Below are 57,671 nucleotides of genomic sequence, written 5' to 3' on the forward strand. Positions count from 1 at the left end.
TCCTCACTTTACTTTATTTTCGTGGTTGAAAACATTGTAACCAAGAGGAAAGAAAATGACCCCTTTTCTTTTTACACAATTATACGGACTCAATCGCTTTTGGCACGTTTATCAGCGATTTTTTGAGTTTTATCAGCGATGTTCAGGGGTTTATCAGCGATTATGCTGGTCTTATCAGCGATTTTCAGGAGTTTATCAGCGATTCATCTATAAACCAGACAATTTGTAACTCGAGTATTTATTAGATCCGCTTCGTGGTAATTGTAATTTTTGTAATATGCGTTTTGCTATATGCTCACTTCCAATCATCAAAAAATCACGACATTCACGATTCGTTATCGTTTCGCCAATAAGCATATAATAATCTTTTAGTGCCTGAATATGAGCATCGCGACACCGATGTTGACACATCTGGCAATGCCAACCTATTTTCAATTTCTCCATCCCAAACTCCGCACAGTTTTCACAATAAACACCACGCCGCAAAGCAGAGTCATCAATTTGATAGTATTGGCAAAGCGGAAATGGTGTCCTATCCCGTAAATGTGACAAAATAAGGTTTTTGATTGCTGTCATTGTTATTGTCTCTTTGTTCTTCTCTATATGTTGGTGCAGAAATATCGGTAGCTCTTTTGCCATTAAAATCGGCAATCGTCCGTCCTCTCGATGAATATTTACATTATTAAATGGGAAGACAACAGCCCCATAAATGGGTATAGAAATGTGTTGGGTGTGTAAGAAATGTTTCATACCTTGAATATATTGTTCAAGTTGAATTTCAGGATGCGTAAAAACATGAACTTCTCCAGATTCCGATGTACGAATGAGCTGACGTGGGTCACCTTTAAAATGTACAGTTCCTCGAATATTTTTAATTTCTAATAGAATAATAGCGTTGGGGACAATGAGTAAAATATCAATTTGCATGGGAAAAACAGAGGGAAGTATAACATTGTGGAAAATGTAGCAATCGTTGAGCAGTGCTATTTGCTGTAGTTCCTTCATAACATATTGCTCACCAAAATCGCCTGCTTCTTTAATTTTAAGTTCCTGCTGAAGACTTTGATATTGTGGATGCGTGGGCTGCAACCGAGTCACAAGGGCTTGAAGTCCTTTAGTCAATGGAGATGGTGCAAAGGGTTTTACTAGCAATCTATTCTCTCCTTTTCTATTTAAATTTTTATTAGGTTTTTCAGCTGTTTAGGATTCTTTCAGCGATTATAGCATGTCTATCAGCAGTTTTCACTTTTTATCAGCGATTGTTGTACTTTTATCAGCGATGTTCTCTTCTTTATCAGCGATTGTTTCTCTCTTATCAGCGATGTTCACCTTTTTATCAGCGATTACTTCACTCTTATCAGCGATGTTCTCTTCTTTATCAGCGATAGTCACCTTCTTATCAGCGGTCCTCACTTTTTTATCATCGATTTCTCACTTCCATCAGCAATTGTCCCACTTCTATCAACGGCTTTCACTTTTCTTCCAGCGATTCCCACCTCTCTTATCAGCGATGTTTACCTTTTTATCAGCGATGTTCCCTTCTTTATCAGCGATGTTCACCCTTTTATCAGCGATTATTTCACTCTTATCAGCGATGTTCTCTTCTTTATCAGCGATTGTTTTACTCTTATCAGCGATGCTCTATTCTTTATCGATTACTTCGCTTTTATCGGCCATGCTCTTATCAGCGGTCCTCACTTTTTTATCATCGATTTCTCACTTTCATCAACGATTGTCTCACTTTTATCAACGGCTCCCACTTCTCTTTCAGCGATGGTCACCTTCTTATCATCGATCCTCTCTTTTTTATCAGCGATGATCCCTTTTCTATCAGCGATCCTCTCTTCTTTATCAGCTTCCACTAAAAAAGGAATCTCCTTTAGTATCGGGGATTCCTTGTTGTTCCGCTTTCGAGTAGTTTTAGAATCGATTGTGCTTGTTGCATGTGCATTGCTAGTACATATTGGCTTGCTTGCATTAGAATTTGTGCTTTTACCATGTTCATCATTTCTTTTGCGATATCGGCATCGCGGATGCGGGATTCGGCATCTTGTAGGTTTTCTGCTGTGTTTACGTTTGCGTTATAGGCGTGCTCTAGGCGATTTTGGTAGGCGCCTAGTCTTGAGCGCTCGCTTGATACACGTTTTAAGGCCTCGTCCATTGTGGGAATCGCTTTGTTGGCGTCGTCTCGAGTTGCGATGGATGTCTTATCGTCCAAGCCAATTGCTCCAGCACCCATATTGCCAATAAACAGCTCGATACTTTGGCCTGCGTTGGCACCTGCCTGAATTTTAATACCGTTTGTAGCATAATCCCCATTAAGTAATGTCTTTGTGTTAAACTCAGTGTCTTTCGAGATGCGTTGAATTTCTTTTTTTAGCTCCTGAAATTCCATATCGAGGTTCTCCCGATCACTATCCGTTAAAGTATCATTGCTCGCTTGGACTGCGAGCTCACGCATGCGTTGAATCATATCATGTACTTCATTTAGTGCACCCTCAGCTGTTTGGACGAGTGATATACCATCCTGAATATTTTTCGCTGCCATGTTCAAGCCGCGTATTTGCGCACGCATTTTTTCGGAAATCGCAAGTCCCGCTGGATCATCCGCAGCACTATTGATGCGGTAGCCTGAAGAAATTCGAAGCATTGCCTTGTTCATTGCACCGTAATGTCTATTCATATTATTTAAAATTGACAACCCCGTTGCTGACCATTTTCCAAGCATTATTTCACCACCCCTATTGTTGTTTATATCGGTCTATGTTAGATTCTTTTAAGTTTATTTTGGTAATGTATACTAATTTAATAGGTTCTATACATCAATAACTTTTAGTTCATTTTCATATTTTAGACTTTAGACCCAGCAATATATAAAAGCACCCGCTTTTCACATATGAAAAGTAGGTGCTTAATTGCAATACCGTGTATTCAATTTTCGAAACCTCCGAGTTGATGGTTCTTTTGTTGTAGAAGTTCAAAAAAGAGATCTTTATTATGATCTAGTAATGCCTGATCTATTAAATTATCAATGTTTTGCTGCTCCAATTCTGTAATGAGCTGATCTACTTCGCCAACAGTCAATGAAGATACAAGTGGTAACTGAGGCTTTGGGGTAGCACTTTCGAGAATTGGTGCTAGATGCTCATGAACATTTGTAATTAATAATAATTGATATAATGGCAACCGGATAAAACGATTCCCTTTCTGGAAAACAAATACCTCGGATATATTTTCAATTTGTTGTGTATTCAAGTTGATAATCATCTCTTTACCTTCAATAGGAATGAAATGGAAAATCTCATTCTCTTTTAAAATAGAGAAATATTGATAAGCAAACACTAGACGTAGTTTATCTCCAGTGATTTTTGTGTAAAATGGCTTCATATATTGAACTTGCATCATCCTTATCCCTCCCTATTTATCTGATTATTCAGATTTTAACACAAATAAATTATCTTGTTAACTATCTTCTCCTCGATTTTTTTATTTCAAATCATTCAGCTTATCATGTACGCATTTTAATCGTATAATGGAAGGACAGTCTTTTTTTCTTATATTTACACATGCCCACTAGCTATACATTTTGAAAGGAGTGAGGTTATGGCATTGTCTATTGCCCAATTAGCTAAGGAACACCAAGAATTTATCCTTGCCAAATTACAGGAAGCTGAACAGGCGTTACATCCTTCCTCTACTGAAGACGAAGAGCTAGTGCGTCGTGCTGTTTTTTCAGTGCGAAATAAATCAGTTGTCTTTGAACGTTTTAATGGAGCAAGTTCTACATTATATGCAAGCGTACAGGATGTCAGACCTGCTACTGTAGAAATTGATTTTGCTAAAGAGGAGCTGCACTGTAACTGTCCTCAGCTGAAATGGTGTAGACATCAGGTTGGCTCATTGCTTGCTCTTTATCAGTATTTTGATTCGGTGCAAAATTGGTCAAGTGCATGGCGCGCTCAAAAATCAGTGCAATTAAAATCGTTAGCAGATGAACGAAGTCCAGAAAGCTGGAGATTGATGGTCGATGAAGTCATGAAACGTTTATTGCCACCTGGGCGAATTTTAGAAGGATATGGCCTTTCAGCTATACGAACAGATGCATTGGAGCGACTTCAACGGCATATGCCTTTCGAGCGTGAGTGGCAGCCACTTTATAAGCTTTTTATGGAGCTATCGATCTTTAATACAATATGGCGTCATTTAAATGAAACAAAAGGACATTCTTTGGATTCTCCTTATATGAAATATTTTATTGATCAAAGTGTCCAATCATTCGAAAGTACATTGACGGAGCTAACGGGACGATCACGACTTTTTGCCACTGATCCATTTTATGATGCGATTCAGGAGTTAGTTCGGGAATTTTTATTGGAACGACAAGGATTATTTGCTGATCGACTACAAATATATATGCTACTTTGGGCAGTGCTTTTTTATGAAAAGCCTCGTCGTGAACAGGAATTAGCACTTATAAATAATCTTGGAAATCCTTCACCTGAGATATCCTTGCAGTCATTGAAACTGCTATTTTATGTGCTGCTACAAAAAGAAAGTTTATTACAGGAAAGTATTGCACATATTGATGGACAACATATGCAAGACCTATTTGAGCTGGCTACTTTTGCAAAACGTGCTGGCGAATCACATGCACAGTCCATTATTTTACGTGCGATGCTACCATTTACCGAAGTCTTTTTACAGCAAACAGTGCCAGTTGTAAAACGTGCTCAATATGTAAGGCAATTTCAGCTTTTATACGAAGACATTCAGCTTACGGAAGAACAGGAAGTTACATTATATAGTGCATTTGGTGTTTATGGGCTTCAACCGTTTTCGTTCCTTCTTATTAAAAAAGAACGTTATCGTGAATGGGCAGCCCTCCATCAGTTAAATCTCTCCTCCCTTTCTTATTTAGAAATGTGTGGATTAAAAGATGTACTTCAGGTTGCGCCTGCAACAGTATTGCCCTTATATCATCTATATGCCATGGCTGAAATTACACAAAAATCACGTATGAACTATAAGCAGGCTGTACGAATCTGGAAAAGTATGCGCAGTGCCGCAAAGCGTGCTGGTAAAACTGCTTATTTTGAGACATATATGCAAACAATTCGCGCAGAGTATAAACGACTTCGTGCATTACAAGAAGAAATTGAGAAAGGAAACTTAGTATGATGACTATAAATGCTCCTTCCCCGTTTTCAAAAAAGCAACAGCTTCGTATTCATGCAGCACAGGAAGGATATTTTACGTTACAGGGATATACTGCTGACGGTGTAGCAATAGAAGCAGACTCACTCATTTCTTCATTATTTTTTAACTATGAAGCGAATGTCTATGGTTTATTAACCAATCGCTCAGAACGTACGATTGAAGTTTCAACCTCTGAGCTCCTTGATATTTTTTCACGGCGCTATCTGCATCCTTTTATTGACTGGCAAGGTACGGATACAGCAAGTCAGGTATGGCTAGAAAAAGTGTCTGCTTTACAAACGTATTGGCAAGAGCCCTCGCTCTGGTCACACGCAGTGATTGCAGATGATTTTTCCACACTAACATTCCCTATAGAAGGTGAAGATACAGCTTTATTAGAAACGGCAGTGCAGCAAAAACTAGCTCAAGCAGGTCTAATAATGTCTGATTTACCAAAGCTAATGCCATTTTTCTTGCGTGGTGGTTGGCCACTAGAGCAGGAACGACAGGCAGGTGCAGTTACTGTCTCCCTACGCTTAGGTGAGCCTGAGGAAGATTCAGATGTTTGGCTTTTAGAAACAGTACTAAGTACGCCTACAGCCAAAAACTACTGGACGCCAGCTATGCGAAAGCAGTCACTACCAATTGCTGATGCTCTACCGACGAAATGGCAAATGTATGCTGATGCTATTGAACAGCAACAAGGACAAATTGTAGATCTTCTTTCTATTGAAGATTTACGTAGCGATATTTTCATCCGTATTATGCTTGACGATTTACAAGTTCGAACATTTTTACGTGAAGATTTAGCAAGATTACAAGCACTCGGCTTTGATGTTGTACTACCGGCTTGGCTAAAGGATTTAAAACAGTCAAAAATGCGTGTTCGCGTAAGTACTGGCAATGTAGCGACAAAGAAGGTTGCTGGACTAGATGATATTTTAACGTTCAAATGGCAGTTTTCTATGAATGGACAGTCCATTTCACCTGAGCAATTTAAAAAGCTTGTAGATGAGAAACGCGAATTCATTCGTATTGGTACAGAATGGTTCCGAGTCAATGCGACCTGGATGCAAGAAATGCGTGCATTGATGCAGCAAGCAGAAGATGAAAGCTGGACCGTTCGCGAATTGCTATTCCGCGAGCTACCAGAGGATTTATCCTTACCTCTTGAAGAAGAGGATGCCGATGATGCAATGCGAGATGACCCGATTTTTGCATTTGAATTGCAAAAATCGCTGAAATCCTATATGGAGCAGCTTCAGGAGAAAAAAGGACTCCCTACTGTCCAGGTTCCTACATCTTTGCGGGCAGAATTACGCCCATATCAGCATGAGGGCTTTGAATGGCTTGTCTTTATGCGAGAACAAGGCTTTGGTGCATGCCTAGCTGATGATATGGGTCTTGGTAAAACGGTTCAGCTTATTTCATATTTACTTCATCTTTATGAAACAACTGAGGATACAAAACCGTCCATCATTATTTGCCCTACGTCTGTGCTAGGCAACTGGCAAAAGGAGCTTGCTCGTTTTGCTCCTTCTTTGAGTGTGCATACGCATTATCAGGCGAATCGAGCAAAGGAGGACGCTTTTAAAGAGCTAGTAGGAAGAGAAAAACCACATGTGATTTTATCCACCTATGGAACGGTATCACAGGATGCAGAGTTTTTACAGGAAGTAGAATGGGCAACCGTTGTGCTAGACGAGGCTCAAAATATTAAAAATATGCAAACGCTACAATCAAGGGCTATTCGTAAATTACAAGGGACGCATCATATTGCTTTAACGGGTACGCCAGTAGAAAACCGTTTGTCAGAGCTATGGGCAATTTTTGACTTTATCCATAAGGGCTATTTAGGTAGCTTCGGCCGCTTTAATGAAGAATTTATTTTACCGATAGAACGAGATGAGTCGGAGTCACATAAACAGAAGTTACGGGCAAAAATTCAAGCATTTTTACTTCGTCGTACAAAGCGTGACCCACACTTACAGCTTAACTTACCAGATAAACAAGAGTCTCATGAATACTGCCCATTAACAACTGAGCAAGCATCTCTATACGAAGGATATATATTAGAGACGCTCGATCAGCTGGAGCAATTAACAGGCTTTCAAAAGAAGGGACGCGTCTTAAAGATGCTCAGTAAGTTAAAGCAATTATGTAATCATCCTGCCTTGTATTTAAAAGAACCTTTCGAGGATGCCGAATCAATGCTTAATCGTTCCACAAAATTAGAACGTATCGTGCAAATGGCTACAGAAATCGTGGACAATGGCGAGCAGTGCCTCATTTTCACACAATATATTGGAATGGGGCAATTACTACAGCATTGTTTTAGTGAACTATATAATATTGATGCACCTTTCTTAACAGGTGCAATGCCTAAGCAGCAGCGTGACCGCTTAGTAGAGACTTTCCAGGCAGGAGATTTTCCAATATTTATCCTTTCCTTAAAAGCGGGTGGAACAGGGCTTAATTTAACAGCTGCAAATCATGTATTACATGCAGATCGCTGGTGGAATCCTGCCGTTGAAAATCAAGCGACAGACCGTGCATATCGAATTGGTCAAACACAATTTGTACAAGTGCATAAGTTTGTTACTATTGGTACTATCGAAGAGAAAATTGATAAAATGCTAGCCCAAAAATCTGCACTATCAGAAGAACTAATTCAATCAAGCCAGTGGTTAACCGAATTAGCAGATGACGAACTTCGTGATTTAATGAAACTCGATTTTTAAAGATGTGAGACGCCAAGAGCACAACGTTCTTGGCGCTCTTTTATTTCAGTGGATCTTCTGTTACTTCTTCCCCTACTTACTTCATATATATATTTAGTTGTGTGTAATATGCTCATTGCTGTGCGGTCTTCAGCAATGAACTTCGTTATGAAATGTAGACATCATCCTTTCTAAATTGATTACGGCGCAAGAATAGAAGGAGAATGGCGGATCAGACAACTTGTCACTTGCCCCGTATGTAACAATTAAAGCTGCTATATTGCTGGCAATTGTACTTCTGCCTCAGGTAGCACAAAATCCTTTAAGCCTTCCTGCTCATCTGGTGGCTTTGGAGGAACAATTGCCCCGTCGCTATCCCTTGGCTTAAGCCGATAAAATCGGACATCTTCTACGACTACTTCTGTTATAAAAACCTTTGTGCTTTCTTCATTTAGAAATGATCTTGATTGAATTCGACCATTCACTCCAATTAATGAGCCTTTTCCGCAATATTTGACGATATGCTCTGCAAGCCTTCCCCATACTGTACAGAGAATAAAGTCAGCATCCACTTCCCCACGACTGTTTTTGTAATTGCGATTAATGGCTAGAGTAAAATGTGCTTGCACGCGATTTCCAGATAAGTGTCGTAACACTGGATCCTTTGTTAACCTTCCGACCAGTCCGACTTGGTTCATTGATTCACCTCCTTTGCTTTTGATTGCTCTCATCTTACAAAAATTAATCCAACATTGGCAAAAGTCGATTTTTATCATTTCCCTTAGTTTTTAATCATAAATTGGATATATTGAGCAATTTACTTTTCATGTAATGAAAGATTTTTATGGCAGAATGCTTTTCGCTGTAATAGCAAATGCTAATTGTTGAAATATGCAATTTCGCTGTTTTTGCAGATTGTATCATCAGTGATGCCTCGGCATAATTGCTGCTGTCGCTTCGCTTTCACGCAGATATACAATGAGTCCGGAATCTACTTTGTGCTTTGGCTGGCGAAAGCGCAGTGCTAACGTTCGGAGATAATATCACGTGAGCCTCTATTTCAGCGGATGTTGAAAAGTAACTTAATACCGCTTCACCTCACCCCTTATAGAGATGGGATACATCTGTACCTGTCCGGAATGAAGTAAAACAGAGCTAATTGAATATGTTATACTAAAAAGGATGACCGACTTAGGAGGATTTTACATAATGAAAACATTTAAGATGCTTTCCTTTGACCTTGTCACAAAAGACGGCATGCAACCTTTCCCTTTAGTCGATGGTATTATTATTAACCAGGAGAATAGCCATCAATCTTGGATTCTCGAGCTGTTTATGGACCGGCAATATCGTTCTATTTTTGATGAACTTTTAGCTAATGCTACTGTCTTTAATGTACGTGCGGTTATTTCATTTCCAGATAATGAGCCTGCTCCTTTCCAGGTTGTCGTACATACAGTTCAAGAAATCGGCGAGTACATCTCTGTCCTTTTAAAAGGGACACTAAAGACAAAACGCTCGAAATATGCTGAGCAATTACTAGCCGAATTACTAGTTGAGGGAGTTACGTTAGATAAGCTATTGGACCGCTTCTCACACGGTATGAAAGAACGACCAAAACTCAAAAATGATTGATCTGATTTAACGATGCAAAAAAAATTTGCATCGTTATTTTTTTATTGAACAGATAGAGATAGGATACAGGTTCTTATAAAAATCGTGTTTACTAATTACCTGAAAATTTAGTGGGATATGCACCATTTTTCCGTCCTTCCTAAAATCTTTTGCGAGTATTTCCTTCTCTTTTCGCGGATATTACCATCTAACCCGTGAGTATTGCTCGCCCACATTAAATGAAAAAAAGAGTGTTCCATTGGATGGAAACACTCTTTTTTATATTATCGCGTTACTTTTTCTTCAACGACCTTTTCTTTAACAACACCGTTTGCATTTGGTACATTGTTATAGCCATTTGTACTATTTAAATCAGCATTTGTACCTGGTGTTGTTGTACCTGGTACTGTTGTTGTACCTGGTGTTGTTGTACCTGGAGTTGTAGTTCTTGGACCAGTAGTACCTGGTGTTGTAGCTTCAGGTAGAACAGTGTTACGGTGAACACCATTAACGTCACGATTGTAAACGTCATTTCTTTCTTCTACTTTCTCAACACCTCGGCGAACGTCGTGTTTAACATTCTCCACTGGTCTTGTTTCAACAGCTCTGTTTCCCCAGTTACAACCTCCAAGGAATAAAGCAGCAAGAATAATTGCCAAAAATGACATTCTCCACATAGAAAAATCCTCCTTTCTCGATGCTATGTCAACAAATACAATGTGTGTGTATTTGTGATCCTACATAGATTGCCCGGGAAAGGAGGGAACTATCCGATTTTTTTACAAACTATTTTTGTTTTTCTTTTAACAGTTGTTCAACGTATGCTGCTTCTGCTTTACAGTTGTAGCTATAATTTGTACCTAGCTCTTTTTGCATGGCCTCGATTGTTTCAATTTGCTTCGCTGTTGGTTCTTCATTTAAAATTTTTGCAATTACTTCATCAATTTTTTGCGCCATCTCTTCATGGAATTCAGTACTCATCAAAACATCTGCTGGGATTTTTTCGATCCATGCGGCATTTTCTTGAAAATAAGTTTGCCAGCTAGCAATAAAGTCTTCCATAGAAAAACGCTCTTCTTTCCAATCAATACTTGCTAAGTATGATTCAAAAGATGTTGAAATCGAACGCGTAATGCTAATTTTAACACCTGAAGACAATTCCTTATACATCAATATAATCCTCCTACGTTTTAAAAACAAAACTAAAATTACATGTATTTCAATTTACAATCACATATACGCCATTGCATTTTTTATAAAACATTTCAATAATCGTGATATTTTTATCTGCATTCACGTCACTAAAAGTACTGAATGTCATAAACTATTAAAAAGATTAACAGTAAAGACATTATTCGACATCATTATTTTATATCTTTTAGCCTATAATTGCAAATTAAGCCTGTTTTGGCTGTTCTGGCCCAATAGCAAATAAAATATCCGCTTCACATACTAGTTCCCCATCGACTGTAGCCACACCATGACCTTTGCCCATTGCTCCACGTAGTTTCACGAACTCTACTTCTAATCGTAGTTGATCTCCCGGTACTACTTGACGCTTGAAACGACAATTATCAATACCTGTCAAGAAAGCTAGACGACCTTTGAATTCATCTGCATTTAATAATGCTACACCACCAACTTGTGCTAGCGCCTCTACAATTAAAACCCCAGGCATTACTGGATAGCCAGGGAAATGCCCATTAAAAAAGTCTTCGTTCATAGAGACATTTTTTAAACCAACTGCACGCTTGCCTTCTTCTAATTCAACGATACGATCAACGAATAAAAAAGGATAACGATGCGGTAAAATTGCTTGAATTTGTTCTGCAGTTAACATTTTCTTTTCCCCCTTAATAATAATTTCGCCTTGGCGCAATGCGTTGAATAGAATCCGTGACATGCGCCGGAGGCTACATCTTTATTCATTAGGTGTTGGACATCTAATGTATGAAGATATTTTATGTAAACACAAAGTATGGTAAAGAATAATTTTATTCTTTACCATTCATAATATCAAATATATGCTGCCATGTTTCTGGTTTAAAAACGTCCATGGCTTTACCTTGTCCAATTACACTATAGCCAAACATTGCACCTACAACTGCGGCAATAACAACTAAGATGATAATAAGTACAACGCGAAGCCAAATCGGAATCAGCCGTATTTGCACCCAGCGAACCTCTCGTTGCTCTCCATTTGAGCGGTGTTCCTTCTCTTCTGGTGGCGTATCGGTTTCTTTTGTTTGCATAGAACCTCGACTTGAATCGTTTGTCATAGATTGTACTCCTCTTCATTACTTACTAAACAGTAATAACGGATTTACTATCGAATACCATTGATGAGCCCAAGCATTTGGTCAGCTAAAGTTACAGCTCTTGCATTAAATTGATAAGAACGCTGCGTCTGAATTAAATCCGTCATTTCTTTTGAAAGATTTACATTCGACATTTCTAGCGAACCGTTCTGCATGCCAATTTGCTGACGATTTGCTCCTCGTAATTCAGTGACAACTTCAGCTTGTGTATATCCAAGCTGAGCTAGGTTATTCGGCAATCCAACATAGGCGCCAGAAACCTTCTCCATTAGCTGTGGCTTTTGGAACTCTGTCACTGCTACATCAGTACGAATAACATCTCCATTAGGATATGATGCCTCTAATACGCCTCCATCACGGATCGCAAAACTTTTTACATTATCCGGTAATGTAATAGCTTGTCCTGTTGAGTTTGCCAATGGATATCCATCTGCAGTTACAACCATTACTGTTCCATTATTTAATGGTGATAAATAAAAGTCACCTTGACGAGTATACACTGTTTTTGTGCCATTTTCACCATCTGGCATTAAAATATTGAAATATTGCTTTGGTTTTGTAAAGGCTAAATCAAGGTCACGATTTGTTGTTTGTAGAGAGCCTTGCTTTTGATTTGATTGAATTTGTCCAAGCATAGCACCTGATCCATAACGGATGCCAACAGGTGATTGTCTGTCAGCTCGGTCTAGCTTGTCATTATTATATTGCTGATACAGCAATTCATTAAATGTAGCTTCCTGTGATTTATAGCCGAGAGTGCTGCTATTGGCAATGTTATTACTAATAGTATCTAGTCTATTTTGTAATTGCCCCATTGTGTTTGTTGCAGTCATCATTGTACGTAACATGTTCAAACGCCTCCAGTTTGCCTATTATACTTTCCCGATTTCATTTGCAGCCTTTTCCATACTCCGATCGTAAGCCTGTAACACTTTTTGGTTAGCTTCGAAAGCGCGATATGCTGTCATTAAATCAGTCATTGTACGACTAGAGTCTACGTTTGAGCCCTCTAGAAAATTTTGACGCAGTGTAAATGCTACGCCATTGGCACCGTAAGCTGTCGGTAAGTTTTCACCATTTTCTGTTCGAATTAAACCATTATCCTGCTTACGTAGCATGTTCGGATTCGCTGAAAATGATACTCCAACACGAGCTACTTGCTGATTATTAACATAAATTGCCCCGTTCTCATCTAGACGAAAATCATCATTCGGTAGCTGGATGCGTTGACCTATGTCTGATAGCACATACAGTCCCTGTGGATTTACTAAATAACCTTGGCCATCTAATGTAAAATTCCCGTTGCGTGTATATGCTTCGCCCCTATCTGGATGTGCTAAACGGAAGAAAATAGATCCAGAAGTGCCGTCTTCATTTTGCGGTAAGTTTCCATCGATCAAAGCCATATCTGTCGTGAAATCAGTGCTATAGATTTGGCCTTGTATGTAATTTGGTAATGTTTCTTGCATATAAATCCCTGTATTTAATGCGCCAACTTGGCTCATATATTGAGAGCCTGCTTGCTGGTTAGCAGGTGCATTCGTTTTTCCTACACTTGACATGAGCATGTCAGGAAATGAGCGGATTGTTGATTGGTCTGCTTTAAATCCAGGTGTATTTGCATTTGATAAATTGTTGGTAAGTAATTCTGTTCGTCTTTGTTGTGCAATCATACCAGTTGCAACTGTATAAAACCCTTTAAACAAAGGAATCACCTCATTAAATTTTTATAAGGATGCGGGCACTCGATCAATGTTTTCAAGCATAATGCCTGTACCAATTGCTACACAATCCATAGGTTGATCTGCAATGAACACAGGTACTTTTAGCTCTTCGATTAATAGCTGGTCCATACCATGTAATAATGCACCACCGCCAGTAATAATAACCCCACGATCAATTATATCTGCTGATAGCTCTGGTGGTGTTTTTTCTAATACATTTTTTGCAGATTGAACAATCATCGCAACCGATTCATGTAATGCACGTTCAATCTCCTCTGAGTGAATCGTTATTGTACGTGGTAGACCTGTCACCATATCTCGACCACGAATGTCCATCGAATCATTTCGACTACCTTTAAAGACTGTACCAATTGTAATTTTTATAGCTTCTGCAGTACGTTCACCTATTAGCAATTTATATTCTTTTTTAATATATTGTAAAATATCATTATCAAAAATATCTCCTGCCACTTTAATGGATTCACTCGTTACAATATCACCCATTGATAGGACTGCAATATCAGTAGTCCCACCGCCAATATCAACTACCATATTGCCGCTAGGTTGGAATATGTCCATACCTGCTCCAATAGCTGCAACTTTTGGCTCTTCTTCTAGGTATACTTTTTTTCCACCTGATTTTTCTGCAGCTTCACGAATCGCTTTTTGTTCAACACTAGTAATGTTTGTTGGACAGCAAATTAAAATACGTGGCTTAGCTAAAAATCCTTTGACGTTTAATTTGTTGATGAAATGTTTTAGCATCGCTTCTGTAACATCAAAATCTGCAATGACACCATCTCGTAGTGGACGAATTGCCGTAATATTACCCGGTGTACGCCCTACCATTTGGCGAGCCTCTTCTCCCACCGCTAACACTTTATTTGTTTTTTTATCAATCGCCACAACTGATGGTTCATTTAAGACGATTCCTTTGCCTTTAACGTGAATTAATACGTTCGCAGTTCCTAAGTCAATGCCTATATCTTTCGAAAACATTTTATAATTTCTCCTTCCCGCCATTTCCAACTACATAACGTTCATTTTTATCTGTTTATCTAGAATATTTTATCATATCCGACTGGTAATTACACCTAATTTTAGTTAACCGAACTGCATTCTTTCAATTATATGAACACTTCTTGAAAAGAAGAAATCGTTTCAACACTTTTTTGACGCATCGCCAATCATGCGATTGTTTTCCGTTCCGACTGGGCGCTATGTTGTTGCTGACGCTTCGTTACACTCGCTTTCGCACAGTTAAAACATTTATTGCTGTCGCTTCGTTACACTCGCTTTCGCACAGTTAAAACATTTGTTGCTGTCGCTTCGTTACACTATGCTTTCGCACAGGTAAAACATTGTTGCTGTCGCTTCGTTACACAGCGCTTTCCACAATGTTTATCCCAATTTGCTGAGTCGATTTTGTAAGGAAGCTTGTCTTTTGCATCAAAAAAAGAACGAATCAATCTTGACTCGTTCTTTCCTTCCACTTGTTTTTCGTTGCCTCTCCTCCACGAATATGACGTACGGCCTTATGGTAGGCGAGTATTTCCTTTACTTGCTCAGCTAATCCTTCATGAATTGTTGGCAGTCGCTCTGTTAAATCTTTGTGCACCGTACTTTTTGAATAACCTGTCATTTTCGCAAGGACACGCACAGTTTCACGCGTCTCAATCAATAATTCACCGAGGCGTATGCAGCGCTTCCGAATGTGCTCGTGCACGTTCTTCGTCCTTTCCACACAATTTCACAAATGGCATCAGATGCACGTCTGCGCATTTCTTCACCTTATGTGAGGACAAAGCTATTCAGAACACGTTTTACATTTTCACGATAAAATACCGATTTTTTATGCATTTTTTAGTATTCATTTCTTTCAATGTAAAATTATCATTTACTATAGTTAAAATCTACGAATTTTCCTATCATCAATTATGCTACCGCTGAAAAATGACTTAAACTAGCAGAAGCCTCCCACCTATAAAGGTGAGAGACTTCAATTAAAAGGCTAGTAATTTTTTCGGATTCACATATTTTCCGTTTTCTAGTACTTCAAAATGCAAGTTAACGCCAGCTGTTTGGTTCCACTCATTGTCAGTCGCTTTTCCAAGTAATTGACCTTGTGTTACCTCATCGCCTTCCTTCACAGCAATGTCTTTTACAGAGCTATAATGTGTTTCCTTACCATCTGCATGCTCAATAACAATTTTATTGCCTGTAAATGCATCAAGTTTTACTTGTTTTACTTTACCACTTAGAGCAGCAAGTACTTCAAATTCTTCACCATTCATAGCAAGAGTAATACCGGAAGATGTCGTAAATGTTTGATTAAATACCATTAGTGCTTTTTCACGCGACTCTGCATTAGCTTCTACTTCATAAAACTCTTGTGAAACTTGCATCTTACTAAGATTCGCTTCCTTGAACGGGTACTTCATTGTTTCTGTTTTTGCATTTGTTTCAACTACAGGACCTGAATCTACTTCAGCTACGTTTGGTGACGGAGCTTCTTCTACTTTGGATACAAGACTATTGTAACCAAGTAGCAAACCTGCTAGCATTAGAGCACCACCAGCGTAAACTGCTGGCCAAAACCATGGTTTCTTCTGTAATTGAACTTTTTCATCTTGATTTTGAGAAGTTTTACTATTTTTATCCTCTCTCATTTTCATCACCTCTAGTGGCAGTGTGAACAACTAGAAGTTATTTTAAACATGCATCTATCTTTTTTATTTCAATATCTTGATAATAATAGTGTAAAATTTCGTCAGCAGTTTTCCCATCGCTTGCCATAGCCTCTGCTCCATATTGACTCATTCCTACCCCATGCCCGTATCCTTTCGTGCTTACTTGCACTTTTCCAGCTGCAGAATTATAGGCAATTTTAAAATCCGTTGATGGTATTTCTAAAAGTGTTCGCACTTCTCGTCCTGACCACACATTCTTACCTAACTGCATGCGCTCAACACGTCCTGACTCATTTACAAATAACTGTACACGGTTGAAGTCACTTACCTGCCATTTCACAGGCCACAGTGCATTCCATTCAGCTAATGTCCATTCTTTCATCGCTGAAAACTTTGGGGATGATAAATCAGATTTACTCTTAACACTTTGTAAATAAGGGACATCATTACCACTAAAATCGTAGGCGCTTTCTGTTTTTCCATTGCTCGTAGAATGAAACATTGCCGTAATTAATTCATTATTATATAGAAGAACTTGTCCTTTCGTTTCATTAATAGCCTCGACAATTTTCTTTTCATTCCCCGGGAAATTGCTAGTCCAATTCTCTTTTCTTTGCTCCTTATTGTAAAAAACTTGTCTAGCAACAGTAGGAGCGATAGCTATTTTACCGTAATTTGTCGATTTCAACGCGTAAGTCCGTGCTGCAATAGCTTGTGCCTTTAAAGCTTCTTTGTTAAATGAAACAGGCATTTCTGCAGCTACCACACCAGTTACGTAAGTTTCTAAAGGGATTTTCTCCTGTTGTCCCTCCACTTCTATGAATATTTCACAAGCTTGCTCTGTTGTTGCAGGCGAATCCTTAACCTTAAGTCTCTCACCAAATGCCACAGGAAGCATATATAATGCTCCAATCAAACAAATTATGCCTATACTCATTATCCATTTTTTCATAAGGAATAATATGCTAGAATTCTTCAAAATATGTGACCGTTGGTGAAGGGAACTTCAATATAGGATGGTAAACAGACTGAGGGCCGTATGTATAAAGGATGCTGAAAAGAAACGTATTTCCATCATATAAGAGGATGTTATTCCTATTTATTATGTTTTTAAAACGTATGCCATGCTATTAGTTGATTGGAGTGGAGGCTGAGCGGCTCCTTGGGAATTAGCAATAGAGGAACGAAGGCTAAAAGCATTACATCCTGTGATAACGCCTTCGTGACCAACATCGTGTTGGCCCGAGACCCTGCAGCGCAGCGGATGTTTTTCTGTGCGTTAACGTAGCGGCAGCAACAAAAGCGGCTCATCGGACGCCCCTAGGAATGGAAATCAACCTCACGTTATGAGGATAACCAATTATAACACTCTCCCCAGCTGATTAAACTAAAAAGAAAAAACCCTCTGCTCGTAAGCAAAAGGGGTTATAAATTGATTTATTTTGTTGGTAATTCAACTGTTGCTTTCTCTTTAACGATAACTTCCTCAACTGGTACACGTTCAATTTGTGCGCCAAGTGCAGCCAGCTTGCCATGGAAATCGACATAACCGCGATCTAAATGATGAAGCTTTGTCACTCTAGTCACACCTTCAGATACAAGACCTGCTAAAATTAGTGCAGCCGCAGCTCGTAAATCAGTCGCCATTACTTCAGCACCCTGAAGATTTACAGGCCCTTCGATAAACACAGAACGTCCTTCTATTTTAGCACCGGCATTCATGCGACGGAACTCCTCAACATGCATAAAACGATTTTCAAATACCGTTTCCGTAATAATACTCGTACCTTCAGCAGTTAACATTAAGGCCATCATTTGAGATTGCATATCTGTCGGGAAGCCTGGATGTGGCATAGTTTTAATATCAACAGCTTTTAATGTTTTAGGAGCACGTACACGTATTCCTTCATCAAGCTCAGTTATTTCTACACCCATTTCACGCATCTTTGCAATTAATGCTGTCATATGTTCAGGAACAGCATTTTCAATCGTTACATCACCTTTTGTAATTGCTGCTGCAACCATAAATGTGCCAGCTTCAATACGGTCAGGAATAATATGATGTTCTGTTCCATATAATGTATCGACTCCTTCGATACGAATCGTATTCGTACCTGCACCGATGACACGACCACCCATACTATTAATGAAGTTTGCAAGATCAACAATTTCAGGTTCTTTTGCAGCATTTTCAATTACAGTTGTTCCTTGCGCTAAGGCTGCAGCTGTCATAATATTTTCAGTTGCCCCAACGCTAGGGAAGTCCAAATACACATTTGCGCCTTTTAAACGGCCATCCGCCTTCGCCTCTACATATCCATGACCAAATGAAATTTTTGCTCCCATAGCCTCAAAGCCCTTTAAATGTAACTCAATTGGACGTGAACCGATTGCACAGCCCCCTGGTAAAGCTACACGAGCATAACCGTTTCGAGCAAGTAAGGAACCCATCACTAAAATTGATGCACGCATTTTACTAACAAATTCAAATTGGGCTTCACTAGAAAGTTCTTTTGTTGTATCTATATATACTGTATTATCCTCAGGTATATATGTAACTGCCGCATTTAGACTTTTAAGTACTTCATTTATAGTAAAGACATCTGCTAAGTTAGGGACTTCTTTAATTACATTTTCTCCTTTAGAAGCAAGTAAAGCCGCTGCTAGGATTGGTAACACCGCATTTTTTGCGCCCTCTACGCGCACTTTTCCCTGTAGCTTTTGGCCGCCAGTCACTATTATTTTTTCCACCCTATGTCCCTCCGAATTCAATCTATTAATCTATCAAAATTTTCTTTTAAAAAGAAGTATAATGTCATAATCAGTAAACAAACAACTCTATAGTACAACTTTTCTTAAGCTCGTTCAAGCTTCCAAATCACTATTTTACGTCATTTATTGATATTTTGCTATTTATTTATTGTACGCATGATTTTTTTTTTTGTGAATGACCAATAACACGGAAGAAAAGCGTTAATTTCTAATATCTACCCAAGTATTTGTGAACAAAAACCAAATCTAATGGATTTATATCAATAATTTCGAAGAATAATTGCGTCCGAATTCATCTCCTCACCTTGAGTGATGGGAGAATTCTGTACCTGTCGCTACGCTTTCGGAACAAAAAACATCTGTACCTGTCGCTACGACTGCTTTCGGTACATAAAACATTTGTAGCTGGCGTTTTACTTTCGCTACGAAAACATTTGCTGAAAAAAATCAACTAATTTTTACATATTTCAAAGGACCACATAAATTATATTATAAAGCCCTGTGAAACATGTAGATTTAATTACTAACGTATAGATAGTAATAAGGGGCTATTAAAATAAATATGGCAGCTTCCCTGACCAGTTTGAAATTTGCAGAAAGAAATTAGAAACGGCTGATCCTATCGCAATACTCAATAAAATATAAATTAATTGGATTTGAAAAACTTTATTCTTCTTAAAGATTTTTTCTAGCATAAACGCTTGTAGCGCATAAAAAGTTATGGCGATAAAAAATATATGCGATAAAATCCCTATTAAAGCTTCCTGTCCTATTGCCTCATATATTTCCATGTTGGTTCCTCCAAATTAATTCCTTTAGCATTACTCTCAAACGGTAGCACAATGTTAAAAAACGGACAGATGTTGAATCTGCCCGTTAAAATTTGAATTAGATATTACCCTCATGAACGTTGATACGATTCAACGCACGTTTTAATGCTAGGTCAGCACGTTTGAAATCAATGTTATCTTGTTTACTTTGAAGACGACCTTCAGCACGTTTAACGGCTTCTTTAGCACGTTTAACATCAATGCTTTCAGCAATTTCAGCAGACGGCGCTAAAATTGAGATTTTTTCAGGGCGAACTTCAATGAAACCACCGCTTACAGCAACAAGTTCAGTTGAACCGTCTTCTTTTTTAAGCTTCACTGCACCAATTGCAAGTGGAGCAACCATAGGAATATGGCCTGCAAGAACACCGATTTCACCTGAAGTTGTTTTAGCGATTACCATTGATACTTCAGAATCGTATACTGGGCCGTCGGGAGTGACAATATTGACTAGAACTGTCTTCATATTTTTTCCTCCTCGTCCCTAGTATTAAACCTCTACGCCCATGCTTTTCGCTTTTTCAACTACTTCATCAATAGATCCAACTAGACGGAAAGCATCTTCTGGCAGGTGATCCCATTTGCCATCAAGGATTTCCTTGAATGAGCGAACAGTTTCTTTAACAGGTACATAAGAACCTTTTTGACCAGTAAATTGTTCCGCAACGTGGAAGTTTTGAGATAAGAAGAATTGAATACGACGAGCACGTTCTACTGTTTGTTTATCTTCGTCAGATAATTCATCCATACCTAAGATAGCAATGATATCTTGTAATTCACGGTAACGTTGGATTGTACGTTGTACACCAGTAGCGATTTCGTAGTGCTCAGCGCCTACGATTTCTGGCGATAAAGCACGAGAAGTCGAAGCTAATGGGTCAACCGCAGGGTAGATACCCATTTCTGATAATTTACGCTCAAGGTTAGTAGTTGCATCTAAGTGGGCGAAAGTTGTAGCTGGAGCCGGGTCAGTATAGTCATCGGCTGGTACATAGATCGCTTGAATAGAAGTTACAGAACCTTTGTTAGTAGATGTGATACGTTCTTGTAATTTACCCATTTCAGTTGCAAGAGTTGGTTGGTAACCTACCGCAGAAGGCATACGACCTAATAGGGCAGAAACCTCAGAACCTGCTTGTGTGAAACGGAAGATATTGTCGATGAATAAAAGTACGTCTTGACCTTGTTCATCACGGAAGTATTCCGCCATTGTAAGACCAGTTAATGCTACACGCATACGTGCACCAGGTGGCTCGTTCATTTGACCGAATACCATCGCTGTTTGCTTGATAACGCCTGAATCGCTCATCTCGAAGAATAAGTCGTTCCCTTCACGAGTACGCTCACCTACACCAGCGAATACAGAGATACCTGAGTGTTCTTGTGCGATGTTGTTGATTAATTCTTGGATTAATACAGTTTTACCTACACCGGCACCACCGAATAGACCGATTTTACCACCTTTAATATATGGTGCTAGTAAGTCTACTACTTTGATACCTGTTTCAAGAATTTCAACTGTAGTTGAAAGGTGCTCGAAAGATGGTGCTTCACGGTGAATTGAATCACGACGTGCGTCTGCTGGAATCTCTTCACCTAAATCGATTACTTCTCCAAGTACGTTGAATACACGACCTAGCGTAACTTCACCAACTGGTACTGAGATAGCTTTTCCTGAGTCTGTTACTTCTGCTCCACGTTGTAAGCCATCAGTAGATGACATTGCAATTGTACGAACAGAATCATCACCTAAATGAAGAGCAACTTCTAATGCAAGAATTGTTGGTTCTTCATTAGGACGTTCAATCTTAACTGTTAATGAGTTATAGATTGCTGGTAATTGGCCATTGTCAAATTTTACGTCAACAACTGGACCCATTACTTGAATAACATGTCCTTTATTCATTACTGTGTACCCTCCTATCGTATTCTTATACGACATTGGGAAGCTGGCCTATTCTAAGGCTGCAGCTCCACCAACGATTTCTGTAATTTCTTGTGTAATCGCCGCTTGACGCGCACGGTTATATTGCAATGAAAGGTCTGAAATAAGATCAGAAGCGTTATCAGTTGCATTTTTCATAGCCGTCATACGAGAAGCATGTTCACTTGCTTTTCCATCTAATAATGCGCCGTAAACTAAGCTTTCCGCGTATTGTGGAAGTAACACTTCAAGAATTGCTTCACCAGATGGCTCAAATTCGTAAGAAGCATTACTGCTAGCAGGTGCAAGATCCGTTAATGGAAGAAGTTTTTTCTCTGTCACTTCGCTAGCGATTGCGCTGACAAAGTGATTGTAGTACATATAAAGTTCATCATACGTACCATCAGTGAACATACCAACAGCTTTACGAGCGATTTCTTTAATATCAGCAAATGATGGTTGGTCCGGAAGACCGACAACATCGCTGATGACATTATGATCACGTTTTACAAAGTAGTCACGAACAACACGACCTACCGCTAAAATAACGTATTCGTCTTTTGATTTATGACGCTCGTCAATTGTACGTTGTACTTGACGTAGGATACTTGAGTTGTAAGCACCTGCAAGACCACGGTCAGAACCAATGACTAAGTAAGCTGTTTTCTTAACAGGACGAGCAGTTAACATTGGATGTCCGCTGTCTTTTGTTCCTGAAGCGATTGCGCCTACTACGTCCTGGATTTTTTCCATGTAAGGAACGTACGCTTTAGCGTTTTGCTCTGCACGACGTAACTTTGAAGAAGAAACCATCTGCATCGCTTTCGTAATTTGTTTCGTACTCTTTGTAGAAGTAATACGACCTTTAATTTCGCGTAAGTTTACCACTGGTATTTCACCACCTTTTGTTTTTTAATCAAGTGACTAGCTCGAACTTATTCTGATTTAGCGAAAGTTTTTTTGAACTCAGTTAAAGCAGCTACGTAATCCGCATCAGGAGCAAGCTCTTTTGTAGTACGAACATGATCTAAAACGTTTGTGTGGTTTGTATCTAACCAGCTTAAGAATTCACGTTCGAAGCGAACGATATCTTGTACTGGAATATCATCTAAGTGACCTTTAGTTAATGCATAAAGGATAGCAACTTGTTTTTCAACTTTTAGTGGTTTGTTAAGGTCTTGTTTAAGAACTTCAACCGTACGTTTACCACGTTCAAGTTTTGCAAGAGTTACTTTATCTAAATCTGAACCGAATTGAGCGAATGATTCAAGCTCACGGAATGCAGCTAAGTCAAGACGTAGTGTACCCGCAACTTTTTTCATCGCTTTAATTTGAGCAGATCCACCTACACGTGATACAGAAAGACCGGCGTTAATCGCTGGACGTACACCAGAGTTGAATAAGTCAGATTGTAAGAAAATTTGTCCATCAGTGATTGAGATTACGTTAGTTGGGATGTATGCAGAGATATCCCCAGCTTGTGTCTCTACGAATGGAAGAGCTGTAATAGAACCATTTTGGTATGTTTCGTTTAACTTCGCAGCGCGTTCTAATAAGCGGCTGTGTAAGTAGAAAACGTCACCAGGGTAAGCTTCACGACCTGGAGGACGGCGAAGAAGAAGTGAAAGTTCACGGTAAGCTGATGCTTGTTTAGTAAGATCATCATACACGATTAAAACGTGTTTACCTTGTAACATGAATTCCTCTGCCATAGATACACCAGCAAATGGTGCTAAGAATAATAATGGAGCTGGTTGAGAAGCAGAAGCTGTCACAACGATTGTGTAATCTAAAGCGCCATTTTTACGAAGAGTTTCTACTACACCACGTACAGTAGACTCTTTTTGACCAATTGCAACATAGATACAGATCATGTTTTGGTCATTTTGGTTAAGAATTGCATCGATTGCTACTGATGTTTTACCAGTTTGACGGTCACCGATGATTAACTCACGTTGACCACGACCGATTGGTACTAAAGCGTCAATCGCTTTGATACCAGTTTGTAGTGGTTCGTGTACTGATTTACGAGCCATTACACCGAAAGCTGGACTTTCGATTGGACGAGTTTTTGTTGTGTTGATTGGACCTTGTCCATCCACTGGTTGACCAAGTGGATTTACAACACGGCCAATTAGTTCTTCACCAACTGGTACTTCCATGATACGACCTGTACGACGAACTTCATCGCCTTCTTTGATGTCAGCGTATGGACCTAAGATTACGATACCAACGTTACCTTCTTCTAGGTTTTGAGCCATACCCATAACACCATTAGAGAACTCTAGAAGTTCTCCAGCCATGGCGTTGTCGAGGCCATGAGCAAGAGCGATACCGTCACCAATACGGATAACTGTACCAACTTCGCTTACTTTAAGTTCAGATTCATAATTCTCAATCTGTTGTTTAATCAGACTGCTGATTTCTTCAGCCTTGATGCCCATGTATGTCACCTCTCACATTTCTAAATTATTAACCGATTAATTCACGTTTTAGGCGCTCTAGCTTATTCGCTACTGAGCTATCATAAATATGATTACCGATTTGAACACGAATACCACCAAGAAGTGATGGATCAATTTCGTTTGTAATGTTTAATGATTGTTTCCCTACAAGTTTCGCAAATGCTGTTGAAATATTAGTACTTTCTTCAGCCGAAAGTTCACGAGTAGAGAATACTGTTGCATCTGCAGTACCTTGTGCCTGTGCAGCAAGCTCAGCATATGCGTTCGCAATAAGCTTCAGTTCGTTTACACGTTTTTTCTCAACAAGTAGTTGAACTGTGTGTACAACCTCTGTTGTTGCACCTGCAAAGATTTCTGCTACCATTTGTTTCTTACGTTCGATAGAGAACTTAGGAGCATTTAAAAGTGTTAAAAAATCAGGAGATTCTTTGACTACCTTTGTTAGCTCATTTAAGTCTGCTCCAACTTCAGTAAGAATGTTTTTTTGTTGCGCTAATTCAAAAAGCGCTTGAGCGTAACGTTTTGCTACAGTTGAATTACTCATCGAGCTTCCCCTGCCTTCGCAATCGTCTCTTCAATTAGAGCACGGTTGTCTGCCTCAGAAATCTCTTTGCTAAGGACTTTAGATGCTGCAAGTACAGATAAAGAAACGACTTCATCACGTACAGCCGCAATAGCTTTTTCTTTTTCAGACTCAATTTCACGTAAAGCCGATTCTTTTAAGCGGTTTGCTTCATTGCGAGCTGCAGTAAGAATTTCTTCTTTTTGCATTTCGCCTTGCTTCTTAGCGCCTTCAACAATCGATTGTGCTTCCGTACGAGCTTCTTTAAGAAGGCTCTTTTGTTCTTCTAAATATTGATGCGAATCTTTGCGCGCTTTTTCAGCTGCTTCGATTTCACTAGCTACTAATTCTTCACGTTGTTGCATGATGCCCATAAGTGGACCCCAAGCGAACTTTTTAAGTAATAGCATTAGTAATAAGAAGATAACTAATGTTGCGGCGATATCACCACCATTAAAACCAGGACTAGCATTGCCTAGTACAAGATTATCTAAAAACACGATTGTTTCACTCCCTTCAAGAGCTTTAACTTCAACATAATAATTTAATTACTAGAAAAACTACCTATTTTAAAAAGCTATATTTACACATAGCTTTTATCAGTTCCAAAATGAAGGGCGAAGTTTCATCTGGAGATTCCTGCTTCGCCACTAGAATTCAGTGTACAACTGAATTATTTGTTCATTACGATGAATGCGATTACTACTGCGATGATTGGTAGGGCTTCAACTAATGCAACCCCGATGAACATTGTAGTTTGAAGAACGCCACGAGCTTCTGGTTGACGAGCGATACCTTCTACTGTTTTTGAAACGATAAGACCGTTACCGATACCTGCACCAAGTGCACCTAAACCGATTGCGATTGCTGCTGCTAATAAACCTAATGAACCTGTCATTTGAAAATTTCCTCCTTGGAATTGTTTGTTTTTTTTGGGTTCAAGCATAAGGTGTATGCTTTATATTAATGGTCATCGCTCACTTTATGAGCCATGTAAACCATTGTTAACATTGTGAAGATAAAGGCTTGGATAAAGCCGATGAAAATAGAGAAACCTTGCCATGCCATCATTGGAACAATTGCTCCAATGAATCCCATTGGACCCGTAATAGCTAAACTTGCGATTAAGCCAAGTAAAATCTCACCTGCATAAATGTTACCGTAAAGACGAAGACCTAATGTTAAAGTGTTCGCAAACTCTTCAACGATTTTTAGCGGGAACATGAATGACATTGGTTTGAAGAATGTACCAACATAATGGCCTGTCCCCTTCATTTTAATACCATAGAAATGTGTTAAGGCTAAAATCATTGCTGCAAGCGTCATTGTAACAGTTGGGTCAGCTGTAGGAGATTTCCACCAAAGTTCGCCGTTATAAGCGATAGAGAACGGAAGACCTAATAAGTTAGATACGGCGATAAACATAATTAGTGTAATACCTAATACGTGGAATCGCCCACCAGTTTTCCAGTCCATGTTGCTTTTGATGATGTTTTTTACGAAATCCATAATCCATTCCATAAAGTTTTGCATACCTGTAGGCTTTAACTTTAGGCTTCTAGTTGAAATAAAAGCGATTAAGAAAACGATTACGGCCGCAACTAGTAACATCATTACAGTTGAAAGGTTGAACGTTAGTTTGAACAAACCAAAATCAACTACTTTTAATGGAGCTTCATGATTCATTGTTATTTTTCACCTCTCTTTCTAATTTAAAGCACATTAGCGGTTCCTTACATGTGACACTATTCTCTCGACAAAGAGAAAAACGTACGGAATCATTAGCCCTATAACCGTGCTAATTAAGTGAAAATAGTTTGGCAACGAAATGGCTAAAGCGACTGCCGCTACACCTGATGCAAAGCGAAGCGCTGTACCAAGTGAGCCTACTTTCTTCCCTTCACTAATGGATTGATCAAACTTCTCCATACGGCGAACTAAAATCCAAAAATTATACGTACCAAAGAATGCACCGATTGCGATGCCCGCAAAAACCGTCTGATAGGGTGTAAATCCCCAGCCTAATGCACAGAGTGCGAGCAAAAAAAATAACGCTCTCTTCTGCACAGCAAAAATGTGATGCAAATCTAGCATTGGTTTATAATCTCCTGAATCAATTTTTCGAGTAAAGAAACGTTTGCTGACCACTATGTGAAATCAGAAAAGAGCAGTGAAAAACACTACTCACAGCGGAATAGTAACGGGAGAGCGTCATTTTGAAATTACAGGTGTAAATCCCAAAAATATCTTACACCCCGAAACGCACAAAACGTTGCAAATCGACAGTTTTTGGTTTGAACTGTCAATTTAGTAGAAACTTGATGTAACAAGTGTTTCAACCTCTATTTGCGATTTGAAACCCTTATCATTATTACCCTTTGTAAGCATACAATAGGAGATATTTGAAGTCAATTAGTAAAGGAGAAAAACTTCACAGCCACTATACTCTTGTCAAATTGTTGACAAATTTGTGTATGAAAATTCATAGCTTCAAAATCAATGTTCACGTTTGTGCAAAAAAAAGCTAATCTACGACATAATTATGCTCGCAAATTAGCTCACCTATCACAATTAGTACATTTGACTCATTTTTTGATTTCAAAAAGGGATATTACTTGCTTTTTTGTAAAAATTCCAGAAGCGCCTTCACAATACGTTCAGAAGCATGTCCATCACCATAAGGATTTGAAGCTTTTGCCATTGCTTCATAGGCATTTTTATCTTCTATTAATTGCTTAGCTAGAGAGTAGATTGTTTCTTCTTCCGTGCCTGCTAGTTTTAGAGTTCCTGCAGCAATACCTTCTGGGCGCTCTGTTGTATCTCTTAGTACTAAAACTGGTTTACCTAATGAAGGAGCTTCTTCTTGGACGCCTCCAGAATCAGTTAAAATCATATAAGAATTAGCCGCAAAGTTATGGAAATCGAAGACTTCAAGAGGTTCAATTAAATGCACACGCTGATGATCTCCTAAAATTTCATTAGCTATTTCTCTTACAGCTGGGTTCATATGAACTGGGTAAACAACTTGTACATCCTCATGCTCTGCTAAAATTCTAGTAATCGCTCTAAACATATGACGCATAGGCTCTCCTAGATTTTCACGACGATGTGCTGTTAATAGAATCATACGATCTGACCCTATTTTTTCTAACACAGGGTGTGTGTAATGTTCATTTACTGTTGTCGCTAATGCGTCGATAGCAGTGTTACCAGTAACAAAAATAGTTTCTGGGTTTTTATTTTCATCTAAAAGGTTTTTCTTAGATACTTCCGTTGGTGCGAAATGAAGGTCAGCCATAACACCTGTTAACTGGCGGTTCATCTCCTCTGGGTATGGTGAATACTTATTCCAAGTTCGAAGACCTGCTTCCACATGTCCGATTGCAATTTGGTTATAAAATGCAGCTAAACTTGCAATGAAAGTTGTTGCTGTATCACCATGCACTAAAACAATATCCGGTTTTGCTTCTTTCATGACTTTGTCTAAGCCCTGTAATGCATTAGTCGTCACGTCAATTAATGTTTGACGATCCTTCATAATATTTAAATCGTAGTCTGGTGTAATTTTAAATGTTTCTAAAACTTGATCGAGCATTTGGCGATGTTGTGCTGTTACTGTCACAACCGATTCTATTTGCTCAGGATACTTTTGTAATTCCAATACAAGTGGAGCCATTTTAATAGCCTCTGGTCTCGTACCGAAAATCGTCATTACTTTCCATTTTTTCGTCAAAACGATTTGCACCGTCCTTTGTTTTATTTGTATGAAAAGTGCTTACCTCATCATATGAAGCAAGTGTCGAACTTCAAGAGAAGTAATTCGCCTAACATACTATGAAACGTCCTTCAATATTGAAGGACGCTCCCAAAAGTTATAAGTTTCCTAAAAATTACATACTAAATCTATTTTTCATTGGTTTTTCATCATAACGTAAGGTGAACCTTGTTATTACCGTTGAAAACTGTTCAGTATTATTTCGTACCGAATAAGCGGTCGCCTGCATCACCTAAACCAGGGACAATGTAGCCATGGTCATTTAGTTTTTCATCAAGTGCAGCAATATAAATATCTACATCTGGATGATGTTCTTGAATTTCTTTTACACCCTCTGGCGCAGCGATTAAGCACATAAATTTAATGCTCTTCGCACCACGTTTTTTCAGTGAGTTGATCGCTTCCACTGCTGATCCACCCGTTGCAAGCATTGGGTCTACAATGATGAAATCACGTTCTTCTACATCTGCTGGAAGTTTTGCATAGTATTCTACAGGTTTTAATGTTTCTGGATCACGATAAAGACCGATATGACCAACTTTAGCCGCTGGAATTAAATTTAATACACCATCTACCATGCCAATACCTGCACGTAAAATCGGTACAATCGCAATTTTCTTACCAGAAAGTACTTTTGTTTTAGCCACTGTTACAGGTGTCTCAATTTCAATTTCCTCTACTGGCATATCACGTGTAATTTCGAATGCCATTAATGTTGCAACTTCGTCTACAAGCTCACGAAATTCTTTTGTTCCTGTATTCTTATCACGAATATAAGTTAACTTATGTTGGATTAGTGGATGATCAAATACGTATACTTTGCTCAAAGGGATTCTCTCCTAACAGTTCGGATTCATTTTTATCTCACCTAGTATAACAGAAAAAATGAGTCGTCTCAAAAATAAATTTGGGACAACTCCTTTTCAAGAATGTTTGCTACATATAATAGCGATTATTTATCGAGTATTGCATTTAACTGTTCTATCGTCATTGGCTTATAATAGAAATAACCTTGTCCTACTGTACAGCCGAGTGCACGTAAAATCTCAACCTGCTCTTTATTTTCAATGCCTTCTGCGACGGAAGTCATTCCTAAGTTTAATGCTAATTGAATAATGGAGCGGACAATAGCAAGTGTCGCAGCATCTTTAATATCATTTATAAAGCTTCGATCTATTTTTAATTCAGTAAACGGCAGTCTTTGTAAATAACTTAGGGATGAAAAACCTGTTCCAAAATCATCCACCGAAGTTTTAAAGCCGTACTCCTTTAAATCCTGGATAATAGAAAATGCAGTCTGAAAATCAACTAATCCAATATTTTCTGTTACTTCTAAAATGATATATCTCGGTTCAATATCGTATTTCCGAACGAGCTCCAGTGTATCCTGTACAAAATTTTCATAATAAAAATGATTAGGCGAAATATTAACTGCTACCTTCACTAACTTTTTCCCTAATCGTTTGCGCTCTGCTAGCCAAGAAAGTGCTATCTCTAATATTTGAATATCGATTTCGCGTACCTTTCCTGCACTTTCAGCCACTGGAATAAAAATTGCGGGAGACACGAAACCGAGTTTTGGAGAAATCCAGCGGGCAAGCGCTTCAATACTTTGAATTTCACCTGTCTGTAAATCAACCTTTGGCTGTAAATTCACCGAGATTTCTTTATTTTTTATTGCTTGTGCCAAATGGTTTAAGACAGTCATTTGCTGCTCAAGCACATCATTTCTTTCTTGTGTGAAAATTTCCATATGAGTACCTGGTTTATTGGCCGCAAAGGATACAGCATTATCTGCAAAGCGAATCGCATCAGCAATTTTTATATCATGGTTATAAAAAGCAATACCAGTCTTCAGTGTAATATAAATCTGCTTTCCACCCACAATAAAAGGCTGACGAATAATCTCTTTTATTCGTCTTTTATAATAGAAAAAGTCTTCATCTGATGTCGCATTTGTAATGATTAAACTAGAGCTTGTAAATCTAGCAATATATTCGTTTAGATCATACTTCTCTTCATTTAGACGTTTAGCAATTTGTCTTAAAAGTTCATCTCCCGCTTCACGACCATATAACTCGACAATTTGATGGAATTCGCTTGGCTTTAAGATTTTAATATTACCGTTTTGACTGTATTCTTTTTCTACCTTATTTAAAAAACCATGTCGATTAGGCAGCCCTGTTGTGATATCGATATAGGCTAGGTCCCATATCTTTTTTTGTGTTTTTGCATATGCGTATGCCAATGCAACAAGAGCACCGATTTTTCGGAGCATACTTTCAAAAGTCTTTTGCTCAGTACTAGCATGTTGCCTTAAAAATATTGCGAACAATCCAATTGCTTGATGTTGTTGATTGTATATTGGCATAAACAAAGCAAATGGCATGTCAGATGAATTAGCAAACATTTTATGTTCTATTGGAATATCAATTTCATCCAAGCTCTTAACTAGAATAGCTGTCTCCTCTTGCATAACTCTCTTAAAAAATTGTTTGTTATCGCAACGCTCTGGCAAATCTTTTAGTTTGTCGTTCCCTTTAAAAATTCGTAATTGATCTGCCTCTTTAACAAGTACCATACTTGATATTTTCGGCATGAAAAATTGATCTAGACTACTGCAAATAATGCTCATCTTTTTATCGAAGGAATAATCCTTTTCAATCGCTTCGTACATCGTTTTCTCTAGGCGCATTAAAAATTCTTCGGTCTGATAGTAAGTAACTTCCTTCACAACTACTAGCACAAATAATGTTTCATTTTTATTATTTTGAAATGGGAGTGCTTGTATCTCTGCCCAAAAAGGAGTTTTATCGAAGCAACTATGGTGCAACTTTTCTTGTACTATGGCTCCGCTATGTATTTTATTTTTAATCATTTCAATAGTTGTCTGTTCTACGTTTGACATCAATGAAAAATAATCGATATTTATTATTTGCGAACGAACAGTATTTGTAAGTGTACAAAAAGAATCATTACATTCTAATATGCAGTTGTTATTTGTTGCATCAAAAATAACGTAACTTTCTTTAGAATTATCACCTAATCTACGAATTGTATTTAATAGCATTTCATGATCTATGATCATTGTATTAGTAACCATTCAGCCCCTCCTCCCTTTTTCTCCATCAATATACGTCGACATAATCGCTGAAAGAAGTTACATCTCTCTTACATTGTATATAAACATTCAATAAATTGTCACTTTTATGAACATGGTTCAGGACATTATTTGTCTATCTCTATTATATAATATATCCTTTCCTACTAAGTTTATGTAAATAAATTCAAAAATTAGAGTATTTTATTTCCAAATTAACGAAAAATAGCGTTTCGTCGATTCCATTCCTCTTTAAATAACAGATTTCTGTGCGGAAGCGAAGCGACAGCAACAAGAGGTTTTGTCTGTGCGAAAGCAAAGCGACAGCAACAAGAGGGTTTGTCTGTGCGTAAGCAAGCGACAGCCACAATAAGAAGTGGACACGAGGAACTCTCATATCACCCCCGCTCTATGACTCATCCGTGACGCTAATCCTCAAGAAATCGCCCATCCTTCTCTATAGACAATTGCAAAAAAAAGCTATGGTTAAAGTGCATTTATCACTTTAACCATAGCTTTATCTAATCGATTATGCCTCGGCACAACTACGTCCGGTGCCTTTAAATTAAACGTATAATGGATGTTTATCAGTTAATGCTTTTACGCGAGCTTTTGCTTCAGCTTTTACTGCTTCATCTTCCGGATTTTTAAGAACCGTAGCAATAATAGCCCCTACTTCTTTCATGTCTTCTTCATTGAAGCCACGAGATGTTACTGCAGGTGTACCAATACGGATACCAGAAGTTACGAATGGAGATTCTGTATCGTAAGGAATTGTATTTTTATTTGTTGTAATGCCTACTTCATCAAGTGCGTGCTCTGCTACTTTTCCTGTTAGACCAAGAGATTTCACATTAAGAAGTAACAAGTGGTTATCTGTACCACCAGATACAATTTCAACACCTTCTGCCATTAATACTTCTGCTAAAGCTTTTGCATTCGCTTTAATTTGTTTTGCATACTCTTTGAATTCTGGCTGTAATGCTTCACCGAATGCTACAGCTTTTGCTGCGATTACGTGCATTAATGGTCCACCTTGGATACCCGGGAATACAGATTTGTTAAGCTTTTGTTCCCATTCTTTCGAAGCAAGGATTAAACCACCACGTGGACCACGTAATGTTTTATGTGTTGTAGATGTTACAAAATCAGCGTATGGCACTGGTGATTGGTGCTCACCAGCAGCTACAAGACCAGCGATATGCGCCATATCCACCATGAAATATGCTCCTACTTCATCAGCGATTTCACGGAATTTAGCAAAATCGATTTCTCGTGGGTATGCAGATGCACCTGCAACAATTAGTTTTGGCTTATGTTCTAACGCTTTTTGGCGTACATCTTCATAATCGATTACTTGAGTATCTTTTGTTACGCCATATTCAACGAAGTTATATAGAATACCTGAGAAGTTTACAGGAGATCCATGTGTTAAGTGACCGCCATGAGAAAGATTCATCCCAAGTACAGTATCACCCGGTTCTAAAATCGTGTGGTATACAGCCATGTTTGCTTGAGCACCAGAGTGTGGTTGTACGTTTGCATACTCTGCTCCAAAGATTTCTTTCACACGATCACGTGCAATATCTTCCACAACATCTACGTGTTCACAGCCGCCATAGTAGCGTTTACCTGGATAACCTTCAGCATATTTATTTGTTAGAACAGAACCTTGTGCTTCCATTACTGCTTCAGATACAAAGTTTTCTGATGCGATTAACTCAATATTTGCTTGTTGACGTTTTTTTTCCGCAAGAATTCCGTCTAATACTGCTTTGTCTTGTACTGCTAATTTTTCGTATGCCATGTTTGAAAAAGCCTCCTAAGTATAATCGTAATTTGTATACTGATCTCAAGGATCTTCACCAAAACGTGTGGTTGATTTCCGTTCCGGCTGGGCGCTTTCCTGGGGGCGTCCGATGAGCCGCTTCACTCGCGTTGCTCGCTCCAGGGTCTCATCTGTGACGCTGACCCCCGAGGAGTCGCCCAGCCTCCACTCCAATCAACTTATTTACATAGTATACGTTTTAACAAATGCCATCCAAAACTTTTGGTGATGATCTGATTTCAGAGGTAATTTTATTTATATACTGCACGCTCTCCGCCAATTAGCTTTGGACGTGTTGTTGCAATTGTCACAACCGCTTCTCCTACCATTCGCACAGAAGTACGAACTGGAACAGCTACTGCCTTTAAATGCATACCTATGAGTGTTTGACCAATGTCAATACCTGCACTTGCTTGCACAGCTTCCACAACAACGGGATTTGTAAATTGCGTAAACGCATATGCAGACATCGAGCCACCTGCTGTACGAACTGGTACAACTGTTACTGGTTCATAACCAAATTGTTCTGCTGTTGTTGCTTCCATTGTAATAGCACGATTAATATGCTCGCATCCTTGGAACGCTAGATGTAGTTGATGTTTCTTTGCAAATGCCTGCAACGGCTCAAAAATTGCCTCTCCAATTTCAAGCGCGCCTGCTGTGCCAATTTTCTGACCAATCACTTCAGATGTCGAGCAGCCTACGACAAAAATAGTATTTGGTCGTAGGGTTACCTGCTCTTCAAATTCACTGAGTAACTGAGTCAAATGTGTTCGTATTTGTTGAACAACCACTATACTCAGCCCCTTTAATTTCTAAAATATTTATGTCACATAGCTAAATTCCTTTGATGACGATAACACGTTTTAGCTTAGGACGTATGTTAACAAACTTAATTGCTTTTCTTACTGCTCAAGCTCAGCGATTTTTTCAATGCGGCGCGTATGACGGCCACCTTCAAAATCTGTTTCAAGCCATACTTTAGCGATTTCACGTGCAAGGCCTGGCCCAATAACACGCTCACCCATTGCTAAAATGTTGGAATCATTGTGGCAACGCGTTGCTTTTGCGCTAAATAAATCATGCACTAAAGCACAACGAATCCCCTTAATTTTATTTGCAGCAATGGACATACCAATGCCTGTACCACAAATTAAAATACCTTTATCAAATTCCCCGCTAGCAACACCTTCAGTAACTGGTTTTGCATAATCAGGATAGTCTACTGAATCCGCAGATTGTGGACCAAAATCTTCGTAGCTAATATGTAGCTCATCTAACAGCTGCATAATCTCACGACGTAAGTTATTGCCTCCGTGATCAGAAGAAATTGCTATTCTCACTGGGTTCCCTCATTTCGAAATTATAGTCAACACTAGTGTACCACTTCTATCTCAAGAATAACATGATTTTTCTTGCATTTTTATGCTGATTTCTCCTAAAAGACGAACGTTTCTTGTAATTGAACATTAAAACATTCACTTTTAAACTCATTTCCCTGTGGATATTGTGAATATCATGTTGATAAATTCGGATAACGGTCTTTTGTTGTAATATTCCATCTTCTAAAGTTTTTTTACCTTTACAATTGCAGTGGACATGCTATAGCAATATTTTTTCTATGTATTTCCAGTAGTTAACACTATAGAGGGATTCTATACAAAATGCGAGCGTGGCGTAATAGATGTGAAACTTTTTTTAGTTTGATGCACCATCCGTCACTTTACGGGCTATCCTTCACTCTTCCTCTTCTATCTGCCACTATTCTTCATACAACATAAAAAAACTGTAGCAAACTCGAACTTCATTCGAGTTTATCTACAGTCTAAATTCTTCACATTTATGCTTGTCTATCAAATTGTTGAATCATTTTATGCAGCTCTTCTGATTGTTTCTTTAAACCTTCTGCTAGTTTTTCGACTTGCTCAATTGCGTATGCTTGTTCTTCTGCTGCACTGCGAACTTCTTGTGCACCCGCTGACGTTTCTTGAGCAATAGCTGCAACTTCTTGAGATTGACGAGCAGTTGTTTCAATATTATGCATTTGCTGCTCAATAAGTGTAGAAATTTCTACAATCGCTGTCGCCATTTCGTGTACACTTGAAGACATCCCTTCTACTGCTGTCGTTGTTTCTGATACACGTGCAGCTTCTTTTGTCGCAAATGTCACCTGTTGATTCATTTGTTTAACAACAATTTCAACGTTTTGTTGCATAGATTGAATAAGGGAAGTAATGCCCTGTACCGCTTTCGCACTCTCATCCGCTAAACTACGAACTTCTTCAGCTACAACGGCAAAACCTTTCCCATGTTCTCCAGCACGCGCTGCTTCAATCGAAGCGTTTAAAGCTAGTAAATTTGTTTGTGCTGCAATATCGCCAACTAAGCTAATAATGCGCTCTACCTGCCCAGCATTTTCCTCTAATAGACGAATGCTTTCTAATGCCTCCGTATTGCCAGCCGCAATTTGCTGAATACTATTCACTAATGTTTCGATCGCTTTTGTTGTTGTCGTTAAATTATGTAAAATCTCTTTAGATTGCGTTGCCGATGCCTCTGCTCTACTATTAACTTCTGTCGCGAGAGCTCGTACATCTTCAATAGCTTCAGCTGTATCTTGGACTGCCGTTGCAGATGTCTCTGCACCAGTCGAAATATGCTTTACTGTAGAAGCAATATTCTCTGCTTTTTTTGTTGCAACAGCTGCTTCATCAGATAGTTGGATAATGGATTGATTGGTTTGCTGGAAGTTATTATCTATACTTTCTACCATTCCTCTTAAATTCAACACCATTTGTTGGAATGCCTCTGCAACAGAACGAATCTCATCACTTGTTTTCGGCATTTCTACATCTTGGCCAATTCTCCCTTCTGCTACACGGGAAGCTGAATTTTCCAGTTTCTGTAAAGGTTTAATTAAAATTACACTGAAAATTCCAGCCAAAATGCATGACCATGCAATCCCCGACACATAAGTAAAAATTTCAAACAGTTTACGATCAATTTCTGGGAAGAAGGTAGGTTGTAAATATTCGATAAATATAAAACTAATACTGTACGTGATCAGTGCAAGAATACCGACAAATAATACTAGTTTAAGTCGTAAGCCAAACTGTTTTTTCATAGAGACCCTCAATTCTCTTCAATTTTTTTTACTAATCGTTCTACCAATTCCGTTAATTCTACAAATGTTTCTTTATATATTTCTTTACTACCACCGTAAGGATCGACAACATTTCCTTCGCTGCCTTCGCCTGTATACTCTTTTAACGTAAAAACTTTTTGTTCTGCATTTGGATAATTAGCAATAATTGTAGCTTTGTGAGCTGTTGTCATTGTTAAAATTAAATCAGCCCACTCCATTTCAGTTATCGATAATTGCGTTGCTAAATGCTGATGTGTCATATTTGCTTCATATAATACTTGTTGTGCATGCGTAGACATTTCCGCATTTGGCATGGCATAAATGCCCGCTGAACGGACCTCCACATTGTCAGTTTGTTTATGCTTTAAAATAACTTCTGCCATGGGACTGCGACAAGTATTTCCAGTGCAAACAAATAGTATTTTCATACTTATCACCCTCCATCGTTTTCTCTATTGCCGAATGGCTAGTACACTCATAATGATAAAAAAAATCCCTGTAATGATTTGGAATTTATCGCCAAGTAACACCTGACTTCTTCGTGCAATGACTAATGACCCATAAGAGCAAATAAGCGCACTTACACCCGCACTTATAATAAATACTGATTTCTCTAAGTGTAGCATACCAAAAGAAATACTTACTGAAAAGGTATCTAGGCTTGCAGTCACAGCTAACAGTATTGGTGCAATAGTAACCTTTTCATCTTTTCGCGTAAATAATAGTACATGTAAGCCCATGCAAAATAATAAAATACTTGAAATCCATTGTCCCCACTCTAAGAAGAAATGCACTAAAAAGTGTCCTAATTCGAACCCTAATAACGGGAATAGCATATGCAAAGCAGCTGTCCAAACTGATAAAAAAAATCGATATCTAACATGTGGTATTAATACATATAAACCAATCACATCTACAGACGTTAATATACCTGCAAGAATCCCCTGCAAGAAAGCACTCCTTCGCTCTCTAATATTTTATCATTTTATGCTCGAAAATACAGTATTATCATAATACATTTTCCTTACTGCTAAGTGTTAAAAGTCACTCGATCAATGAACAATACCTTCATTTATAGTAAAAACTTGCTACGTTTTCAACAGCTATAGATCAAGTATAAAAGTCTAAGCAGATTTTTATCCCGCATTAACGGGCAGTAATTGATCTGTACTAAAAAGCGAAGCGTCAGTACTGCCCATAAAAGCCCGATTGGTGAACACTAATAATTTACGTTATCATACAAAAATAGCATGCCAGAAGTTACTTCTAGCATACTATTTTTTATAGGTATTTTATTAACGAGTATACCATTTTCCTCCGGCTGCTTTCTCAAGACGATTCATAATTGCAGCCCCTACCCCTTCAGTCGATGTAGTAGTCGCCAGGATAATTGTAGCTGTTGTTTTATCGCAAGCTCTTAGCGCATGATACAATGTCGCACCCATTTCTTCTTTACTACCAGACTCTCCTACTGAGAAATAAAAATCAGCCTTGCTGTCAGCAAAGCTAGCTGGTGCAAGTAACGCTACTTTATGCCCTTGGTTTTGTAATTGATAGACAGCCTCATGGACTTTCTCTAAATCACAGTCAATTAATAGCACAGGGGCATTAGGAGCATAGTGTGTATATTTCATACCAGGGGCTTTTGGAGTGGCCTCTAATTTTTGCTCTATTTTTGAAGGTTGCAGTACTTGACCAATTTTAGCCTCTAACATTTCCTTCGTAATTCCGCCTGGACGCAAAATTACTGGAGGTTCGTGTGTCACATCTAACACTGTGGATTCGAGTCCAATCCCAGTGGAGCCTCCATCTAATATATAAGGTATGTACCCTCCCAAATCATCCTGAACATGTATTGCTTCTGTAGGACTTGGCTTTCCACTACGATTAGCACTCGGCGCAGCAAGTGGCTTTTTTAATTGTTGAAGTAAGGCAAGTGCAACTGGATGATCCGGCATACGAATGCCTACAGTCGATAGACCTGCTGTCACACTGTCCGCCAGCACATTTGGCTTAACGGGCATTACAAGTGTCAGTGGACCTGGCCAAAATAAATCCATGCATTTTTTGGCTACTTCAGAAATATGTTCAACATAAAGTTCAACTTCCTCTTGCGTGCCAATGTGGACAATTAGCGGATTGTCAGAAGGACGACCTTTTGCTTCAAATATCTTTTTTACTGCCGTGTCATTTGTTGCAACAGCTCCTAGGCCATAAACCGTTTCTGTTGGAAACGCCACGACCTCACCTGCATTTAAGATATCCACAGCTTGTGTATAATTTGTCTGACTATTCACATTACTGTCCACAATCTTGCAAACGGTTTCCATCATTAAAACCTTCCTTCAATTATTCGTTTTTACTGAATTATCCACATAATGTTTATAACTTATTAAAAATTGTGCATAAGTTATCTGAATTTGTGAACAATTCATTCAAAAAAACCTTTAATCCATTCCCATATAAAAAATGTAACGTGTTCCTTCTCTTCTTCTACCTCTTCTTTTGCTTCTTCTTTCGCAGGCTCACAAATTGATGGGAATACACTACACCACCAGTTATCACCACGTGCATCACCGATTTTCACGACAATCGAATGATACAAATTTTGTGGATAAAGTACAGCGTCCTTTCTCTTTGGTGGAAATAAGTTATCCCCAAGCACAACTTGTGTATCCAGCTGTGGATAATTTTCTTTTATTTCTGCTTCAATTTCTTGTTTTAATAAAAGTATTTGCTCGTTATCCACAGTTTTAGCTTTAGCACTAGCTACTACTTGTGTAAAATAGGGCTTTAAATTTTTGACAAGCTGCTCTTTTTCAAGCTGATCCTGATTCGTATTGCTATTGGCAATAACGCGTATACGAAAATCATTTTCTTGCTCATGATTGATAGACGCTTTCGCAAAACCTACTAATGTTGGAATATATAAAACACATAATTGTAAAGCAATCGCAATAAATACTAATCTTGCAAAAGCTAGAATGATATTTCGTTTAGGTAATCTAATAATCTTGTATTCGTTTAACATAAAAATCCCTCCTTGCTCAACATTGTTGGCAAGAAGTAGATACTTTATACATGAATTTCACAAAAAATCATTCGAGGTTTACCATTTATATCTTTTTCTATCGTAATTGTAGCCTGTGGAAAACTATTTTTAAAGAATTGAGCTACCTGCTCCCCTTGTGTATAACCGATTTCAAGACCAATGAGCGCAGGTTTATTCATAAGGGGCGGAAGCTGCTCAGCCAACTTTCTATATAAAATAAGTCCGTCTTCTTCTGCAAAAAGAGCACTATGCGGTTCATGCTCTAGCACGGTACTCGACATCTCTTTCGCCTCATCAAAAGCAATATACGGTGGATTCGATAACACGATATCAAATTTCTCACCTGCCAGAGGTTTCGTTAAATCCCCTAATCGAAAATCAATTTCCGCTGCTAATCTTTGTGCATTTCTTTGTGCTGTTGTTAAAGCCGCTGCGGATAAATCAGTGGCAACGACTGTTAGCTCTGGACATTCTAGCTTCATAGAAATAGCAATTGCACCACTACCAGTTCCGATATCTGCAAGCTTCACTGCTTGATCATTAAATATTCTGTTCATACGATTAATTGTGCCAAGTACTAATTCCTCGGTCTCTGGTCTAGGAATAAGTACTGACTCATCGACAATAAATGAACGGCCATAAAATTCTTCACTACCGAGGCAATACTGTACAGGTCGTCCACTCGCATGCTCTTTAATGAGTTCTTTAAATTTATCTTTTTGCTCAGCTGTTAATTCATCTTGAAGATGTAACATTACTTCTGAATAGCTTGTGCCAAGTATATGCTGCATGACAATTCGTGCTGCCGTTTCCTCACGATCATTATCCACTAAAAAAGAAGAAGCCCATTGAAGGGCCTCCATTACACTATTATAGGTCATCATTTAATCGCTCTAACTTTGATGCTTGCTCCTCTAAAATGAGCGCATCAATAATTTCGCCTAGTCTACCCTCGACGATTTGATCTAGTTTTTGAATCGTTAAACCAATACGGTGGTCTGTTACACGGTTTTGTGGATAATTGTATGTGCGAATACGCTCAGAGCGATCGCCTGAACCTACAGCTGATTTACGTGTGGCATCGATTTCCTTTTGTGCTTCTTGTAAATACATATCAGCAACACGAGCACGCAAAATTTTCATTGCCTTTTCACGGTTTTTAATTTGTGATCGTTCATCCTGCATCGAAACAACAACACCTGTCGGTAAGTGAGTCATACGAACAGCTGACATCGTAGTATTTACCGACTGACCACCGGCACCAGAAGATGCAAATGTATCCACTCGGATATCTTTTTCATGGATTTCAACATCCACTTCTTCGACCTCAGGTAAGCAAGCTACTGTCGCTGTCGATGTATGAATACGCCCTTGAGATTCTGTCGCAGGTACACGTTGTACACGGTGCGCACCATTTTCAAATTTAAATTTTGAATATGCACCTTGACCGTTAATCATAAAAATAACTTCTTTATAGCCGCCCATTGCGTTTGGCGTCGCTTCCATTATGTCAATTTTCCAGCCTTGTGTCTCTGCGTAACGAGAGTACATGCGGAACAAATCTCCAGCGAAAATATTCGCCTCGTCTCCACCAGCTGCTCCGCGAATCTCCATAATAACGTTTTTATTATCATTAGGATCTTTTGGAATTAATAAGATGCGTAAACGTTCTTCTAACTCTTCTTGCTGTTCTTTTAGTAGGTTGAATTCTTCTTTCACCATCTCGTGCATATCAGGATCTTTTTCACTATCTAGCATTTCACGTGTTTCAACTAATTGCTCTTTTACACTTTTATATTCACGATAAGCATCAACAGTTTCCTGGATATCTGATTGTTCTTTGGAATATTCACGTAATTTTTTACTATCATTCACAATATCGGGATCACTTAAAAGTTCCGTTAGCCTTTCATAACGATCCTCCACTGCTTGTAATCGATCGAACATGGATTTCACCTCTATTAAGTTTTTATGAAGTTTACTCTTTTATATTTGCTGAGAAACTTTAAATTTGAATTACGCTAAGCGCGTAAGAATATTTTTGAACATTTTTCATTTCCACTACTTAGTATAAGGAAATTTCCGCATGTATGCTACTTTTAATTAGTTCTATCAACTGAATCAGTTTGCATTATAGCGGCGGATGCACGTGACATTTTCGACAAACCGGATAGTAGGAATCATTTCCTCCAATTTGAATTTGATCACCTGTATAAACAGGCTTTCCACGTTCATCAACACGCAAATTCATTGTCGCCTTTTTATGACAGAACCAGCAAATTGTTTTCATTTCCTCAATTTTATCTGCATATGTAAGCATGTACTGACTGCCTTCAAATAGCTCATTTTGGAAATCATTTTTTAGACCGAAGCCCATGACTGGAATATCTAGCTCATCCACGATATTTGCCAACTGTAAAACATGCTCTTTTTTTAGAAATTGTACTTCATCAACAAGTACACAATATGGTTTTACAGTATTATTTTTTACTAGTTCAAAAATATTTGTATCATCATTAACAGGAATGGCTTGTTGACGTAAGCCTACTCGACTTGAGATAAAACCTACTTCATCTCGCGTATCAAGGCCTGATGTAAACATCATTACAGGTTTTTGTTGTTCTTCATAGTTATGCGCAACTTTTAAAATTTCTATAGATTTACCACTATTCATTGCACCATGTTTAAAATATAGCTGTGCCACTTTGTCTTCTCCCTTTCTTCATGTCGATCTAGATACTGAAAAGACTCGCATTAGGCATTTAACTTCTTTCAGCTACAGCAGTCTCCCACCTTTATAGCTAGGGAGATGAATGCGGATTTAAGCTATTTTCAGCTGGTATCCACACACCCACTGAAAGAAGTTAAGCCTCCGGCGGATGTCACGGAATCGGAAAGGAGTTCTTAGAGGATGTTCGCCTAAAATCATCGCATCCACGCGATAACGACTAACTGACCTGCATCGTGCCTCAGACCTACGCTTTCGCTCAATAGCTGTTGCTGTCGCTACGTTAACACTGCGCTTTTGCACAACAACATTTGCAGTCCTAAGCACAAAGCCGATTCCGGACGCAATTATGCCGAGGCATAATTGTATTATACTGAAAAAAATACCTGCCAAGCACATGCTTGGCAGGTATTAAACTAACATTAGTTTTTAAGACCGTATTTTTTGTTGAAACGATCTACGCGACCATCAGCAGACGCGAATTTTTGACGGCCAGTATAGAATGGGTGACATTCGTTGCAGAACTCGACAACGATGTTTTCTTTTACTGAACCAGTTTTGAAAGAGTTACCGCAAGAGCAAGTTACTGTTGCTTCTTTGTAATCTGGATGAATTCCTTGTTTCATATTCGTTTTCTCCTCTCGCCCTGAACCATCTGGAACAGAGTATTATCGAACTGTACCTTACATAGCCCGAATATGTGTCAGCTACATATGTACACGTTGCATACTTAGCAATAGTACCATATAAAATATATATTTGACAATAGTTAATAATTCGTTATTTATAACAAAAATTTAAAGTTTTGTCCTATTTTCTGTTCCGACTGGGAATAGATTTCTTATAAGTTCAAACTAGCAAATAGATAATCAAAAAAACCACCATCGACTATTACTAGTCAACGGTGATTCATGTTTTATAGTAAGCCCTTACCTTTAGTAGCTTTTTTCATATCTTCATTTAATTTTTCAAAAAATTCTTCATTTGATTTTGTTGTACGTAATTTTTTCATGAAGCGCTCCGCAAAATCAGGTGCGTCCGAGAATGTTTTACGAATTGCCCATAATTTTTCAAGTTGCTCAGGCTCAAGCAGAAGCTCTTCTTTACGTGTACCTGAGCGGCGGATATCAAGCGCAGGGAAAATACGACGCTCTGCTAATTGGCGATCAAGGTGAAGCTCTAAATTACCTGTTCCTTTAAATTCTTCATAAATGACCTCATCCATACGAGATCCTGTATCCACTAAAGCTGTCGCTAAAATTGTTAAGCTACCGCCTTCTTCAATATTACGTGCAGAACCGAAGAATCGTTTTGGTCTATGGAATGCAGCAGGATCAATACCGCCTGAAAGCGTACGACCGCTCGGAGGAATAACTAAGTTATACGCTCGTGCTAAACGTGTAATAGAGTCCATTAAAATAATAACATCACGCTTATGCTCAACTAAGCGGCGTGCACGTTCTAATACAATTTCTGCAACTTTCACATGATTTTCTGGAACCTCATCGAAAGTCGAGCTCACTACATCTGCATTCACAGAACGTTCGATATCAGTTACTTCCTCAGGGCGTTCGTCAATAAGTAAGACAATTAACTCTGCATCCGGATAATTTGTTGTAATAGCATTCGCGATTTCTTTTAATAATGAAGTTTTCCCTGCCTTTGGTGGTGCAACGATCAATCCACGTTGCCCAAAGCCTACAGGTGCCACTAAATCCATAATACGCGTCGATAAATTACGTTGTGTTGTTTCAAGCTTAATTTGACGATCAGGATATAAAGGCGTTAATGCTGGAAAATGCACACGTTCCTTTGCTACTTCTGGGTCTTCGCCGTTAACAGCATCCACCTGTAGTAGTCCATAATAGCGTTCGTTTTCTTTAGGTGGACGTACTTTACCAGATACCTTGTCCCCATTTCGTAAGTCAAAGCGACGAATTTGAGACGCAGAAATATAAATATCCTCTTTACTTGGTGAATAGTTAATTGGTCGAAGGAAGCCAAAGCCCTCTTGCGAAACAATTTCTAGTACACCTTCCATAAAGAAATAACCCTCTTGCTCTGAACGTGTTTTCAAAATAGCAAATATTAATTCTTTTTTCGTTAGCTTGCTATAATATGAAATTTTGTATTGGCGTGCAAGGGCGTAAAGCTCTTTTAACGTCATGTTTTCTAATTGAGCGATTGTCAATGCAGACATATGCACAACTCCAGTCTTTTTCAAAATAATTGCTGTTTTTGGGGTTAACAAAGAAGTTTTTTTACGATAGGCTCTGTAGTCAATTCGTACCTGTCAGCTTGAAGCAGAGCGATAGGTATTTGAATTAACTATGCAAAACAATGAAGCATAATATAGCCTTATAAAACTATGGGATGGTTGAAAATTTAGAAGAAGGTACCTAGCGCAAAAAGATGCACTAGGTATATTTTAGAAGAAATTTTTATTAATAGCTAGGTTTTTTATCAAGAGCGTGTCGACCTTCTACAAAACGCACAGTTCCAGATTTAGCTCGCATAACAACTGAATGTGTTAATGCATAAGCTCCTTTATACTGCACACCTTTTAAAAGCTCACAATCTGTTACAGCAGTCGCTGCAAAAATAGCATCGTCACCTTTAACTAGATCATCTAAATAAAGAACTTTATCTACATCTACACCCATTTTTTTACAACGTTCTAATTGTTCTTCATCTTCTGGAACTAGCTTCGCTTGGAAGTCTCCACCTAGACATTTTAATGCAACAGCTGAAATTACACCCTCCGGTGCACCACCTGTACCAAACATAATATCAATGCCAGTTTCATCAAAAGCAGTATTGATAGCTGCTCCAACGTCGCCGTCTTGAATAAATTTAATACGTGCCCCAGCTTCTCGGATTTCATCAACAATTGCTTGGTGACGTGGTCGATCTAAAAGTGTAGCTACTACATCAGAAATATCTTTATTTTTAGCTTTTGCTACCTGTAATAAATTATACGTAACAGAAGCGTTAATATCTACCTTACCTGCTGCTTCCGGTCCTACTGCAATTTTCTCCATGTACATATCAGGTGCGTTTAACAGATTACCTTTATCTGCAATAGCAAGAACTGTCATTGCACCATTTGTACCCTTCGCTACAATATTTGTACCTTCTAATGGGTCAACTGCGATATCTACTTGAGGACCTCCATTACGTAGGCCAAGTTCTTCACCAATATAAAGCATTGGTGCTTCATCCATTTCGCCTTCACCAATCACTACTGTAGCATGCATTGGAATTGTATCGAACATTACGCGCATCGCTGTCGTTGCTGCATCATCTGCCTCAATTTTTAAACCGCGACCCATCCATTTCCCGGATGCGATTGCTGCTGCCTCTGTTACTCGTACTACTTCCATCGATAAACTACGTTCCATTGTTTTATTTGCCTCCCGTTATCGGCATATTTCTTCGCCGAAACATTCAAATTACCTCTATTGTAACATAGTTAGTTCAAAACTTTTAGCTCTCATTATTCCTTTGCCTCTGCTACACGGGCCATTATTGTTTCACGTCGAATATCGGCGCCTAAATCACGTAATTTCTCAATAAGTGAGCTATAACCACGCTCAATATGATAGATATCATGAATTTCCGTTTCGCCTTCAGCTAATAGGCCTGCTAATACTAATGCGGCACCAGCACGAAGGTCTGTAGCTGTTACGGTTGAACCATGTAATTTACTAGGACCTGTAATAATAGCTGTATTTCCTTCAACGCGTGCATTGGAATTCATACGACGAAGTTCATCAATATGCTTAAATCGAGCTGTATAAATTGTATCTGTTATCTTTGAGGAACCAAATGCTTGAGACATTAAAACAGAAAGTGGTTGCTGAATATCAGTTGGGAATCCAGGATACACTAATGTTTTCACATCAACGGCTTGCAATGTGGAGAGATCCGTTTTTGGCACAAAAATACTTTCTTCACCGATTTCAATTTTTACACCCATTTCACGAAGCTTTGCAATAATAGCCTCTAAATGCAATGGGATAACATTATCAATTGTAATGCCCTCACCTAAAGCGGCAGCCATAATCATGAATGTTGCAGCTTCAATACGATCCGGAATAATCGTATGCTCCGTACCATGAAGTTCCTCTACGCCTTCAATACGGATAACACTTGTACCTGCACCTTTAATATTAGCTCCCATGTTAGTGAGAAGAGTAGCTACATCAATAATTTCCGGTTCTTTTGCTGCATTTTCAATAACCGTACGTCCTTTCGCAAGGACTGCAGCTAACATTATATTAATTGTTGCACCTACACTGGCAACGTCTAAATATATTTTTGCGCCAATTAATTCATCAGCACGTAAATAAATTGCTCCATGCTCATTCGTGATTTTCGCACCTAATGCCTCAAAGCCTTTTATATGTTGGTCAATAGGACGTGGCCCTAAGAAACAGCCTCCTGGTAAACCAATCACAGCTTTTTTAAAGCGGCCAAGCATTGCTCCCATTAAGTAATAGGAGGCACGAAGCTTTTTCACGTTGCCGTTTGGTAAAGGCAACGCAATCATTTCTGTCGGATCAATGGTCATTATGCCATCCTCAAATGAAACTTCTCCACCGATTTCCTCTAATAATGCCTTTAACGTCCATGCATCAGAAATTTCTGGTATCCCTCCAATTGTCACTGGAGAGTTCGCCAAAATTGATGCGGGAATTAAGGCGACTGCACTATTTTTTGCACCACTAACTTTTATTGTACCCTTTAGACGATTTTCGCCTGTAATTTTATAAACATCCATTTCGCGTTCTCCCTCATGATTGGAAAGTAATTTTTTCTGCAATTGGCTCACTATATAATCTTATTATTTGCCTTTTCTCTTATTCCAATCCGTTAAAAATCCTTCAATTCCTTTTTCCGTTAATGGATGATGGAAAAGTTGCTTTAATACTTTAAAAGGAGTAGTTGCAATATGTGCACCAGCAAGTGCTGCCGCTGTTACATGCTGCGGATGACGAATAGATGCAGCGATAATTTGCGTATCGATATTATGAATTGTGAAAATATCTGCAATCGTTTCAATTAGTTCTACACCGTTTTGACCTATATCATCTAGACGACCGATAAATGGTGATACATATGTAGCACCCGCACGAGCAGCCATTAATGCTTGGTTGGCACTGAAGATTAATGTTACGTTCGTTTTAATGCCTTTGTCTGCAAAGAAGCGACATGCCTCTAATCCACCTGGCGTCATTGGCAATTTAACTGTAATATTCGGAGCAATTGCAGCCAATTCTAAGCCTTCTTTAATCATACCTTCCGCATCTAGAGCAATTACTTCCCCACTCACTGAGCCATCTACAAGCTCTGTGATTTCACGCAGTCGATCATGGAAAGAAACGTTCTCTTCTTTAGCAACTAACGATGGGTTTGTCGTAACACCTGATAAAATACCCCATGCGTGTGCTTCTTTAATCTCTTCAAAGTTTGCTGTATCAATGAAAAATTTCATTATATTCCCTCCTGATCATTGTTTGGCTTAGTACCATAACGTAGGGTTGATTTCGTTCCACCTGAGCGCTTATCTATGGCCGTTCAGTTGGATTGAAAATCAACTACTATACATTACATTCGTTTTCACCTAAATGCCATCCCCAACTTTTGGTGATGGACTTTATATTTACTTTTTCAACGAATAAACACCCGCTGAAATAAAGGAACTCAGTCTTAGAACGCCACGTCCTGTGGCAATTTATATGTGCAAAAGCGTAGCGTCAGCACTACACTTTCGCGCGCAATAAATATTTGTTAGCCGAAAGCCTCCGGCAAAATTCACGGAATTTATGGCGAGGCTTTATTGATATTATTTTCGCCAAAAATTTATCATTTCAAAAACAAGAGAAGGTCGATAACAGCATCAACACTTCTCTTATTTGTGTATTCATCTGTGCTTTTGTAGTATTTTAGATACAAAAATTATGCTTTTTGCGCACTACCAAATTCACGAATTTTCCCGATAACTGTTGATTTAATCGCTTCACGTGCTGGAGCAAGGAATTTACGAGGGTCATAAACAACTTTATCATTATCAAGAACTTCACGGATTACTTTCGTAGCAGCAATTTGATTTTCAGTATTGACGTTAATTTTTGCTGTACCTAATGAAATCGAGCGTTGGATATCTTTTGTTGGGATTCCTGTACCACCATGTAATACTAATGGTAAATCTGCTAATTTAGAGATTTCTTCCATTTCTTTAAAACCTAAATTTGGTTCTCCTTTGTAAGGACCATGTACAGAGCCAAGTGCTGGTGCTAAGCAATCGATATCTGTTAGCTCAACCATTTTACGGCATTCCTCTGGATCAGCATACATAATACCACCGATAACGCCATCCTCGTCGCCACCTACCGTGCCAAGCTCTGCTTCAACAGAAACACCTTTCGCATGAGCGTACTCAACTACTTTTGAAGTAGTCGCAACATTTTCCTCAAATGGATGATGAGAAGCATCAATCATAACCGAAGTAAATCCTGCATCTATTGCTTCTTTACATTTTTCAAAGCTTGAACCATGGTCAAGATGAATAGCTACAGGTACTGTAGTGCCATAAGATTCCATCAAACCTTTTACCATGTGTACAACGGAGATGAATCCGCCCATATATTTACCTGCGCCTTCAGAAACGCCTAGAATAACTGGAGATTTTTCTTCTTCTGCTGCTTGTAAAATTGCTTGAGTCCACTCAAGGTTGTTGATGTTGAACTGACCAACCGCATAACCTTCTGCTTTTGCTTTAATTAACATCTCTTTCATAGATACTAATGCCATACTAAAAATCCTCCTCTTAGGACTATTCTTTTACATAGATATGCTATTTAATCATAGCAAAAACAAAGTAACCTGAAAAGCATTTCAGGTTACTTTGTTTTCTGCACGTAAGCGTAGCGACAGTGCAACCGCAGTGGAGTGTAACGGAACGAAGGTTTCAGACCCTGAAAAGCAGAGGCTTTATTTTCTACACGAAAACGAAGTGCAACGTAGCGACAGCGTCTTGTTTTCGGCACGTAAGCGAATGTTAGGGTGATGAGTTATATATTTTGGCAGGTAGTGAATATAAAACGGTAGAAAATTACTAAAAATCTTATAACAATCATGAAAAACAGGCGGTGTTGACCACTGCCTGTTTTTCTATACTTTTAATGTTTTATTCACTTCATCTCGCACTTCAAAAATATCAAAAGGCTTAGTAAAATATCGGATTGCTCCTAAATCTAATGCCTCCTGTACAACGTCCAATTCACCATATGCAGTCATCATGAATACTGGAAGTTGTGGCCACTTCTCTTTTAAGCGCTTTAAAATTTCTATGCCATCCATCCCTGGAATTTTCATGTCTAATAGGACACAATCCATTTCCTCCTCAGCATATTTCAGCGCTTCCATACCATTTGCAGCTAAATATGTAACATAACCTTCTTTTTTCAACACTTCATTTAATAGCAAACGAATTCCTGGTTGATCATCGACAATTAGTAATCGTTTCACATTTCATTCCGCCCTTTTTGAGTTATTATTCTTACACAAAACTTCCTATATTATGTATTATTCTCCTTTAACCTCTTAATACCTTCTAGTATTATAAATTATCTGCTTTTGCTTTATGCACTTATCATACCTATAATATTGATTGAGGTGGGATCATGTCAAAAATTCTAACAACACAATTAAGTGGATTATTACAAAGAATAACACAAACCGAAGAGGAAGCTATTGAAGAAACAGCAAGATTACTTGCACAAGCGGGTATAGGTGAAGGCAATGTCTATTTCGCATGTTTTGGCGAAATGCAAGTTGTCGAATTAAATGCAAGCCAAGCTGTTGAACGTTTTACCAAGTTAGTCCCTTGGACAAAAGATACAGTGATCACAGAAGCTGATCGTGTATGCATTTTTACACGTAGTGCACACGATGAGGATGCATTAGCCTTAGCACAGCAATTAAATAATCAGTTTATTCCATTTGCAGCAGTTGCTAGCGAAGTTGATAACTCTGAAAATCCACTAGCAGATTTAGCGTATACGTATATTTCAACACGCATGCGCGGTGGTTTATTACCGAACGATTTAGGCAAGCGCATAGTCGTGCCACATGCTATAGCTGCCCTTTTTGTTTATGAAGCAGTAAAAATTGCGTATGATGAAATGCTTGGTCTTGATGACGAAGAGCTGTAAAGAATCTAACATTACAGAAATATTTTGAAGATTTATCGAAACAAAATCGCTCTTTATCGAAACTATTTGAGCTTTTATGGAAACAAAATCTCATTTTATCGAAACATTTTGGACTTTTATCGAGAAACAAGTTCTATCTATCAAAAAAAGAGTTGTCTCAGCACTTGAGACAACTCTTTTTTCATTATTTGAATGTTGCTCCGATAAAATCACGGAACAATGGCTGTGGACGGTTTGGTCGTGATACCAACTCAGGGTGGAATTGACATGCTACGAAGAAATTATTTTCTGGTAACTCGATAATTTCTACTAATTTACCATCAGGACTTGTACCTGAGAAGACAAGACCTTCAGCTTCCATCGCTTCACGATACTCATTGTTAAATTCATAACGATGGCGGTGACGTTCATAAACAAGTTCTTGACCATAAGCTTGGATCGCCTTTGAGCCTTCTTTTAACTTACATGGATATAAACCTAAACGTAATGTACCACCGATGTCTACACTGTCGTTTTGATCTGGTAGGAAATCGATAATCGGATATTCTGTTTTTGGATCAAGCTCTGTTGAATGCGCTCCTTGTAAACCAAGTACGTTACGAGCAAATTCCACTGTTGCAAGTTGCATACCTAGGCAAATACCTAAGAATGGTACATTATTTTCACGAGCATATTGTGTCGCTAAAATTTTACCTTCAACTCCACGATCACCGAAGCCACCTGGAACTAAAATGGCGTCAGCACCTTTTAATAGTGAAACAACATTGTCAGCATCCACGTGTTCTGCATTGATCCAGTCAATCTCAATATCAGAATTATATGCATAGCCTGCATGCTTTAATGCCTCTACAACAGAAATGTAAGCATCTTGTAGTTCTACATATTTACCTACTAATGCTACTTTTCGTTTATTTGGTAAGCTCTTCACTTTTGCTACAAGCTCGCGCCATTCTTCCATATCCGCCTCTGGTGCTTCAATGCCAAAATGGTCAAGCACGATATCATCGATATCTTGTGCATGAAGGTTTAGTGGTACCTCATATAAATGTTCTGCATCGCGAGATTCGATAATTTCGTGTGGCTGAACATCACAGAATAAAGCTAATTTTTCTTTCATATCCTGTGGCACTTCTTGCTCTGTACGTACAACGATAATATTTGGTTGAATACCTAAAGAACGTAATTCTTTTACAGAATGCTGAGTTGGTTTTGTTTTTAGCTCACCCGCAGCTTTAATATAAGGAATAAGCGTACAGTGAACATACATCACATTGTTATGACCTAAATTCGTTTTCATTTGGCGAATTGCTTCAAGGAATGGTAATGACTCAATATCCCCAACTGTTCCGCCTACTTCTGTAATAACTACGTCCGCATTTGTTTCGCGACCAGCTCGTTGAATACGATCTTTGATTTCATTTGTAATGTGAGGAATTACTTGTACTGTTCCACCGTTGTAATCACCGCGGCGTTCTTTTTGTAATACAGACTGATAAACACGCCCTGATGTTACTGTAGAATGTTTTCCTAGGTTAATATCTATGAAACGTTCGTAGTGACCTAAGTCTAAGTCAGCTTCTGCGCCATCATCTGTAACGAAAACCTCACCATGCTGATAAGGACTCATTGTACCTGGGTCAATATTGATATATGGGTCAAATTTTTGAATCGTTACTTCTAATCCACGATTTTTTAATAAACGACCTAGAGATGCTGCTACAATCCCTTTTCCAAGTGAAGACACAACCCCACCTGTTACAAAAATATACTTCGTCATGAAAAAATTCCTCCTTATATTGTTCTAGAAATTACTAGTAAGAAAAGTGCATTCACGTCCTAAGCTAAGTAATCTTGAGCATTGGTGCAAATGTCTCTACGGCCTAAGAAATTGATATTTCTTATCCCTAAAATAAGAAAAGCCGAGAATGCCTACAAAATTGTAGTCGATTCGAAGCTGTAATCGTTTCTATCTCTTTTCTACTTTCCTTTTAAAAATTTCATCCTAACATATACGCAGTCACCGATTATTATACATCATGAATAATTTAGAGCATTTATATTCATTCCGTAGCTATAAACATGGGAGAACTTGACTGAATACAGTTAAAAAAATAAAAAAACGCTCCTCCTGCATAGGTTTGCAGGGGGAGCGTATTACATACACGGTCTTTCTCCTTTAATTAAGGAGCCCAAGTAAAAGATTAAACGGAACCGCGATAGAAGTCAAGATTTTTTACTACAAGGATAAAAGAAAGAAAATTTCAAAGAGTAATTATCATCAATTATGGCTGGGCATAATTGGGTCCGGAATCGGCTTATTTCAGAAGTTGTTTGCTGAAATAAGTTAGATTTCGTCCTCTTCTTCAAATTCTTCTTCATCTTCAGCAGTAAAGTCCTCGTCGATTTCTTCATCGATGTCCTCTATATCTTCTTCATCAAAATCGATATCTTCTTTATCATCATCTTCTTCAAGATCATCTTCATCTTCAACGAATTCTTCATAATCTTCATCGAAGTCAATATCTTCTTCATCTAGATCTTCATCTAAATCATCTTCATCTTCAACGGCTGCTTTAGATTTTTTCTTATGAGTTTTAACAGAAGGAGCTGTTTCTTCTTCAATCTGTTCAACTTTATACCATTCACGTAAGCCCCAGCCAGTTTCCTGATTAAATAAGAAGCGACCATCTACATTTATATCTGTGTAAAATTGTAGCAGGCGAGCTTTCATTTCTTCATCACTATAGCCTACAAGCTCTTGAATAATTGTTAATAAGTCATTAAAAGACACTGAGGCACGTTTTTCATTTAAAATTGCGTACGCTAAGTTAATTAACGATTCTTCCGTTAATTGTTCTTTTGTCATTTCACGAAAATTCATTCGTGCACTTCCTTTCCCTCATCACAATGGACGTTTTAAAATTTATATAGCTTTATTGTCGGAGCGCAGCAAAAAAGGCCGCACAAAAGTAACTTTCCATATCATAAGCATAATACCCATTATATACAAAGTTTTATCCTCTTTGCTAGCTTCAATTACTGTTTTTTATATCACGCATTTTTTTTATCCCTAAGTAAAACATATAGACCGATAATATTAGTAAAGGAACAGCGCCAAATTGCTTATCATACAGGAAAATAACTCCTACCACCAAAGCTAAAATAATGATGTAGTTAATAGCTGATTTCATCATTCTACTGCGCCTCCCCTTTTTTTTACATTTCTTATTATAACGGAAATAAAAAGAAGTGCCTAATCCTAAGACTAGACACTTAAAACTTCACAAACATTTTGCACAAAATAGAATAAATGTTAAACAATAAGAAAATTCACATGTTTATGAATTACATATTACGACGATATTGTCCGCCAACCTCATATAAAGCATTTGTGATCTGCCCTAAGCTAGCGACTTTTACGGTTTCCATTAGCTCCGCGAAAATATTACCGTTGTTGACAGCTACCTGTTGTAAACGGGCAAGGGCTGCTTCGTTCTCACCTTCATGTTGCTTCCAAAAGGCATGTAAATTTTGAATTTGCGTCTCTTTTTCTTCCGTCGATGCACGCGCAATTTCCATATTGTTAATTTCATCTTCTGAAGGTGGATTCGGATTTAAGTATGTGTTCACACCAATGATTGGTAACTCACCTGAATGTTTTAGCATCTCGTAGTACATGGATTCCTCTTGAATTTTACCACGTTGATATTGTGTTTCCATTGCACCTAGTACGCCACCACGATCATTGATACGATCAAACTCTTCAAGTACCGCTTCTTCTACAAGGTCTGTTAACTCTTCTACGATAAAGGCCCCTTGTAATGGATTTTCGTTTTTCGCTAAGCCATGTTCCTTCGTAATAATCATTTGAATAGCCATTGCACGACGTACAGATTCTTCCGTAGGCGTTGTAATTGCCTCATCATATGCATTTGTATGCAATGAATTACAGTTATCCTGTAATGCCATTAACGCCTGTAATGTTGTGCGGATATCATTAAAATCAATCTCCTGTGCATGCAAACTGCGTCCAGAGGTTTGGATATGATATTTTAATTTTTGTGCTCGTTCATTGGCGTCGTACTTATCACGCATTACAATTGCCCAAATACGACGGGCTACACGTCCAATAACCGTGTACTCTGGATCGAGTCCGTTAGAGAAGAAGAATGATAGATTTGGTGCAAAGTCGTCAATATTCATTCCTCGACTTAAATAATATTCCACATACGTAAAGCCATTTGCTAATGTGAAGGCCAATTGGGATATTGGGTTGGCACCAGCTTCGGCAATATGGTACCCAGAAATAGATACTGAGTAATAATTACGAACTTTATGATCGATAAAGTATTGCTGAATATCTCCCATCATTCGTAACGCAAACTCTGTTGAGAAAATACATGTATTTTGTCCTTGGTCTTCTTTTAAAATATCTGCTTGCACGGTTCCACGTACAACCTGTAATGTTTTCTCCCGTGTCTCTGTAAATTCTTCAACTGTCAATGGTCGACTAAGTTCTTCCTCACGTAGTTTCACTTGCTGATCAATAGCCGTATTCATGAACATTGCCAAAATAACCGGTGCTGGACCGTTAATTGTCATTGATACTGAAGTCGATGGTGCACATAAATCAAAGCCTGCATAAAGCTTTTTCATATCCTCTAACGTACAAATTGATACACCCGATTCTCCAACCTTTCCATAAATATCTGGTCGGTAATCTGGATCCTCTCCGTATAACGTTACCGAATCAAATGCTGTTGATAAACGTTTTGCATCATCATCCTTTGATAAATAATGGAATCGTTTATTCGTACGCTCAGGCGTTCCTTCACCAGCAAATTGTCGCTTCGGATCTTCACCTTCACGTTTAAATTGGAATACCCCCGCTGTATACGGAAATTCACCAGGTACATTTTCTCTATAAACCCAGCGTAAAATTTCACCATAATCTACGAATTTCGGCAAAGCAACTTTAGGAATTTTTGTACCTGAGAGGCTTGTTGTCTTTAAAATTGTTCGAATTTCTTTATCACGAACTTTCGTGACAAACTCGTCTCCTGCATACGCTTCTTTTAAAGTATGCCAATTGTCTAATATACGTTTAGATTCAGCCGTTAATTCATCTCTAACGCCTTCTGCTAAAGAAGTGAGAGATGCGATAAGTGCATCATTTGGCGCTTTTTCCTTAACCGCTACAATAGCTCCCTCTAATTGGAATAGACGACGGGCAAATTCTACCTGTTGCTCTGATTTTTTATGATAGCCACGCACAGTATCTGTCAGTTCTCGTAAATAATAACGACGATCGTTTGGAATGATAACATCTTGCTTTTGAGTTTTTGCAAATTGCTCATATCCCGTTTCCCAATTACTTCCTGTCTTCGTATTAATGATATTTATTAATGCAGCAAATAAAGCATTCGTTCCTTTATCATTAAATTGACTGGCAATCGTACCGTACACAGGCATATTATCAAGTGATTCATCCCAAAGTTCTCGTGAACGTTGATATTGCTTCTGCACTTGACGTAGCGCATCCTCAGAGCCTTTGCGTTCAAATTTATTGATGGCGATTACATCCGCAAAATCAATCATGTCAATTTTTTCAAGCTGAGTTGGAGCACCAAACTCACTTGTCATCACGTACATGGAAAGATCCGTGTATTTTGTAATTTCCGCATCACCTTGACCAATACCACTTGTTTCTACAATGATTAAATCATAGTCCGCTACACGCACTACGTCTAACACGTCCCCAATAGAAGCAGTAAGCTCTGTACGAGATCCACGTGTTGCTAAACTACGCATGTATACTCGATTATTAAAAATCGCATTCATACGAATTCGGTCACCAAGTAAAGCGCCACCTGTTTTTTGCTTTGTCGGATCGACAGAAAGAATAGCTACGCGTTTATCCGGAAACTCCTTTAGGAAACGACGAATTAATTCATCCGTTAAGGAAGATTTACCCGCACCACCTGTTCCTGTAATACCTAATACAGGTGTTCCTTTTGAGCGTTTGCGAGCTTCTTCTAGCATCTTTTTCGTTTCTTCATCATCATTCGACTCAGCAGCAGTTATTAAATTTGCTAATATTTCTGGCGTTTCTGTCGTTAAGGCATCCAACTTTTCTTGATAGTTACCTGTAGCAGTTGGGAAATCAGTCCCTTTAATTTTTTCATTAATCATCCCTTGTAATCCTAAAACGCGACCATCCTCTGGCGAGAAAATCCCTGCAATCCCGTAAGCGTGTAGCTCTTTAATTTCACGTGGTAAAATAACACCACCGCCGCCACCATAAATTTTAATATGTGGTGCCCCTTTTTCACGCAGCAAATCATACATATATTTAAAGTATTCCATATGCCCGCCTTGATAAGAAGATACTGCAATGCCTTGTGCATCTTCTTGAATCGCAGCATTTACGACTTCTTCTACGGAGCGGTTATGTCCTAAATGGATTACCTCTACACCACTTGATTGTAAAATACGTCGCATAATGTTAACCGAAGCATCATGTCCATCAAAAAGACTAGATGCTGTTACAAAACGTACGTGATTTTTTGGACGATATACTTCTACCTTTGTCATATGAAATCCCCACTTTCTCCCCTTAATCAATTACACTTATAGAGCATAATGCATAAAAAAAATCGGTAATTGCAATGTCGCACTATGCAATTACCGACAACCCCTTTACAAAAACTTATTAGAACCCCTTTATGCCTGAAATAAATAATGTTATTTGCATTTCAATAAATTCTTCAATAGAATGCTGACGATGGAGCGCCCATTTACGGAATGCCCAGCTTTGTCCAGAAACGACTAAGTTATTTGCTGCCAAGTGAATTTGTTGATCCGTCATCGATATTTCACCTGATTGCACACAGCGTTGTAGTAATCGCTCAAAAGTACCAACCATTTCAAACTCTTTACTAAATACATAGCGTTGTGCTTCTTTTGATAATGATTTAGTTTCCTGATACATGATTGTCAGCTCATCAAC

The 57,671-nt window shown here is 38.5% G+C and carries 57 protein-coding genes (1 of these 57 running past the window's edge); 4 read left to right on the top strand and 53 right to left on the bottom strand.

Going from position 1 to position 57,671, the window contains the following annotated elements; all coding sequences use genetic code 11:
• Window positions 1-207: 207 nt before the first annotated feature.
• The 5 genes from ACIQ7N_RS09925 to ACIQ7N_RS09945 all read right to left on the bottom strand — a co-directional run bounded on the left by ACIQ7N_RS09925 (window position 208) and on the right by ACIQ7N_RS09945 (window position 3,405).
• Window positions 208-1,152 (bottom strand): nuclease-related domain-containing protein, encoded by a 945-nt coding sequence (locus ACIQ7N_RS09925; RefSeq protein WP_402931710.1) that lies wholly within the window; start codon window positions 1,150-1,152, stop codon window positions 208-210.
• Between the two features lie 90 nt (window positions 1,153-1,242).
• A complete protein-coding gene (locus ACIQ7N_RS09930; protein WP_402931712.1) occupies window positions 1,243-1,392 on the bottom strand; it encodes a hypothetical protein in 150 nt (49 codons plus the stop codon).
• Between the two features lie 302 nt (window positions 1,393-1,694).
• Entirely contained in the window at window positions 1,695-1,862 is a 168-nt protein-coding gene (locus ACIQ7N_RS09935; protein ID WP_402931714.1) for a hypothetical protein, read from the bottom strand.
• A 17-nt stretch (window positions 1,863-1,879) separates the two neighbouring features.
• Window positions 1,880-2,728: a flagellin N-terminal helical domain-containing protein gene (locus ACIQ7N_RS09940; protein ID WP_402931716.1), complete on the bottom strand. Its 849-nt coding sequence runs from the start codon at window positions 2,726-2,728 to the stop codon at window positions 1,880-1,882.
• A gap of 203 nt (window positions 2,729-2,931) precedes the next feature.
• Window positions 2,932-3,405 carry an IDEAL domain-containing protein gene (locus ACIQ7N_RS09945; RefSeq protein WP_132360402.1) on the bottom strand — a complete coding sequence of 158 codons (474 nt, stop codon included), beginning with the start codon at window positions 3,403-3,405 and terminating at the stop codon, window positions 2,932-2,934.
• Window positions 3,406-3,603: 198 nt separating this feature from the next.
• Here ACIQ7N_RS09945 and ACIQ7N_RS09950 point away from each other — a divergent pair, with 198 nt between their 5' ends.
• Window positions 3,604-5,178, top strand: a complete 1,575-nt coding sequence (locus tag ACIQ7N_RS09950) for a hypothetical protein (RefSeq protein WP_402931718.1) — start codon at window positions 3,604-3,606, stop codon at window positions 5,176-5,178.
• Window positions 5,175-7,937, top strand: coding sequence for a DEAD/DEAH box helicase (locus ACIQ7N_RS09955; protein WP_402931720.1), 2,763 nt, complete (start codon window positions 5,175-5,177; stop codon window positions 7,935-7,937). The genes ACIQ7N_RS09950 and ACIQ7N_RS09955 overlap by 4 nt, the downstream gene beginning before the upstream one ends.
• A 254-nt stretch (window positions 7,938-8,191) precedes the next feature.
• Here the strand turns inward: ACIQ7N_RS09955 and ACIQ7N_RS09960 are convergent, their stop codons facing one another.
• The gene (locus ACIQ7N_RS09960) at window positions 8,192-8,614 is read right to left on the bottom strand and encodes a single-stranded DNA-binding protein (protein ID WP_248717836.1); all 423 of its coding nucleotides are present in this window, start codon (window positions 8,612-8,614) and stop codon (window positions 8,192-8,194) included.
• 511 nt (window positions 8,615-9,125) lie between these two features.
• Here ACIQ7N_RS09960 and ACIQ7N_RS09965 point away from each other — a divergent pair.
• Window positions 9,126-9,551, top strand: coding sequence for a YwpF family protein (locus ACIQ7N_RS09965; protein WP_402931722.1), 426 nt, complete (start codon window positions 9,126-9,128; stop codon window positions 9,549-9,551).
• Between the two features lie 263 nt (window positions 9,552-9,814).
• On the opposite strand, the gene ACIQ7N_RS09970 is transcribed toward ACIQ7N_RS09965, so the two are convergent.
• The 42 genes from ACIQ7N_RS09970 to ACIQ7N_RS10175 form a co-directional block, all read right to left on the bottom strand.
• Window positions 9,815-10,207 carry a hypothetical protein gene (locus tag ACIQ7N_RS09970; RefSeq protein ID WP_248717835.1) on the bottom strand — a complete coding sequence of 131 codons (393 nt, stop codon included), beginning with the start codon at window positions 10,205-10,207 and terminating at the stop codon, window positions 9,815-9,817.
• A 109-nt stretch (window positions 10,208-10,316) separates the two neighbouring features.
• Window positions 10,317-10,700: a hypothetical protein gene (locus tag ACIQ7N_RS09975; protein WP_248717834.1), complete on the bottom strand. Its 384-nt coding sequence runs from the start codon at window positions 10,698-10,700 to the stop codon at window positions 10,317-10,319.
• Between the two features lie 226 nt (window positions 10,701-10,926).
• Window positions 10,927-11,370 (bottom strand): 3-hydroxyacyl-ACP dehydratase FabZ, encoded by a 444-nt coding sequence (fabZ, locus tag ACIQ7N_RS09980; RefSeq protein ID WP_132360390.1) that lies wholly within the window; start codon window positions 11,368-11,370, stop codon window positions 10,927-10,929.
• 154 nt (window positions 11,371-11,524) lie between these two features.
• The gene (locus ACIQ7N_RS09985) at window positions 11,525-11,809 is read right to left on the bottom strand and encodes a DNA-directed RNA polymerase subunit beta (protein WP_132360388.1); all 285 of its coding nucleotides are present in this window, start codon (window positions 11,807-11,809) and stop codon (window positions 11,525-11,527) included.
• A gap of 47 nt (window positions 11,810-11,856) precedes the next feature.
• Window positions 11,857-12,696, bottom strand: a complete 840-nt coding sequence (locus tag ACIQ7N_RS09990; protein WP_248717833.1) for a flagellar hook-basal body protein — start codon at window positions 12,694-12,696, stop codon at window positions 11,857-11,859.
• Between the two features lie 24 nt (window positions 12,697-12,720).
• A complete protein-coding gene (locus ACIQ7N_RS09995) occupies window positions 12,721-13,554 on the bottom strand; it encodes a flagellar hook-basal body protein (protein WP_402931725.1) in 834 nt (277 codons plus the stop codon).
• Between the two features lie 21 nt (window positions 13,555-13,575).
• Window positions 13,576-14,571: a rod shape-determining protein gene (gene mreB, locus ACIQ7N_RS10000; RefSeq protein ID WP_132360382.1), complete on the bottom strand. Its 996-nt coding sequence runs from the start codon at window positions 14,569-14,571 to the stop codon at window positions 13,576-13,578.
• A 466-nt stretch (window positions 14,572-15,037) separates the two neighbouring features.
• Entirely contained in the window at window positions 15,038-15,298 is a 261-nt protein-coding gene (locus ACIQ7N_RS10005; RefSeq protein WP_049668034.1) for a sporulation transcriptional regulator SpoIIID, read from the bottom strand.
• Window positions 15,299-15,575: 277 nt separating this feature from the next.
• Complete coding sequence (locus ACIQ7N_RS10010; RefSeq protein WP_132360380.1) at window positions 15,576-16,241, bottom strand: M23 family metallopeptidase; 666 nt, start codon at window positions 16,239-16,241, stop codon at window positions 15,576-15,578.
• Window positions 16,242-16,278: 37 nt separating this feature from the next.
• On the bottom strand, window positions 16,279-17,214 hold the full coding sequence (gene spoIID / locus ACIQ7N_RS10015; protein ID WP_371873290.1) for a stage II sporulation protein D: 936 nt from the start codon (window positions 17,212-17,214) through the stop codon (window positions 16,279-16,281).
• Window positions 17,215-17,699: 485 nt separating this feature from the next.
• Window positions 17,700-19,013: a UDP-N-acetylglucosamine 1-carboxyvinyltransferase gene (gene murA / locus ACIQ7N_RS10020; RefSeq protein ID WP_248717830.1), complete on the bottom strand. Its 1,314-nt coding sequence runs from the start codon at window positions 19,011-19,013 to the stop codon at window positions 17,700-17,702.
• Between the two features lie 572 nt (window positions 19,014-19,585).
• Window positions 19,586-19,825, bottom strand: a complete 240-nt coding sequence (locus ACIQ7N_RS10025; RefSeq protein WP_132360374.1) for a DUF1146 family protein — start codon at window positions 19,823-19,825, stop codon at window positions 19,586-19,588.
• 97 nt (window positions 19,826-19,922) lie between these two features.
• Window positions 19,923-20,330 carry a F0F1 ATP synthase subunit epsilon gene (locus ACIQ7N_RS10030; protein ID WP_132360372.1) on the bottom strand — a complete coding sequence of 136 codons (408 nt, stop codon included), beginning with the start codon at window positions 20,328-20,330 and terminating at the stop codon, window positions 19,923-19,925.
• 24 nt (window positions 20,331-20,354) lie between these two features.
• Window positions 20,355-21,770 carry a F0F1 ATP synthase subunit beta gene (atpD, locus tag ACIQ7N_RS10035; RefSeq protein WP_132360370.1) on the bottom strand — a complete coding sequence of 472 codons (1,416 nt, stop codon included), beginning with the start codon at window positions 21,768-21,770 and terminating at the stop codon, window positions 20,355-20,357.
• Window positions 21,771-21,818: 48 nt separating this feature from the next.
• Window positions 21,819-22,676: an ATP synthase F1 subunit gamma gene (atpG, locus tag ACIQ7N_RS10040; RefSeq protein WP_068986226.1), complete on the bottom strand. Its 858-nt coding sequence runs from the start codon at window positions 22,674-22,676 to the stop codon at window positions 21,819-21,821.
• A gap of 47 nt (window positions 22,677-22,723) precedes the next feature.
• Complete coding sequence (atpA, locus tag ACIQ7N_RS10045; RefSeq protein ID WP_248717828.1) at window positions 22,724-24,232, bottom strand: F0F1 ATP synthase subunit alpha; 1,509 nt, start codon at window positions 24,230-24,232, stop codon at window positions 22,724-22,726.
• Between the two features lie 28 nt (window positions 24,233-24,260).
• Window positions 24,261-24,797: a F0F1 ATP synthase subunit delta gene (locus ACIQ7N_RS10050; protein WP_248717827.1), complete on the bottom strand. Its 537-nt coding sequence runs from the start codon at window positions 24,795-24,797 to the stop codon at window positions 24,261-24,263.
• The gene (gene atpF / locus ACIQ7N_RS10055) at window positions 24,794-25,315 is read right to left on the bottom strand and encodes a F0F1 ATP synthase subunit B (protein WP_248717826.1); all 522 of its coding nucleotides are present in this window, start codon (window positions 25,313-25,315) and stop codon (window positions 24,794-24,796) included. Before atpF ends, ACIQ7N_RS10050 begins: the two co-directional genes overlap by 4 nt.
• 173 nt (window positions 25,316-25,488) lie before the next feature.
• Window positions 25,489-25,713: a F0F1 ATP synthase subunit C gene (gene atpE / locus ACIQ7N_RS10060; protein ID WP_132360362.1), complete on the bottom strand. Its 225-nt coding sequence runs from the start codon at window positions 25,711-25,713 to the stop codon at window positions 25,489-25,491.
• Between the two features lie 65 nt (window positions 25,714-25,778).
• On the bottom strand, window positions 25,779-26,501 hold the full coding sequence (atpB, locus tag ACIQ7N_RS10065) for a F0F1 ATP synthase subunit A (RefSeq protein WP_248717825.1): 723 nt from the start codon (window positions 26,499-26,501) through the stop codon (window positions 25,779-25,781).
• Window positions 26,502-26,537: 36 nt separating this feature from the next.
• Window positions 26,538-26,909, bottom strand: a complete 372-nt coding sequence (locus tag ACIQ7N_RS10070; protein ID WP_132360358.1) for an ATP synthase subunit I — start codon at window positions 26,907-26,909, stop codon at window positions 26,538-26,540.
• A gap of 517 nt (window positions 26,910-27,426) precedes the next feature.
• Complete coding sequence (gene wecB / locus ACIQ7N_RS10075) at window positions 27,427-28,548, bottom strand: non-hydrolyzing UDP-N-acetylglucosamine 2-epimerase (RefSeq protein ID WP_132360356.1); 1,122 nt, start codon at window positions 28,546-28,548, stop codon at window positions 27,427-27,429.
• A 239-nt stretch (window positions 28,549-28,787) separates the two neighbouring features.
• The gene (gene upp, locus ACIQ7N_RS10080) at window positions 28,788-29,417 is read right to left on the bottom strand and encodes a uracil phosphoribosyltransferase (protein ID WP_132360354.1); all 630 of its coding nucleotides are present in this window, start codon (window positions 29,415-29,417) and stop codon (window positions 28,788-28,790) included.
• A 125-nt stretch (window positions 29,418-29,542) separates the two neighbouring features.
• Window positions 29,543-31,693 carry an EAL domain-containing protein gene (locus tag ACIQ7N_RS10085; RefSeq protein ID WP_402931732.1) on the bottom strand — a complete coding sequence of 717 codons (2,151 nt, stop codon included), beginning with the start codon at window positions 31,691-31,693 and terminating at the stop codon, window positions 29,543-29,545.
• Window positions 31,694-32,255: 562 nt separating this feature from the next.
• Complete coding sequence (gene glyA, locus ACIQ7N_RS10090) at window positions 32,256-33,497, bottom strand: serine hydroxymethyltransferase (protein ID WP_402931734.1); 1,242 nt, start codon at window positions 33,495-33,497, stop codon at window positions 32,256-32,258.
• 272 nt (window positions 33,498-33,769) lie between these two features.
• Window positions 33,770-34,312, bottom strand: a complete 543-nt coding sequence (locus tag ACIQ7N_RS10095; RefSeq protein WP_132360348.1) for a TIGR01440 family protein — start codon at window positions 34,310-34,312, stop codon at window positions 33,770-33,772.
• Window positions 34,313-34,423: 111 nt separating this feature from the next.
• Window positions 34,424-34,861, bottom strand: coding sequence for a ribose 5-phosphate isomerase B (gene rpiB, locus ACIQ7N_RS10100; protein WP_132360346.1), 438 nt, complete (start codon window positions 34,859-34,861; stop codon window positions 34,424-34,426).
• 497 nt (window positions 34,862-35,358) lie between these two features.
• Window positions 35,359-36,642, bottom strand: a complete 1,284-nt coding sequence (locus ACIQ7N_RS10105; protein WP_402931736.1) for a methyl-accepting chemotaxis protein — start codon at window positions 36,640-36,642, stop codon at window positions 35,359-35,361.
• An 8-nt stretch (window positions 36,643-36,650) separates the two neighbouring features.
• Entirely contained in the window at window positions 36,651-37,091 is a 441-nt protein-coding gene (locus ACIQ7N_RS10110) for a low molecular weight protein arginine phosphatase (RefSeq protein WP_402931737.1), read from the bottom strand.
• Window positions 37,092-37,115: 24 nt separating this feature from the next.
• Window positions 37,116-37,613, bottom strand: a complete 498-nt coding sequence (locus ACIQ7N_RS10115) for a manganese efflux pump MntP (protein WP_248717820.1) — start codon at window positions 37,611-37,613, stop codon at window positions 37,116-37,118.
• A 345-nt stretch (window positions 37,614-37,958) separates the two neighbouring features.
• Window positions 37,959-38,993 (bottom strand): L-threonylcarbamoyladenylate synthase, encoded by a 1,035-nt coding sequence (locus ACIQ7N_RS10120; protein ID WP_402931850.1) that lies wholly within the window; start codon window positions 38,991-38,993, stop codon window positions 37,959-37,961.
• 101 nt (window positions 38,994-39,094) lie between these two features.
• Window positions 39,095-39,694, bottom strand: a complete 600-nt coding sequence (locus tag ACIQ7N_RS10125; RefSeq protein ID WP_402931739.1) for a stage II sporulation protein R — start codon at window positions 39,692-39,694, stop codon at window positions 39,095-39,097.
• 44 nt (window positions 39,695-39,738) lie between these two features.
• Window positions 39,739-40,599 (bottom strand): peptide chain release factor N(5)-glutamine methyltransferase, encoded by an 861-nt coding sequence (gene prmC, locus ACIQ7N_RS10130; protein ID WP_402931741.1) that lies wholly within the window; start codon window positions 40,597-40,599, stop codon window positions 39,739-39,741.
• A complete protein-coding gene (gene prfA, locus ACIQ7N_RS10135) occupies window positions 40,586-41,662 on the bottom strand; it encodes a peptide chain release factor 1 (protein ID WP_142509196.1) in 1,077 nt (358 codons plus the stop codon). The genes prmC and prfA overlap by 14 nt, the downstream gene beginning before the upstream one ends.
• 184 nt (window positions 41,663-41,846) lie before the next feature.
• On the bottom strand, window positions 41,847-42,419 hold the full coding sequence (locus ACIQ7N_RS10140) for a thymidine kinase (protein WP_132360332.1): 573 nt from the start codon (window positions 42,417-42,419) through the stop codon (window positions 41,847-41,849).
• A 446-nt stretch (window positions 42,420-42,865) separates the two neighbouring features.
• The gene (rpmE, locus tag ACIQ7N_RS10145) at window positions 42,866-43,069 is read right to left on the bottom strand and encodes a 50S ribosomal protein L31 (RefSeq protein ID WP_100543414.1); all 204 of its coding nucleotides are present in this window, start codon (window positions 43,067-43,069) and stop codon (window positions 42,866-42,868) included.
• A gap of 290 nt (window positions 43,070-43,359) precedes the next feature.
• Window positions 43,360-44,643, bottom strand: a complete 1,284-nt coding sequence (gene rho / locus ACIQ7N_RS10150) for a transcription termination factor Rho (RefSeq protein ID WP_053484460.1) — start codon at window positions 44,641-44,643, stop codon at window positions 43,360-43,362.
• A gap of 244 nt (window positions 44,644-44,887) precedes the next feature.
• A complete protein-coding gene (glpX, locus tag ACIQ7N_RS10155; RefSeq protein ID WP_100546229.1) occupies window positions 44,888-45,844 on the bottom strand; it encodes a class II fructose-bisphosphatase in 957 nt (318 codons plus the stop codon).
• Window positions 45,845-45,939: 95 nt separating this feature from the next.
• Window positions 45,940-47,226: a UDP-N-acetylglucosamine 1-carboxyvinyltransferase gene (locus ACIQ7N_RS10160; protein WP_248717817.1), complete on the bottom strand. Its 1,287-nt coding sequence runs from the start codon at window positions 47,224-47,226 to the stop codon at window positions 45,940-45,942.
• Window positions 47,227-47,289: 63 nt separating this feature from the next.
• The gene (gene fsa / locus ACIQ7N_RS10165; RefSeq protein WP_402931743.1) at window positions 47,290-47,940 is read right to left on the bottom strand and encodes a fructose-6-phosphate aldolase; all 651 of its coding nucleotides are present in this window, start codon (window positions 47,938-47,940) and stop codon (window positions 47,290-47,292) included.
• Window positions 47,941-48,404: 464 nt separating this feature from the next.
• Complete coding sequence (locus ACIQ7N_RS10170; protein WP_132360322.1) at window positions 48,405-49,259, bottom strand: class II fructose-bisphosphate aldolase; 855 nt, start codon at window positions 49,257-49,259, stop codon at window positions 48,405-48,407.
• 360 nt (window positions 49,260-49,619) lie between these two features.
• On the bottom strand, window positions 49,620-49,976 hold the full coding sequence (locus tag ACIQ7N_RS10175; RefSeq protein WP_132360320.1) for a response regulator: 357 nt from the start codon (window positions 49,974-49,976) through the stop codon (window positions 49,620-49,622).
• A 155-nt stretch (window positions 49,977-50,131) separates the two neighbouring features.
• Between ACIQ7N_RS10175 and ACIQ7N_RS10180 the strand changes: the two genes are divergently transcribed.
• Window positions 50,132-50,662 (top strand): DUF2529 family protein, encoded by a 531-nt coding sequence (locus ACIQ7N_RS10180; protein WP_402931745.1) that lies wholly within the window; start codon window positions 50,132-50,134, stop codon window positions 50,660-50,662.
• Window positions 50,663-50,846: 184 nt separating this feature from the next.
• Here ACIQ7N_RS10180 and ACIQ7N_RS10185 read toward each other — a convergent pair whose 3' ends face one another.
• The 5 genes from ACIQ7N_RS10185 to ACIQ7N_RS10205 all read right to left on the bottom strand — a co-directional run.
• Window positions 50,847-52,439 (bottom strand): CTP synthase, encoded by a 1,593-nt coding sequence (locus ACIQ7N_RS10185; protein ID WP_132360316.1) that lies wholly within the window; start codon window positions 52,437-52,439, stop codon window positions 50,847-50,849.
• Window positions 52,440-53,006: 567 nt separating this feature from the next.
• Window positions 53,007-53,543 carry a DNA-directed RNA polymerase subunit delta gene (gene rpoE, locus ACIQ7N_RS10190; protein ID WP_402931747.1) on the bottom strand — a complete coding sequence of 179 codons (537 nt, stop codon included), beginning with the start codon at window positions 53,541-53,543 and terminating at the stop codon, window positions 53,007-53,009.
• Window positions 53,544-53,694: 151 nt separating this feature from the next.
• Window positions 53,695-53,856, bottom strand: coding sequence for a hypothetical protein (locus ACIQ7N_RS10195; RefSeq protein ID WP_248717815.1), 162 nt, complete (start codon window positions 53,854-53,856; stop codon window positions 53,695-53,697).
• A 151-nt stretch (window positions 53,857-54,007) separates the two neighbouring features.
• On the bottom strand, window positions 54,008-57,256 hold the full coding sequence (gene icmF, locus ACIQ7N_RS10200; RefSeq protein ID WP_402931749.1) for a fused isobutyryl-CoA mutase/GTPase IcmF: 3,249 nt from the start codon (window positions 57,254-57,256) through the stop codon (window positions 54,008-54,010).
• Between the two features lie 118 nt (window positions 57,257-57,374).
• A protein-coding gene (locus tag ACIQ7N_RS10205; RefSeq protein ID WP_402931750.1) for a TetR/AcrR family transcriptional regulator crosses the window boundary here: on the bottom strand, window positions 57,375-57,671 show its end. The gene runs 336 nt beyond the window's last position; 297 of the gene's 633 nt are visible here — the last part of the coding sequence; its start codon lies off the right edge, out of view; the stop codon is at window positions 57,375-57,377.

Origin of the sequence: Lysinibacillus sp. NPDC095746 (assembly GCF_044763535.1) — a bacterium.
Taxonomy (GTDB): Bacteria; Bacillota; Bacilli; order Bacillales_A; family Planococcaceae; genus Lysinibacillus.

Coding starts and splice junctions, on each gene's coding strand:
- ACIQ7N_RS09940 (WP_402931716.1), bottom strand. CDS start 2,728: ATGCTTGGAAAATGGTCAGCAACGGGGTTGTCAATTTTAAATAATATG.
- ACIQ7N_RS09945 (WP_132360402.1), bottom strand. CDS start 3,405: ATGATGCAAGTTCAATATATGAAGCCATTTTACACAAAAATCACTGGA.
- ACIQ7N_RS09950 (WP_402931718.1), top strand. CDS start 3,604: ATGGCATTGTCTATTGCCCAATTAGCTAAGGAACACCAAGAATTTATC.
- ACIQ7N_RS09955 (WP_402931720.1), top strand. CDS start 5,175: ATGATGACTATAAATGCTCCTTCCCCGTTTTCAAAAAAGCAACAGCTT.
- ACIQ7N_RS09960 (WP_248717836.1), bottom strand. CDS start 8,614: ATGAACCAAGTCGGACTGGTCGGAAGGTTAACAAAGGATCCAGTGTTA.
- ACIQ7N_RS09965 (WP_402931722.1), top strand. CDS start 9,126: ATGAAAACATTTAAGATGCTTTCCTTTGACCTTGTCACAAAAGACGGC.
- ACIQ7N_RS09970 (WP_248717835.1), bottom strand. CDS start 10,207: ATGTGGAGAATGTCATTTTTGGCAATTATTCTTGCTGCTTTATTCCTT.
- ACIQ7N_RS09975 (WP_248717834.1), bottom strand. CDS start 10,700: ATGTATAAGGAATTGTCTTCAGGTGTTAAAATTAGCATTACGCGTTCG.
- fabZ (WP_132360390.1), bottom strand. CDS start 11,370: ATGTTAACTGCAGAACAAATTCAAGCAATTTTACCGCATCGTTATCCT.
- ACIQ7N_RS09985 (WP_132360388.1), bottom strand. CDS start 11,809: ATGACAAACGATTCAAGTCGAGGTTCTATGCAAACAAAAGAAACCGAT.
- ACIQ7N_RS09990 (WP_248717833.1), bottom strand. CDS start 12,696: ATGTTACGTACAATGATGACTGCAACAAACACAATGGGGCAATTACAA.
- mreB (WP_132360382.1), bottom strand. CDS start 14,571: ATGTTTTCGAAAGATATAGGCATTGACTTAGGAACTGCGAACGTATTA.
- ACIQ7N_RS10010 (WP_132360380.1), bottom strand. CDS start 16,241: ATGAGAGAGGATAAAAATAGTAAAACTTCTCAAAATCAAGATGAAAAA.
- spoIID (WP_371873290.1), bottom strand. CDS start 17,214: ATGAAAAAATGGATAATGAGTATAGGCATAATTTGTTTGATTGGAGCA.
- ACIQ7N_RS10025 (WP_132360374.1), bottom strand. CDS start 19,825: ATGGAAATATATGAGGCAATAGGACAGGAAGCTTTAATAGGGATTTTA.
- ACIQ7N_RS10030 (WP_132360372.1), bottom strand. CDS start 20,330: ATGAAGACAGTTCTAGTCAATATTGTCACTCCCGACGGCCCAGTATAC.
- atpD (WP_132360370.1), bottom strand. CDS start 21,770: ATGAATAAAGGACATGTTATTCAAGTAATGGGTCCAGTTGTTGACGTA.
- atpA (WP_248717828.1), bottom strand. CDS start 24,232: ATGGGCATCAAGGCTGAAGAAATCAGCAGTCTGATTAAACAACAGATT.
- ACIQ7N_RS10050 (WP_248717827.1), bottom strand. CDS start 24,797: ATGAGTAATTCAACTGTAGCAAAACGTTACGCTCAAGCGCTTTTTGAA.
- atpE (WP_132360362.1), bottom strand. CDS start 25,713: ATGACAGGTTCATTAGGTTTATTAGCAGCAGCAATCGCAATCGGTTTA.
- atpB (WP_248717825.1), bottom strand. CDS start 26,501: ATGAATCATGAAGCTCCATTAAAAGTAGTTGATTTTGGTTTGTTCAAA.
- ACIQ7N_RS10070 (WP_132360358.1), bottom strand. CDS start 26,909: ATGCTAGATTTGCATCACATTTTTGCTGTGCAGAAGAGAGCGTTATTT.
- ACIQ7N_RS10085 (WP_402931732.1), bottom strand. CDS start 31,693: ATGGTTACTAATACAATGATCATAGATCATGAAATGCTATTAAATACA.
- glyA (WP_402931734.1), bottom strand. CDS start 33,497: ATGGCATACGAAAAATTAGCAGTACAAGACAAAGCAGTATTAGACGGA.
- ACIQ7N_RS10105 (WP_402931736.1), bottom strand. CDS start 36,642: ATGAAAAAACAGTTTGGCTTACGACTTAAACTAGTATTATTTGTCGGT.
- ACIQ7N_RS10110 (WP_402931737.1), bottom strand. CDS start 37,091: ATGAAAATACTATTTGTTTGCACTGGAAATACTTGTCGCAGTCCCATG.
- ACIQ7N_RS10120 (WP_402931850.1), bottom strand. CDS start 38,993: ATGGAAACCGTTTGCAAGATTGTGGACAGTAATGTGAATAGTCAGACA.
- ACIQ7N_RS10125 (WP_402931739.1), bottom strand. CDS start 39,694: ATGTTAAACGAATACAAGATTATTAGATTACCTAAACGAAATATCATT.
- prmC (WP_402931741.1), bottom strand. CDS start 40,599: ATGATGACCTATAATAGTGTAATGGAGGCCCTTCAATGGGCTTCTTCT.
- prfA (WP_142509196.1), bottom strand. CDS start 41,662: ATGTTCGATCGATTACAAGCAGTGGAGGATCGTTATGAAAGGCTAACG.
- rpmE (WP_100543414.1), bottom strand. CDS start 43,069: ATGAAACAAGGAATTCATCCAGATTACAAAGAAGCAACAGTAACTTGC.
- rho (WP_053484460.1), bottom strand. CDS start 44,643: ATGTCTGCATTGACAATCGCTCAATTAGAAAACATGACGTTAAAAGAG.
- glpX (WP_100546229.1), bottom strand. CDS start 45,844: ATGGAACGTAGTTTATCGATGGAAGTAGTACGAGTAACAGAGGCAGCA.
- ACIQ7N_RS10160 (WP_248717817.1), bottom strand. CDS start 47,226: ATGGATGTTTATAAAATTACAGGCGAAAATCGTCTAAAGGGTACAATA.
- fsa (WP_402931743.1), bottom strand. CDS start 47,940: ATGAAATTTTTCATTGATACAGCAAACTTTGAAGAGATTAAAGAAGCA.
- ACIQ7N_RS10170 (WP_132360322.1), bottom strand. CDS start 49,259: ATGGCATTAGTATCTATGAAAGAGATGTTAATTAAAGCAAAAGCAGAA.
- ACIQ7N_RS10180 (WP_402931745.1), top strand. CDS start 50,132: ATGTCAAAAATTCTAACAACACAATTAAGTGGATTATTACAAAGAATA.
- ACIQ7N_RS10185 (WP_132360316.1), bottom strand. CDS start 52,439: ATGACGAAGTATATTTTTGTAACAGGTGGGGTTGTGTCTTCACTTGGA.
- rpoE (WP_402931747.1), bottom strand. CDS start 53,543: ATGAATTTTCGTGAAATGACAAAAGAACAATTAACGGAAGAATCGTTA.
- ACIQ7N_RS10195 (WP_248717815.1), bottom strand. CDS start 53,856: ATGATGAAATCAGCTATTAACTACATCATTATTTTAGCTTTGGTGGTA.
- icmF (WP_402931749.1), bottom strand. CDS start 57,256: ATGACAAAGGTAGAAGTATATCGTCCAAAAAATCACGTACGTTTTGTA.